This is a genomic window from Streptomyces sp. NPDC056883, assembly GCF_042788835.1.
Classification (GTDB): Bacteria; Actinomycetota; Actinomycetes; order Streptomycetales; family Streptomycetaceae; genus Streptomyces; species Streptomyces stoeckheimensis.
Genome location: NZ_JBHUBS010000001.1, coordinates 845,079 through 889,096, shown reverse-complemented (window position 1 = coordinate 889,096; position 44,018 = coordinate 845,079). Strand labels below are relative to the sequence as shown.

At 71.2% G+C, this 44,018-nt stretch carries 38 protein-coding genes (1 of these 38 only partly in view); 14 read left to right on the top strand and 24 right to left on the bottom strand.

Translation table 11 applies throughout. The features are described 5' to 3' along the window. Positions 1 to 142: 142 nt before the first annotated feature. The 4 genes from ACFRU2_RS04170 to ACFRU2_RS04155 all read right to left on the bottom strand — a co-directional run bounded on the left by ACFRU2_RS04170 (position 143) and on the right by ACFRU2_RS04155 (position 5,500). Entirely contained in the window at positions 143 to 1,924 is a 1,782-nt protein-coding gene (locus tag ACFRU2_RS04170; protein ID WP_382967334.1) for an FG-GAP repeat domain-containing protein, read from the bottom strand. Positions 1,925 to 2,418: 494 nt separating this feature from the next. Further along, the gene (locus tag ACFRU2_RS04165; protein WP_382967332.1) at positions 2,419 to 2,991 is read right to left on the bottom strand and encodes a snapalysin family zinc-dependent metalloprotease; all 573 of its coding nucleotides are present in this window, start codon (positions 2,989 to 2,991) and stop codon (positions 2,419 to 2,421) included. Positions 2,992 to 3,252: 261 nt separating this feature from the next. After that, a complete protein-coding gene (locus tag ACFRU2_RS04160; protein WP_382967330.1) occupies positions 3,253 to 4,635 on the bottom strand; it encodes a pentapeptide repeat-containing protein in 1,383 nt (460 codons plus the stop codon). A 4-nt stretch (positions 4,636 to 4,639) separates the two neighbouring features. Continuing rightward, the gene (locus ACFRU2_RS04155; RefSeq protein ID WP_382967328.1) at positions 4,640 to 5,500 is read right to left on the bottom strand and encodes a serine/threonine-protein kinase; all 861 of its coding nucleotides are present in this window, start codon (positions 5,498 to 5,500) and stop codon (positions 4,640 to 4,642) included. Positions 5,501 to 5,654: 154 nt separating this feature from the next. Between ACFRU2_RS04155 and ACFRU2_RS04150 the strand changes: the two genes are divergently transcribed. Further along, a complete protein-coding gene (locus ACFRU2_RS04150) occupies positions 5,655 to 6,086 on the top strand; it encodes an OsmC family protein (RefSeq protein WP_382967326.1) in 432 nt (143 codons plus the stop codon). Positions 6,087 to 6,215: 129 nt separating this feature from the next. Here ACFRU2_RS04150 and ACFRU2_RS04145 read toward each other — a convergent pair whose 3' ends face one another. After that, positions 6,216 to 6,683 carry a hypothetical protein gene (locus tag ACFRU2_RS04145; RefSeq protein WP_382967324.1) on the bottom strand — a complete coding sequence of 156 codons (468 nt, stop codon included), beginning with the start codon at positions 6,681 to 6,683 and terminating at the stop codon, positions 6,216 to 6,218. Positions 6,684 to 6,769: 86 nt separating this feature from the next. Beyond that, the gene (locus tag ACFRU2_RS04140; RefSeq protein ID WP_382967322.1) at positions 6,770 to 7,294 is read right to left on the bottom strand and encodes a VOC family protein; all 525 of its coding nucleotides are present in this window, start codon (positions 7,292 to 7,294) and stop codon (positions 6,770 to 6,772) included. 228 nt (positions 7,295 to 7,522) lie between these two features. Between ACFRU2_RS04140 and ACFRU2_RS04135 the strand changes: the two genes are divergently transcribed. Continuing rightward, a complete protein-coding gene (locus ACFRU2_RS04135; RefSeq protein ID WP_382967320.1) occupies positions 7,523 to 8,353 on the top strand; it encodes an alpha/beta fold hydrolase in 831 nt (276 codons plus the stop codon). 37 nt (positions 8,354 to 8,390) lie between these two features. Here ACFRU2_RS04135 and ACFRU2_RS04130 read toward each other — a convergent pair whose 3' ends face one another. The 4 genes from ACFRU2_RS04130 to ACFRU2_RS04115 all read right to left on the bottom strand — a co-directional run bounded on the left by ACFRU2_RS04130 (position 8,391) and on the right by ACFRU2_RS04115 (position 12,186). Beyond that, the gene (locus tag ACFRU2_RS04130) at positions 8,391 to 8,693 is read right to left on the bottom strand and encodes a hypothetical protein (RefSeq protein ID WP_382967318.1); all 303 of its coding nucleotides are present in this window, start codon (positions 8,691 to 8,693) and stop codon (positions 8,391 to 8,393) included. Positions 8,694 to 8,759: 66 nt separating this feature from the next. After that, positions 8,760 to 9,485: an ABC transporter ATP-binding protein gene (locus ACFRU2_RS04125; RefSeq protein WP_382967317.1), complete on the bottom strand. Its 726-nt coding sequence runs from the start codon at positions 9,483 to 9,485 to the stop codon at positions 8,760 to 8,762. 6 nt (positions 9,486 to 9,491) lie between these two features. Next, positions 9,492 to 10,871, bottom strand: a complete 1,380-nt coding sequence (locus tag ACFRU2_RS04120) for an FtsX-like permease family protein (protein WP_382967315.1) — start codon at positions 10,869 to 10,871, stop codon at positions 9,492 to 9,494. 43 nt (positions 10,872 to 10,914) lie between these two features. Then, positions 10,915 to 12,186, bottom strand: a complete 1,272-nt coding sequence (locus ACFRU2_RS04115) for an ABC transporter permease (protein WP_382967314.1) — start codon at positions 12,184 to 12,186, stop codon at positions 10,915 to 10,917. 170 nt (positions 12,187 to 12,356) lie between these two features. Here ACFRU2_RS04115 and ACFRU2_RS04110 point away from each other — a divergent pair, with 170 nt between their 5' ends. Both ACFRU2_RS04110 and ACFRU2_RS04105 read left to right on the top strand, forming a co-directional pair. Continuing rightward, positions 12,357 to 13,019 (top strand): response regulator transcription factor, encoded by a 663-nt coding sequence (locus tag ACFRU2_RS04110; RefSeq protein WP_382967312.1) that lies wholly within the window; start codon positions 12,357 to 12,359, stop codon positions 13,017 to 13,019. Continuing rightward, positions 13,010 to 14,230 (top strand): sensor histidine kinase, encoded by a 1,221-nt coding sequence (locus ACFRU2_RS04105; protein ID WP_382967310.1) that lies wholly within the window; start codon positions 13,010 to 13,012, stop codon positions 14,228 to 14,230. The genes ACFRU2_RS04110 and ACFRU2_RS04105 overlap by 10 nt, the downstream gene beginning before the upstream one ends. Positions 14,231 to 14,261: 31 nt before the next feature. On the opposite strand, the gene ACFRU2_RS04100 is transcribed toward ACFRU2_RS04105, so the two are convergent. From ACFRU2_RS04100 to ACFRU2_RS04070, 7 genes are all read right to left on the bottom strand, one after another. Further along, positions 14,262 to 15,068 carry an NAD-dependent epimerase/dehydratase family protein gene (locus ACFRU2_RS04100; RefSeq protein WP_382967308.1) on the bottom strand — a complete coding sequence of 269 codons (807 nt, stop codon included), beginning with the start codon at positions 15,066 to 15,068 and terminating at the stop codon, positions 14,262 to 14,264. Next, entirely contained in the window at positions 15,065 to 16,258 is a 1,194-nt protein-coding gene (locus ACFRU2_RS04095) for a hypothetical protein (protein WP_382967306.1), read from the bottom strand. The genes ACFRU2_RS04100 and ACFRU2_RS04095 overlap by 4 nt, the downstream gene beginning before the upstream one ends. Beyond that, positions 16,255 to 17,496 carry a glucarate dehydratase family protein gene (locus ACFRU2_RS04090; protein WP_382967304.1) on the bottom strand — a complete coding sequence of 414 codons (1,242 nt, stop codon included), beginning with the start codon at positions 17,494 to 17,496 and terminating at the stop codon, positions 16,255 to 16,257. Before ACFRU2_RS04090 ends, ACFRU2_RS04095 begins: the two co-directional genes overlap by 4 nt. Continuing rightward, positions 17,496 to 18,419, bottom strand: coding sequence for a 5-dehydro-4-deoxyglucarate dehydratase (locus ACFRU2_RS04085; protein ID WP_382967302.1), 924 nt, complete (start codon positions 18,417 to 18,419; stop codon positions 17,496 to 17,498). Before ACFRU2_RS04085 ends, ACFRU2_RS04090 begins: the two co-directional genes overlap by 1 nt. A gap of 69 nt (positions 18,420 to 18,488) precedes the next feature. Beyond that, positions 18,489 to 19,337, bottom strand: coding sequence for a carbohydrate ABC transporter permease (locus ACFRU2_RS04080; RefSeq protein WP_382967300.1), 849 nt, complete (start codon positions 19,335 to 19,337; stop codon positions 18,489 to 18,491). Then, positions 19,334 to 20,128 carry a carbohydrate ABC transporter permease gene (locus tag ACFRU2_RS04075; protein ID WP_382967298.1) on the bottom strand — a complete coding sequence of 265 codons (795 nt, stop codon included), beginning with the start codon at positions 20,126 to 20,128 and terminating at the stop codon, positions 19,334 to 19,336. The genes ACFRU2_RS04080 and ACFRU2_RS04075 overlap by 4 nt, the downstream gene beginning before the upstream one ends. A 92-nt stretch (positions 20,129 to 20,220) precedes the next feature. Then, positions 20,221 to 21,582 carry an extracellular solute-binding protein gene (locus tag ACFRU2_RS04070; RefSeq protein ID WP_382967296.1) on the bottom strand — a complete coding sequence of 454 codons (1,362 nt, stop codon included), beginning with the start codon at positions 21,580 to 21,582 and terminating at the stop codon, positions 20,221 to 20,223. 119 nt (positions 21,583 to 21,701) lie between these two features. Here ACFRU2_RS04070 and ACFRU2_RS04065 point away from each other — a divergent pair, with 119 nt between their 5' ends. Then, positions 21,702 to 22,481: an IclR family transcriptional regulator gene (locus ACFRU2_RS04065; protein WP_382967294.1), complete on the top strand. Its 780-nt coding sequence runs from the start codon at positions 21,702 to 21,704 to the stop codon at positions 22,479 to 22,481. Positions 22,482 to 22,491: 10 nt separating this feature from the next. Here ACFRU2_RS04065 and ACFRU2_RS04060 read toward each other — a convergent pair whose 3' ends face one another. The 4 genes from ACFRU2_RS04060 to ACFRU2_RS04045 form a co-directional block, all read right to left on the bottom strand. Continuing rightward, entirely contained in the window at positions 22,492 to 23,970 is a 1,479-nt protein-coding gene (locus ACFRU2_RS04060) for a cellulose binding domain-containing protein (protein ID WP_382967293.1), read from the bottom strand. A 16-nt stretch (positions 23,971 to 23,986) separates the two neighbouring features. Then, on the bottom strand, positions 23,987 to 26,356 hold the full coding sequence (locus ACFRU2_RS04055) for a cellulose binding domain-containing protein (protein WP_382967291.1): 2,370 nt from the start codon (positions 26,354 to 26,356) through the stop codon (positions 23,987 to 23,989). A 603-nt stretch (positions 26,357 to 26,959) separates the two neighbouring features. Then, positions 26,960 to 27,952: a hypothetical protein gene (locus ACFRU2_RS04050; RefSeq protein WP_382967289.1), complete on the bottom strand. Its 993-nt coding sequence runs from the start codon at positions 27,950 to 27,952 to the stop codon at positions 26,960 to 26,962. Positions 27,953 to 28,249: 297 nt separating this feature from the next. Then, complete coding sequence (locus tag ACFRU2_RS04045; protein ID WP_382967287.1) at positions 28,250 to 28,882, bottom strand: TetR/AcrR family transcriptional regulator; 633 nt, start codon at positions 28,880 to 28,882, stop codon at positions 28,250 to 28,252. Positions 28,883 to 29,021: 139 nt separating this feature from the next. Here ACFRU2_RS04045 and ACFRU2_RS04040 point away from each other — a divergent pair, with 139 nt between their 5' ends. The 8 genes from ACFRU2_RS04040 to ACFRU2_RS04005 all read left to right on the top strand — a co-directional run bounded on the left by ACFRU2_RS04040 (position 29,022) and on the right by ACFRU2_RS04005 (position 40,206). Then, positions 29,022 to 30,464, top strand: coding sequence for a purine-cytosine permease family protein (locus tag ACFRU2_RS04040; protein WP_382967285.1), 1,443 nt, complete (start codon positions 29,022 to 29,024; stop codon positions 30,462 to 30,464). 12 nt (positions 30,465 to 30,476) lie between these two features. Then, positions 30,477 to 32,105 (top strand): amidohydrolase, encoded by a 1,629-nt coding sequence (locus ACFRU2_RS04035; protein WP_382967283.1) that lies wholly within the window; start codon positions 30,477 to 30,479, stop codon positions 32,103 to 32,105. Beyond that, the gene (locus ACFRU2_RS04030) at positions 32,102 to 33,202 is read left to right on the top strand and encodes a C45 family autoproteolytic acyltransferase/hydolase (RefSeq protein ID WP_382967281.1); all 1,101 of its coding nucleotides are present in this window, start codon (positions 32,102 to 32,104) and stop codon (positions 33,200 to 33,202) included. Before ACFRU2_RS04035 ends, ACFRU2_RS04030 begins: the two co-directional genes overlap by 4 nt. A 189-nt stretch (positions 33,203 to 33,391) precedes the next feature. Beyond that, positions 33,392 to 34,738, top strand: a complete 1,347-nt coding sequence (locus ACFRU2_RS04025) for an MFS transporter (RefSeq protein ID WP_382967279.1) — start codon at positions 33,392 to 33,394, stop codon at positions 34,736 to 34,738. A 161-nt stretch (positions 34,739 to 34,899) separates the two neighbouring features. Next, positions 34,900 to 36,090 (top strand): PucR family transcriptional regulator, encoded by a 1,191-nt coding sequence (locus ACFRU2_RS04020; RefSeq protein ID WP_382967277.1) that lies wholly within the window; start codon positions 34,900 to 34,902, stop codon positions 36,088 to 36,090. A 188-nt stretch (positions 36,091 to 36,278) separates the two neighbouring features. Continuing rightward, positions 36,279 to 37,766, top strand: coding sequence for a long-chain fatty acid--CoA ligase (locus ACFRU2_RS04015; RefSeq protein WP_382967275.1), 1,488 nt, complete (start codon positions 36,279 to 36,281; stop codon positions 37,764 to 37,766). After that, a complete protein-coding gene (locus ACFRU2_RS04010; protein ID WP_382967273.1) occupies positions 37,763 to 39,196 on the top strand; it encodes a carboxylesterase/lipase family protein in 1,434 nt (477 codons plus the stop codon). Before ACFRU2_RS04015 ends, ACFRU2_RS04010 begins: the two co-directional genes overlap by 4 nt. Before the next feature lie 146 nt (positions 39,197 to 39,342). Beyond that, on the top strand, positions 39,343 to 40,206 hold the full coding sequence (locus tag ACFRU2_RS04005; RefSeq protein ID WP_382967271.1) for an SGNH/GDSL hydrolase family protein: 864 nt from the start codon (positions 39,343 to 39,345) through the stop codon (positions 40,204 to 40,206). A 19-nt stretch (positions 40,207 to 40,225) separates the two neighbouring features. Here the strand turns inward: ACFRU2_RS04005 and ACFRU2_RS04000 are convergent, their stop codons facing one another. Both ACFRU2_RS04000 and hcp read right to left on the bottom strand, forming a co-directional pair. Further along, positions 40,226 to 41,311 (bottom strand): 2Fe-2S iron-sulfur cluster-binding protein, encoded by a 1,086-nt coding sequence (locus tag ACFRU2_RS04000; RefSeq protein WP_382967270.1) that lies wholly within the window; start codon positions 41,309 to 41,311, stop codon positions 40,226 to 40,228. Further along, positions 41,308 to 42,972: a hydroxylamine reductase gene (gene hcp / locus ACFRU2_RS03995; protein ID WP_382967268.1), complete on the bottom strand. Its 1,665-nt coding sequence runs from the start codon at positions 42,970 to 42,972 to the stop codon at positions 41,308 to 41,310. The genes ACFRU2_RS04000 and hcp overlap by 4 nt, the downstream gene beginning before the upstream one ends. A gap of 149 nt (positions 42,973 to 43,121) precedes the next feature. On the opposite strand from hcp, the gene ACFRU2_RS03990 reads away from it, so the two are divergent. Further along, positions 43,122 to 43,814: a Crp/Fnr family transcriptional regulator gene (locus ACFRU2_RS03990; RefSeq protein ID WP_382967266.1), complete on the top strand. Its 693-nt coding sequence runs from the start codon at positions 43,122 to 43,124 to the stop codon at positions 43,812 to 43,814. A gap of 21 nt (positions 43,815 to 43,835) precedes the next feature. Here the strand turns inward: ACFRU2_RS03990 and fdhD are convergent, their stop codons facing one another. Beyond that, positions 43,836 to 44,018, bottom strand: the final stretch of a protein-coding gene (gene fdhD / locus ACFRU2_RS03985) for a formate dehydrogenase accessory sulfurtransferase FdhD (RefSeq protein ID WP_382967264.1). Its footprint extends 642 nt past the window's final position; the window shows 183 of its 825 coding nt (coding positions 643–825); the start codon falls outside the window, past its right edge — the gene reads right to left on this strand; its stop codon occupies positions 43,836 to 43,838.

Below are 44,018 nucleotides of genomic sequence, written 5' to 3'. Positions count from 1 at the left end.
AAAAAAGAAAAAAAAAACCAACACTAAAACCACAAAAGACACGGAACCCCCCCCCCCTCGGGTGTTCCCTCCCCCCCCCCCCCCCCTGGTCCTTCTCGGCCCCCCCCCCGCCTTCGCTCTCAGCGGCCCGTGGCCGCGGGGGTCAGAGCATGTTCTTGTAGATGTTCCACCCGGTGCCGAACTTCACCCGCGGGGCGAAGGTGGCGGTGCCGGTCTTGCCGGTCGAGGTGTACGTGTACACGTCGCCTCCCGGGAGCCGGGCCATCAAGTCGCCCTTGCTGTCGCCGTTCATGTCGCCCGGGACGAACAGCTTGTCGTACTGGTTGAAGCCGCTGCCGACCTGCACCCGGGCGGCGAACGGCGCGCTGGCCGTGCCGGTGCCCTTGTAGAGGAAGAGGCCGCCGGCGGAGTCCCGGGCGAGCAGGTCGGGCCGCCCGTCCCCGGAGTAGTCGCCCGCGCCGACGAGGGCGTTGTAGCTGTTCCAGCCGGTGCCGACCTTGATGCGCGTGCCGAACTTCGTGTAAAGCCGGCCGTCACCGGGGTGCAGCCACAGGACGCCGGCGGAGTCACGGCTGACCAGGTCGCCCTTCCCGTCGCCGGTGAGGTCGCCGGGGCCGGCCATCATGGTGTAGTTCCACGACGTGGCGACCTTCTCGCCGCGGATGTAGAGGTCGGTGCCGATGTTCTGCACGTACGTGGCGTGGTTGTGGCTGTTGAGGCCCGTGGCGTAGGTGTTGCGGGAGCCCGGTGCCTCCTTGCCGATGTTGTACGCCGTCCCGTAGTAGGTGCTGTTGGCCAGGGCGTGGTACTTGATCAGGACGTTGTCGGACTGGGTCATCACGTTCTGGCCCTTGCCGTAGAGCGATGTGGTGCCCGCGCCGACGATGAACTTGTTGAGTTCGTAGCCGCTGCCGAAGTAGGCGGGTGCGGCGAACTTGCCGGCGCCGAGCGACTTGAACCAGTACTCCACGCCGTCGGAGTCGCGGGCGAGCAGGTCGCTGCGGCCGTCGCCGTCGCCGTCGTCCGAGCCGGTGATCACGTTGTACTTGTTCCAGCCGGTACTGACCTTGACGCCCGGCTTGAGCGGGGCGGTGGCGCTGCCGGCTCCCTTGTGGAACCACAGCTCGCCGGCCAGGGTGCGGGTGAGGACGTCGCCGATGCCGTCGCCGTCGACGTCGTTGGCGCCCACGACCTGGTCGTAGATCCCCCACCCGGAGGCAACCTTGACCCGGGAGTTGAAGGGCCTGCTGACCGTCCCGGTTCCGGTGTACATCCACAGGTCACCTGCGGGGTCCCGGGCCAGTAGATCGGGGCGGCGGTCGCCGGTCACATCGCCGGTGGCGATGATCCGGTTGTAGATCTGCCAGCCGCGGCCCGACCACAGGGGCGTCGAGGTGCTCTTCACGCCCGCCTCGAGGAGCGTGAGCACGCCGTCGAACGTGAGGGAGAGGAGTTCGGGCTGCGTGGTGCCGCCGACGTCGCCGACCGGCAGCAGGTCCTTGAACGAGGCCTCGGGATCCGGGTCGGCCTTGTAGACCGTGTAGTCGCTCCAGGTCTTGATCGATGACAGGTAGACGGCCGTGACCTGGTCGTACTCCATGACGATCATGTCGCTGACGCCGTCGCCGTCGACGTCGTGCCGTGGCTTGGCGGCAGCGGCCACCCGGGCCGGAACCTGCGCCGGCATGACGACGGTCGGGAGCTTCTGGCCTCCGGCCGCGCCGGTCACGTCCGACGGTGCCGGCGCCGGCACGGCCGGGCTCGGCACGGTGAGGTTCGGCGCGGCGACGTTCGTCGCGATGGTGTTCGGCGCGGCGACGCTCGGCGTGGCAGCCAGGGCGCCTGCGGCCAGGGCGAGAATGCTCCCGGCGGCCAGGGCGCGCAGCCGTCTGCGCTGCGGTGACGTGCGGTGCGATGTAGTCAAGATCCCCCCTGAGGATCGGGTCGTGGGGCTCTGCCCTGGCACACGTCATGTGTGTGTTCGGGATCATGCATCCGTGCATGAACGGCCCCCCGCTTCCGTCCGTACACGCTAAGCCCCGTCGCCGACATTCACGCGGGCACGATCACTGCGGTTCCCCTTCCCGGCCCGTCAGTTGGGCTTCCTGCACCGGCGTGTGAGGACGACCACGGGCCGGCGCGTTGCGGCGGGGCGGGCGCCGTCCCGCCCCTGGAGCGTCAAGGCCTGGTCCGTCTGCCAGAACGACTCGTCGCGTATCTGAAGCTGCGGATGCAGGACAGGTCCAACATCTCGGTGTGGGACAGCACCGATCACCACAACGGCAAGAAGGAAAGCTTCACGGTCCCGATGTACAGGAGCCGTTGAGCCCGCGAAGGGCAGATGGGCCGGGACGGCACCCTCCGGGAGTTCCGTCCCGGTCAGGGCACCGCACCGGCCCGCCCCTGCCGGCCCGCCGGTCAGGGGGCGTCGATGAGTACCCGGCCGTCGGTCGGCACGATGGCCGCAAGTCCGTTCGCGTACGCGTTCTGCACGCGGGACCGCTCGGTCGCGTTGGGCACGGCGTTGGTGCAGGCCGTCCCGGCGCTGGACCCGGACATCAGCTGGGAGCACGGTCCCGGCTTGGTGTCCGGGAGGCCCAGGCTGTGGCCGAGTTCGTGCGCCGCGATGCGCGTCTTGTCGTACCCCTGGCTCACAGCCTGCGAGCCGAGTTCGACTCGTACCTGTCGCCCGGGACGGACCGGACCGAGGGTGGCCTGCGGCCAGCCGGTGGTGGCCACGATGACGATCTCGGCCCGGACTCCGGGCGCGGCCTCCACCAGCCGAACGTTGGTGACGTTCGCGTTCCAGGAAGCCACGCCGGCCGTGATGGCCGCTTCCCAGCCGGCGGCCCGGCTGTCGTCATAGCGGAGCGTCACTACCGCTGCCGCGCCGTCCGGTATGGGCGTGGGTGCCGCGGTCGCGGCGGTTGCCGCCGCGAGGACCATTGCGGCGGCGGAGGTGCCGACTTTCAGCCAGGCGCCCAGAGCCATGGTCGTCTTCCTTCATCCGTGGGGGGACCCGGCCCCTCTGCGGAACCGGGGCACTGGAGACGCCGCCACCGCCCGCCGGTGGCCCGCACGTTCGGACAGCCGCCCCTCCGGAGCCCTAAGAAGGTAGCCCCGCACGCGACCGACCCGTCATGCACCTGTCAGCCAATTCCGGCAGGCACTTCAGCCGGTGCCCGGTCAACGGGCGCCGCCACCGCCTGCACGGCCCCGCCTTCACGGCCCAGGGCCCGGCCTCGCGGGGCGTCAGGTCGTGCGGCCCGTCCCGGCCTCGGGCGGCCGGAGGCGGCCCCATCGGACGTTGGCTCCGCTGAACTGTGCGTCGGTGAAGTCGACCCGACCTCCGTCCACTTGGGCGCGGACGAAGGAGACCATGCCGCCGTTGAACGTGGCGTTGCCGAGCGAGACGGTGCCCGCGTTGAATCGCCCGTGGTGGAAGGTGACCGTGCTGTCGGTGAACTGCCCGTAGTCGAAGGTCACGCTTCCACCGTCGAACCGGGCCGCGTAGAAGGTCACCGTACCGCCCGTGAATTCCGCGTCGTCGAGGGCGACGGAACCGCCGGTGAAGTGTGCGTGGTCGAAGCTCAGCGTGCCTCCGGTGAACCGTGCGCGGCGGAAGGCGAGTGACCCGTCCTCGAATTGCGCCCGGTTGAAGGTGACCGTGGCGTTGCCGAACTGCGCGTAGTCGAAGCCGACCGTACCGCCGCGGAACCGTGCTTCGTCCAGTGTGAGCGTCCCGCCGCTGAGGCTCGCACGGTGGAACGTGATGTCGCCGGGACCGAGCAGCGCGCCGCAGAAGGACAGCGCGCTGCCGCTGAACTGGGCCTCGTCGAAACTGACCGTACCGCCCTGGAATTGCGCGTCGTTGAACGTGACCGCGCCGACGCCGAATCGTGCGCCGTGGAAGGTGACCGCGCCGTCGAGGAACCCTGCTCCGTCGAAGCTGATCAGGTCACCGACGAAGTCGGCGTCGGCAAAGGAGACACGGCCGCGAAACCGGCAGCCGGAGAAGTCGCCTCCGTCGAAGGTCGCGCGGGTGAAATCAAGAGCGCAGGTCGACCAGGAGGGCTCCTCCCGTGGCTCCTGGAGGTGATCGCGGATGACCTGGATGATCGTCTGCCGTACCTCCCGTTCTCCCTTCCTGTACTGGTCGGACTCCGGGTTCCATTCGTAGGGCATGCGCAGATAGGCGCACAGGACGTCCACGCAGACCTGGCGTTGTTCCACCCAGTCGTCGGCCAGCCGGGCCATCGCGTATACGCCGGCAAGGCGTACGGCCGGTCCTTCATGGCCGAGTTGGCCGGCTGCCGTGCTGTAGCGCTCGGCGAACTGGGTCGCGTCCGCCCGGTGGGCGTCCCCTTCCGAGATGCGCTGCTTGCGGTAGGCGTACACACCGGCGAGCACCGCTCCGAAGACCGTCAGGATGGCGATGCTGAGCCTGATGCCGTCGGAAACCCCCAAGGTCTCCGTGGGTTCCGTCAGCCGGCGGACGAGCCAGTACGCCACACCGCCGGCGACGCAGACCACGACCACGGCCAGACCGGCCACGATCCACACGGGCCAGAGGTCCGGCGCGTACCGGCCGCCCGCATGCCGCCATCGGCGCGGCCACCAGCGTCTCCGGGTCATCGGTTCAAGTCGCCTGACCGCCCGCGGCGGAGATCAGCTCCGCCACGAACTCCCGGCAGGAACCGTAACGATCCTCGGGGGCCTTGGCCATCGCCTTCGCCATGACGCCGTCGACGGCCGGCGGGAACTCCGGGCGCCTCCCGGAGAGCTCCGGCGGCGGGTCGTATTGGTGCGCCCAGAGCAACGCCATGGCATCGTCCCTCTGGAACGCGGGCCCACCCGCAAGGGCCTCATAGACGACGCAGGCCAGGCTGTACAGATCGCCCCGACCGTCTACGGGGCGGCCGGAGATCTGCTCGGGGGCCAGGTAGTCCACGGTTCCCACGAATTCACCCGCTGTGGTGGACGACGCGTCCAGTGGTGGTTTCGCCAGTCCGAAGTCCATGAGATACGCATAGGGATCGCCATCGACACCGCTCGTGGCCACGAGGATGTTGCCGGGCTTCACGTCCCCGTGTACGAGATGCTTCTCGTGTGCGGCATCAAGTGCCGACGCCATTTGGGCGGCGATGCGCATCGCGCTGTTCACCGGCAGCGGACCCTCCCTGTCCAGGAGAGTCCCCAAGTCCGGCCCGGGAACGTAGCGCATGGCGATGTACAGGACACCGTCGGACTCTCCCGATGCGAAGATCGGCACGATGTGCGGATGATCGATGGCAGCGGCCATGCGCGATTCATGGATGAAGCGTCGACGGAGAGCATCATGGTGTGTCAATTCGGGGGCGAGCACTTTCAGGGCCGCGGCACGGCCCAGGTGCAGATCCTTCGCGAGGTAGACGACGCCCACTGCCCCGCGGCCGATCTCACGCTCCACCTGGTAGCCGGCGATCTCTGCACCGAGCTGAATGGGTTGATATCGGGCCACCTGCCGAAAGTAGCATCCGGACGCCCCGGGGCGATGGAGTCAGGGCGCTGCGGCGCGATGTCGAGTGTGGATCGTCCTCGGCACAGCAGGCCGCGGCGGGCTACGAGGGTGCCGTGCTCGAGGTTGAGGTGGTGGCGGGACTACCGTCGATGTCATGACTGCTGATTCTCTGCGCTCCGTCACCCTCGAGCGGACCGGTCCGGGCATGTTCACCGCGACCAACTCCCGCGGCGACACCATCACCTTCGGCACCGGATCCGGCGGGGGCTTCACCCCCGTCGAGCTCTTCCTCGCCGCGATCGGCGGCTGCTCCGCGGCGGACGTGGACGTCGCCACCACCCGGCACGCCGAACCCGCCGAGTTCTCCGTCGCCGTCCACGGGCACAAGGCCGAGGACGCGGGCGGCAACCACATGACCGACCTCCAGGTCGCCTTCACCGTCCGCTTCCCCGGAGGCGAGGGCGGCGACCGGGCCGCCGCGATCCTGCCGCGCGCCGTAAAGACCTCCCACGACAAGCTCTGCACGGTCAGCCGCACGGTGGAGGCCGGAACCCCGGTCGCCGTGAAGGTCATCGACACGGACTGACCGGCCGTGAGCGGGCACAGCTCCGGCTGAGCGGCTGCGATGGGACCTGGCCGCCGGCGACGCACAGGTCCGGGCGTTTCTCGGCCTCGCTCCGAGGAATGCCCGGACGGGCCGCGAAATGTGACGGGTCTACGGGAGATTCAGCCACGGGCTGCGGTACGGCAGCGTCCACGTTCCGGAAGAGGTCCAGTTGATCTGGGTGTAGTTGGCATACGCCTCACCGGTCTCGGCCGTTGTGTCGCTGAAGTCGGGAGCCGTGAAGTGCTTGTCGTTGACGGCCCCTGAGGGACAGGGGAACACCTTGTTCGATACGACTTGCGAATTACCCGTCCTGACCGTCCGAATGGCAATATTGCAGGCCGGGTGCTCCTTAGCCAGGCTGATGTACGCGTCAGGTCGCCCCACTCCCCATCCGGGCGAGCTGATACAGGCCTTGATCTTGACGTACTGCCCGCCGGTCCCGGCGTAGTAGGTGCCGCAGCCGCCACCGCTGGCCGCCTGGGCGTTGGTCCCCGCCATAACGGACGCCACGGCCAATCCCGCAACGCCGACGGTTCGCGCCGCGGTGTGAACGAATCCCTGCATGAAATCCCCCATGCATTTTCCCTGCCGGATATCGGCAGGACGATGGGCCCTCACGATAGGACAAGCCGTGTGCTCCGGAGCGCAGGCTCTGTGTGATCTCAGTGGGGCGGGCGCTGCGGGGTGCTGGCCATCCCTGTCTCCCGGCCGCTGAGGGCGGCGTCCAGAGTTTCCTGGGCCGTGCGCATCGCCTCGGCATACTTCGGCTCGGACATTCGCTGCCAGGCAAGGTCCGGTGCGATGTCCTCGACCCGGCTCATCACCCACCAAATGTTGCCGAACGGGTCCCGCACCCTGCCGCCGCGATCCCCCCACGCACTGTCAGCAGTCTCGGTGATCACCTGCGCCCCGTGCGCAACAGCAGCGGCCATGGCGGCGTCCGCGTCCGGGACGTAGACCCGCAACAGCGAGGGCATCACCGGCCAGTCGGGCCGTCGGTCGAAGGCCAGCACGACCGTGTCGCCGACTCGGATCTCGCCGTGACCGATGGTGCCGTCCTCGACCGGCACCCGTGCAATCTCCTCGCCGTCGAACGCGAGGGTGATGAAGTCGAGCAGCGCGCCGGTGTCGTCGGTTACCACCCACGGCGCAACGCTGGTGTAGCCCTCGGGTGCAGTGTGACTCATCGGTGTCGTCCCCTCTTGTGGTTCCTCGGATGTGATGACACTAGAGCTCAACTAGGACAGTTATGGTCCTAGATCAAGCATGAAACCAGCGCCATCGCCTCAGCGGCTCACACCGCGACGCTCCTTGGGCGCGGTTCCCGGCGGCCTGCGCAGCTCGCACGATCGTGGACTCTTGTCTCCGGAGCGGGCATCCTTCGCTGACCCATCAGCACGGATCAGGGGGCGCGCGTGGAGTCGGTGGTCGTGGGCGGGGTGCGGATCGCGTACGAGCGGACAGGGCGAGGGCGGCCGGTCGTGCTGGCAGGTGGTACGGGGATGCCGCCGGTGGCATGGGAGCTGTGCGGGGTCCGTGAAGGCCTGGTTCGGGCGGGCTTCGAAGTGATCACCTATGCCGCGCGCGGTGTCGCCCCTTCCGACGCCCCTGCGGCGGTGTGCTCGATGGCGGACCTGGCCGGGGATCTGGCAGGGTTGATGGATGCCCTCGGCCTGAGCGGTGCAGCGGTGGTGGGGTACTCCCTGGGGAGCTTCACCGTCGAGTTGCTGGCCCGTACGCGGCCCGACCTGGTGGCCTCCGCGGTGCTCATGGCGGGCGCCGGACCGGTCACCGGGGTCCTCGACGCGATGCTGGACGCGGAGGCCGAGCTGATCGCCGCGACCGGTCGGCTGCCCGCCGCGTTCACGCGCCTGCAGACCCTGCTCTCCAGCCTGCCGCCGGCCGTCCTGCGCGATGACGAGGAGCAGACCCGCACCTGGCTGGAGCTCCTCGGAGCCCAGGAAGGCCTCTGGACGTCGTCCGACGGGGAGGTGGGCCAGGCCACCGCAGCCGAAGCGTGGCTGCGCGACCCGCACCGCATGGCCGCGCTCGCCGACATCACCATCCCCGTGCTGGTCCTGGGCTTCGAGCACGACCTCTACTTCCCGCCGCACGCGTCCAAGGCTGCCGCCGACGCCCTGCCGCGAGGCGAGTTCACCGTCATCGCCGGCGCTGCGCACGGAGGGCTCCTCACTCACCCGAAGGAGACCGGAGTCGCGCTCCGTGCGTTCCTGACCCGCCAGTGACCCCTCCCCCACCCGTGTCGGCGGCGACGAGGTGCTGCTACAGGATGAACAGGCTCATGCCGGGGGCGGGGCGGACCAGCTGCCCCGGCAGGACGGCGCCCGTCACCCGCCCGTCGCACTGGGGGCCCGACCACACGAAGGCGGTCTCGTTCGTGAAGTTGGCGACCTCCGAGGGTACGAAGTCGCCCAACGGGTAGCAGCCGGACGGGTCATGCACCGGCGCCCGATCGATGAACAGCACCCCGTCCGCCGCCTGTGCCGTGCCCGGCGCCGCCAACGCCAGGGTCAGCGCCGCCGCGCACGCCCCCAGTACCCGCGCCACGCGTCGTGTCTCGCGCATCCCGGTCCACCTGCCTCTTTCGCCTTGCCGCAACCATTGCAGTCACCGAGGGTAGGGCATCCGTACTCACTGTGATGGACGTCGGGCGTTCGTCTGTTCCGCGAGCTTGCCCTTGCGCAGGGTGAGGATGCGGTCGGATTGGGCTGCCAGCTGCTGCGAGTGGGTGACGACGACCACGCACTTGTCTTGGTGGTGGGCGAGGTCGCGGAAGGTGTCGATGATGCCCTGGGCGGTGTCCTCGTCGAGGTTTCCGGTGGGTTCGTCGGCGAAGAGGATGTCGACGTCGCAGGCGAGTGCGCGGGCGATGGCGACGCGCTGCTGCTGGCCGCCGGAGAGTTGCATGACGTTGCGGGCGGCCATCGCCTTGTCGAGGCCGATGCCCTCCAGCAGCTGCAGGGCTCGTGCCTTGCGGCTTCCGGTCGGGGGCTTCGCCCCGGTGATCTCCATGGCGGTGGTGACGTTCTGAAGGGCGGTCATGTAGGTGAGGAGGTTGTACTGCTGGAAGATCGTGGCGGCGTGCTTGTTGCGGTAGCGGCCCAGGCCGAGCGCGGTGAGGGCTTGCCCGTTGAAGGTGATCGTGCCCTGGGTGGGGGTGTCGAGGCCGCTGGCGAGCGAGAGCAGGGTGGTCTTGCCGCTCCCCGAGGGGCCCAGGATGGTGTAGAAGGTGCCGCGTTCGAAGGAGTAGTCGACGTCCCTCAGGACCGTGGTCCTGCGGCGCTGGCCGGAGTAGGTGTGGCTGATGCCCGCGAGGCGCAGGACGGGCGGGACGGTGGTGGCGGTGGGGGTGGTCATGGCGGGTCACTTGCCCTTCGTGAGGATGGTGCGGGGGCTCAGGCGCAGGACGGACGCGGCCGGGACGGCGGTGGCGAGGAGGCCGATGCCGAGGCCGACGCCGCCGACCGTGGCGAGGTCCGCCGGATCGAGCGCGACGGTGATCTTGTCGATCGGGTCGGCGTTCTCGACGGGTTTGTCGTTGGGGTCGATGCCCTGGTCGAGTCCGGTGCTGCCGAGGGCCGGGGGCTTCCAGGAGTCGAGTTTCCGCTCGGCGGCGGAGGCTTCCTTGCCGAGCAGCGCCTGGCCGGCGCTCTGGGTCAGCTTCGGGGCGACGAGGGCGCTCACGCCGATGGCGATGACGGCGACGGCGACGATCTCCAGGACCTGCTGGGCGATGAGCTTGGACTTCTTCTCGCCGATCGCCAGCAGGACGCCGTACTCCGTACGGCGCTGCTTCACGGCGAGGTTGACCAGGAGGGCGAGTACGGCCGCGCCCGCGAGGACCATCAGCCACATGGCGACGGTGGCCGTGGAGCGGATGCTCTTGAGGGGGCCCGTCATCTGCTGGACGGCCTTGTCGTTGGCGTCCAGTGTGAAGCCGGTGAGCGCCGCGCCCGCGATCCGCTTCGCCTCGCTCTTGAACGCGCCCTGCACGTCCGCGTCCTGGAGGAGGAACGTCGCCTTGCCGACCTTCCTCGGTCCGCCGGCTTCGGAGCCGAGCGCGGAGAGGCCGCCCACCGATCCGTACAGCATGTTGGCCGGGCTGATGCCGTACTCGGCGTCGGCCTCGGTGGTGGGGCGCGGATCGCGGTAGATGCCGCCCACGGTGAACGTACCCGTGGTCCTTTCGTCGTTGCCGGTGAGGGTGATCTCGTCGCCGACCTCGAGGCCGTTCTGCCGCGCCAGGCGCTCCTCGATCAGGAGCCGCTTCTTGTCCTTGTCGGCGGCCGTGATGTGACCGCCGGACACGAGGGTGGACTTGCCGCTGCGGAAATCGGGCAGCAGCGAGGAGTCGAGGACTCCCATCCCCACGGTTCCGCCGGGCGCCATGGGCTCCTTCGGTCCGCCGTCGACCAGTGTGTTCTTGCCCGTGAGGAGGGCTCGGTCCCACATCGAGTAGGTGTACTTCTGCACCTGGGGCAGGGATCCGATCGCGTCGACCGTCGCGGCCTCGATGCTCGGCGCCTGGAGTTGAGCGGCGTTGCCCATCCGGCTCAGGTCCATGTCGAGGTTGACCTCGGCGCCGACCGAGCGTTTGGCGTCCTGTTCGGCGCGTGCCGTCGCGCCGTTGATCAGGACGCCCGCCAACACCATGACGGAGATGACGAGGAAGGTCGCGAGGGTGATCAGGGTGCGGCCCTTGCGGGCCCACAGGCTGAGCCCTGCACGTTTGACGAAGTTCATGGGGATCGGCTTTCTCGGGCTTGGGGCGTGGGACGTGGGGCGGCTATGCGGTGTCGGTGAGGATGGAGCGGGGGTGCAGGCGCAGGATCCCGATGCCGGGGATGACGGTGGAGACCAGGGAGATCCCCAGCGCGATGCCGGCGACCTTGCCGACATCGGCCGGCTCGACCCGTACCGTCGGCGGGGCGATCTCGGTGTCCGGGACGCGGGGCGCGGATACCGGCGTGTCGTCCCGGCGGCTGAGGAGCGCCTCGCCGGCGCTCTGGCCGGCCAGCGAGAGCGCCAAAGCGGCGAGTGCGACCGCGGGAAGGGCCACGGCCACGACCTCCACGGCGTGCTGGCCGATGAGCTTCCACTTCTTCTCGCCCAGCGCGAGCAGCACTCCGAGCTCGGAGCGCCGCTCGCGGATCTGCAGCATCACGATGAGGCCGAGGATCAGCGCTCCGGCCAGGGCGATCACCCAGACGATCAGTCCGGCGAAGGTGCCGACGCGCTGGATGGGCAGGACCTGGTCCTTGTACGCCTTGTCGTTGACGCGGAAGTCGAAGCCGTCCTTGCCCAGGAGTTCCCCGGTCCGAGCGTGCAGCTGCCGGACCCGGTCCGGCGAGCCGATCTTGAGCACCGCCTCGCGGACCGTCGCGGCGCCCGCGCCGAGCTTCTGCGCGGTGGCCACCGGGACGTACAGCGTGTTGCCGGGCAGTTGGTGCGGCGGCGTCCACACCGTCGGTTCCCGTGCCGGGTCCCGGAAGACGCCGACGACCGTCATGGGCGTCGTGCGCTCACCGTCCGCCGACCGCACCTGGAGGGTGTCGCCCACTTTCAGGCCGTTCTCCTCGGCCAGGCGCTGCTCGATCACCGCGACGTCGCGGCCCGCGTCCTCGGGGGTGATGCCCCGGCCCGACGTGAGCTTCGTGGAGCCATACGAGAAGGGGAGGAGCATGCCCGAGTCCCGTACGCCGTTCACGGCCAGCGCGCCCTTGCCGTCATCGGCCGCGGCGCCGCCCGGCTCCGGGGCCTTCGACGCCAGCGGCGTGAAGCCCTGCGCGGCGGCCCGCACCGGAACCTCCGCGTTGTAGCGGTGCACCGGGGCCAGGGCTCCGAGTCGGTCGGCCAGGGCCGGGGTGAGGCCCTCCTTCCTGACGGTGACGTCGACGCCGATGGTGCGCTGCGCGTCGGCTTCCTGGCGGGCCGCGGCGGCCTGGAGCAGGAAGCCTCCGAGGAGCAGGGTGCAGATGACGAGGAAGATCGCGAGCAAGGCGGCGGTCCTGGACTTTCTGGCACCCAGGCTCGTCCCGGCACGCTTGACGAAGTTCATGCCGATGACGAAAGCAGCCCGCTGTTTGCTGGGAGATAAGCGTGTTACAGCGGCATAAGGACGGGCCTCACGAACCGGCTGGTCACCTTCGGTCACCCTTTTGACCAGTCCGGAGCACGCGCTTCCGCGTCCTTATCCGCCTGCAATCGCGATCTTGGTTTCCTGGAGCCATGAGAGTCCTGGTAGCCGAAGATCACCGTGTCCTCGCCCGCACCATCGCCACCGGTCTCCGCCGCCAGGCGATGGCCGTGGACATCGCCGCCACGGGCGACGAGGCCGAGCGGATGTGCCTGCTCACCTCCTACGACGTGCTGATCCTCGACCGCGACCTGCCCGTCATGAGCGGCGACGAGGTCTGCAGGCGGCTGCGCGAGCTCACCGACCCTCCCCGGATCCTGATGCTCACCGCTGCGGGCGAGCTCACCGACAGGGTCTACGGCCTCACCGAACTCGGCGCCGACGACTACCTGGCCAAGCCCTTCGACTTCACCGAACTCGTCGCCCGGGTGAGGGCGCTGAGCCGCCGTACTCCCAAGCAGCCCCCCGCCGTCCTCAGCTTCGGCAACATCACCCTGGACGAGACGCACCGCGAGGTGTCGGTGGACGGAGTTCCCCTGGAGCTGTCCCCGAAGGAGACGGCGGTCCTGCGCCTGCTGATGCGGGCCGGCGGAGCGCCGGTGGCCCACGACGAGATCGTCCGCACCGTCTGGGACCAGCACCTCGACACGCGCACCAGCGCGGTCCGCACCACCGTCAGCCGCCTGCGCGGCAAACTCGGGGACTCCTGCCTGATCCTCACCGACAAGGGAGAGGGATACCGGCTGTGCGACTGACGCCCCGGGCGCTCCTGCACAGGATGCCCTTCCGCACCCGCCTGGCCCTGGCCTTCTCCGGGCTCTTCCTCATCACCGGCATCCTCCTCCTCGCCTTCGTCGTGGTGCTCGCGCGCTACGGAACGGCCCAGCAGGTTCAGGGCATCTCGGTCACGTACGGCGACCTGCCGACCGGGCAGGCGGACCCCTTCGAACCCGCGCACCCGACCCGCCCGGACCTCACACGCGACCCTCCGAGCGACGTCGCCATGATCCAGAAGATCGACCAGACCGTGCGGGCCGTCCAGGACACCGCCCTGCGCCAGATGGTGCTCTGGTCCGCCGTCGGCCTCCTCGTCCTGGCGCTCCTCGCCGGACTCCTCGGCTGGTGGCTCGCCGGACGCGCCCTGCACCCCGTCGCCTCCATGACCGACACCGTCCGCCGCATCGGCGAACAGAACCTGCACCAACGCCTGGCGCTCACCGGGCCCGACGACGAACTCCACCGCCTCGCCGACACCTTCGACACCATGCTCGACCGGCTCGAGCGGTCCTTCGAGAGTCAGCGCCGCTTCGTCGCCAACGCCTCCCACGAACTCAAAACACCCCTCGCCGTCCAGCGCACCACCCTCCAGGTCGGCCTCGCCGACCCCCTGCCCGACGGCCTCACCGAAGTACGCGAGGATCTGCTCAGCGCCAACCGGGAGGCGGAACAGCTCATCAACGCGCTCCTGCTGCTGGCCCGCAGCGATCGCGGGCTGGAGAAGACCGAGCCCGTGGACCTCGTCGCCGCCACCCGGCTCGTGGCCGCCGAGCTCGCCCCGCTCGCGGCCGAGGCGGGCCTGCGTCTCGACACCGACATCGACACCGGGACCGGAGCCGGGGCCGATGCCGGCGTTCCGCTGGTCGTTTCCGGTGACCCGGTCCTGCTGCGCCACCTGCTGACGAACCTGGTCCGCAATGCCATCCAGTACAACCACCCCGGCGGCCGCGTCCTCGTACGGCTCGACACGTCCTCCGTGACCGTGACCAACACCGGCGCCCGTGTCCCCGCCGACCGGATCTCCGACCTGTTCGAGCCCTTCCGGCGCCTCGACGGAGACCGCACCGCAACCACCGGCCACGGCCTGGGACTCTCCATCGCCGCCTCCATCGCCCGGGCGCACCACGCCGCCCTGACGGCCCGGCCCGGTCCGGAGGGAGGACTCGCGCTCACCCTGCGCTTCCCCTGACCGCGAGGGCCGTCCGCTGCCGCAGCCAGGGTCAAGGAGCGAGCCCGGTGCGGGTGAAGTGTCCCCCCACGAAGCGCGCGTCCACGTGGTCGGGGTCGAGTTCGCCGTGCTCGGCCAGGAGCCCCGGAGCGTAGGACTCCGCGTCGTCCTGCGGCGCGTAGCCGAGAGCGCGGGCAGAGGTGAGGTCCCACCAGGCACGGGTGTTGGCGCTGATCCCGTGGACCACCGTGTGGCCGACGTCGGGAGCGGTCAGGGCGGCGTGGACCAGCCGGGCACAGTCGGCCGGGCTCAGCCAGGTCGACAGCATCCGCACGGTGCGGGGGCGTTCGAAGCAGGAGCCGATGCGTACCGACACCGTCTCCACGCCGTACTTGTCCGCGTACAGGGAGGCCAGGCCCTCGCCGAAGGCCTTGGACAGCCCGTAGTAGGTGTCCGGCCGCACTGGCAGCTGCGCACCCGCCGGGAGGGGGCGGCCGGTGAGCGGGACGAATCCCTCGACGTGGTTGCTGCTGGCGAAGACCACGCGGCGCACGCCCTCCGCCCGTACGGCCTCGTAGAGGTGGTAGGTGCCCCGGATGTTGGCGTCGAGGACGGCCTCGAAGCCGTCCTCGAGGGAGATCCCGCCGAGGTGGACCACGGCGTCCACTCCGCGGACCGCCTCGCGTACGGCGTCGGTGTCCCGCAGGTCGAACGTGAGGCAGTCCGGACCCCCGGCCCCGTCGACCGGGCGGATGTCGGCGAGGCGCAGCGTGTAGCCGTAGGCGGGCAGGAGCGGGCGCAGCAGGGTGGCGACACCGCCCGCGGCGCCGGTCAGCAGGATGGTGCGGGGACGGGTCATGCGCGGAACTCCTTCGCCAGGGCCGCGAGCAGCGGCAGTCGTTCCCTGGGCAGCAGGCCTAGGTGGTAGAGGCTGAGCCGGGTCGCGCCCGCGGCGCGCAGCCGCCGTACGTGGGCGGGCAGCGCGGCCGGGTCGGCGGGGGGCAGGGCGGTGACGTACGCGTTGACCGGCAGGCCCGACTCGACCGCCTGCCAGACCAGTTCGGCGCTCTCGGGTCCGGTGGGCCAGCAGGGGACGAGGAGGGCGTCCACGTCCCCGGGGGCGCTCTCCGTGAGCCCGGGGGACGGGCCCGTCGCCCACGGGTCGGGGTGGGCGTGCAGGGTGACCTCCGCCCCGGGCAGGGTCGCCCGTACGGCTTCCAGGACCCGCCCGCGCAAGGCGTCGGCGGCCTGGTGCCTGACGCGCAGGAGTGCCTCCCCGAGCTCCGCCGGGAGGTCCTGACCGCCGCGCAGGCGCCGCGTCACCTGGTCCGGATCGAGTCCGGCCGCCTGCCATGCGGCGCGGCAGGCCGTGCAGCAGCACACCGACAGGGCCCGCAGCTCGGCGGCCGGGTAGGCCCCGTCGGTCTTCTCGTGGCAGCCGGCGTGTACGGCGCCCAGCTGGCCCGCGGATTCCAGCGAGACCCCGCGCACCGCGTCCGGGGGCAGGTCGCGCAGGGCTTCGGCGGCGAGGGTGGCGCAGTACTCCCGGACCTCCTCCTGCGCGGGGCAGAGCCCGTAGGGATAGGTCTCGCCGAAGCAGTTGGTGACGGCGAGGTCCGGGTGCCGGGTGCCCAGCAGGCTGTTGTGGGCCAGTACGAGCCAGGCGCTCACCGGAATGCCGGCGTCGGACAGGGCCAGGGCGGCGGCGGCAGCCGGGTCGGGGCCCTCCACCCAGGCGGCGCCGGTGGGCACCAGGCGTCGTCCCGCCCAGGCACCGGCCCGCACGGGGCGGTAGAGGGCGGAGTGCCGGGCGTCGACGAAGCGGTGGCCCGGGTGCAGCGGGGTGGCGGCGCGGGTGGAGTGGTAGCTGACGGCCAGGGTGACGGAGTCCAGCCCGGCGGCGCGGACCCGGTCCGCGAAGGCGGGATCGCCGACGACGTCCCAGGGGTAGGCGTGGCCGGAGACCGTGGGCGTGGGTGTGGGGGACGCGTACGGGGGCCCGGCCTCGGTCGGGTTCGCGTTGGGGGTCGGATTGTGGGTCGGCGTCACCAACGCGGGCGCCTCTTCTCGTAGCCGGGGTCGAAGGTCTGCATGTAGCCGGTGTCGTCGCGCTCCCGGATGCCGCAGCGCAGGTAGTTCTCGTGCAGCCGGGCGAGCGCGTCGGGATCGAGCCGGACCCCGAGGCCCGGCCGGTCGGGGACCGGTACCGAGCCGTCCTCGATCTCCAGCGGTTCGGCGAGCACGTCCGCCCCGCACTGCCACGGCGTGTGGGTGTCCGCCGCGTAGGTCATCTCGGGCAGTGCCGCCCCGAGATGGGTCATGGCGGCCAGGCTGATCCCGAGGTGGCTGTTGGAGTGCATGGAGATGCCGACGCCGAACGCCCCGCAGATCGCGGCGAGTTCGACGGAGCGCCGCAGCCCGCCCCAGTAGTGGTGGTCGGCCAGCACCACGCCGACGGCGCGCCGCCCGAATCCCTCCGGGATGTCCTGGGTGCCGACCACGACCATGTTGGTGGCCAGTGGCATGGGAGCCGTCCGTGCCACCTCGGCCATGCCGGGTATTCCGGGAGTGGGGTCCTCCAAGTACTCCAGCAGGCCCTCGGTCTCCGCGGCCACCTTCGCCGACGTCTCCACGGTCCAGGCCTGGTTGGGGTCCAGTCGCAGCGGATGGTCGGGGAAGGCGTCGCGCAGGGCGCGGATCGCGTCGATCTCCTCCCCCGGCGGCCGCACGCCGCCCTTCAGCTTGAGCGAGCGGAAGCCGTAGGCGTCCACCATCGCCCTGGCCTGCGCGACGATCCCGTCCGGGTCCAGCGCCTCCCCGTACGGATCGGGGCCGGCCCATTTGTAGAAGAGGTAACCGGCGTACGGCACCCGGTCGCGGACCCGGCCGCCCAGCAGATCGGCGACGGGTCGTCCGGCCAGCTGTCCCTGGAGGTCGAGGCAGGCCACCTCGAACGGGCTGAGCACCCGCAGCACGGTCTTCTCCGGGGTGGAGCCGCCCGTCAGCCCGTGCCGGTCGGGGGCGTCGGCGCCGCCGAGTACGGACCGGATCCGGCGCAGCAGACCGTTCGTGTCGTACGGGTCCAGGCCCACCAGGGCCCCGGCGGCCTCCCGCAGCAGCGCGAGGTGCGGGGCGTCCCCGTAGGTCTCGCCGAGCCCTGTCAGCCCGTCGCCGCAGCGGAGCTCCACGATGGCGCGCAGGGCCCACGGCTGGTGCACCCCGGCCGAGTTGAGCAGGGGCGGGTCGGGAAACGCCACCGGGGTGACGACCACCTCCCTGACGCGCATCACACCTCCAGTGCGGCGAGGGCGGCGCGGCCGCGGGCGACGATGCCGGCGAGGCGGAGTTCGTGCTCCGGTGAGGCGTCCACGAGCGGCGGCCTGACGTGGCCCACGGCCAGCCCGGCGAGCCGCGCACCGGCCTTGACCAGCGAGACGGCGTATCCGGGCGCGGCGTCGCGCAGGGCCACGAACGGCAGGTAGAACTCGGCGAGCAGTGCCTGCACGGCCTCCGTGTTCCCGGCGCGTACCGCGCGGTGGAAGGCGGTGGCGATGTCGGGGGCGAAGCAGAGCACGGCCGAGGAGTAGCAGGCCACGCCGATGGCCTCGTAGGCCTGGACGGAGAGTTCGGCGGTGGGCAGGCCGTTGAGGAAGCCGAACTCGGCGGCGCGCGGGTGACCGCTGGTACGGATGGCGGTGACGAGGCGCAGCATGGCGTCGACGTCGCCGCGCCCGTCCTTGATCCCGGTGACGGTGGGGATGTCGAGGAGCCCGACGGCGGCTGCCTCGTCGAGGACGGCGTTGGCCCGCTGGTAGACGGTGATCGGGAGCGCGGTGGCGGCGGCGACGTAGCGGATGTGCTCCAGGAGTCCGGCCGGGGTGGAGGAGATGAGGTACGGCGGCAGGAGCAGCAGGCCGTCGGCGCCGCACTCGGCGGCGGTCGCGGCGAACTCGCCGGCCATCCGGGGGCCTCCGCCACAGCCGGCGACGACGGGGAGGCGGCCGTCGGCGACGCGGACGGCGGTGGCGACCACGTCGCGGTACTCGTCGGCCGAGAGCGCGGTGAACTCCCCCGTGCCGCATGCCACGAACAGGCCGGCCGGGCCGGCGGCGATCTGCTGCTCCAGGTGGTCGGCGAAGACGGCCAGGTCGACCTTGTCGTCGGTGGTGAACGGGGTCAGTGGAAAGGACAGCAGCCCTTGCAGGCGCATGGGTTCCCCTTGGGAGTGGGTGTGTGGGCGTGCGTGAGGAGGTGCGTGGTGTGTGTGGGCGCGAGCGTGTCAGCCCTTGACGGCGCCCGAGGTCAGGCCGCGCATGAACTGGCGCTGCATGGCGATGAAGGCGATGACGCTGGGCAGGAGGGCGAGGAGGGCGGCGGCCAGCAGCACGCCGATGCCGACCTCTTCGTCGGCACGCAGGGTGCGCAGGGCGAGCGGCAGGGTGAACTGCCGGGCGTCGGTGGCGACCAGCAGCGGCAGCATGTACTGGTCCCAGATCATGGTGAATCCGAAGATGCCGATGACTCCGAGCGCGGGTCTGCAGAGCGGCAGGATCACCGACCAGAAGACCCGCAGGTCGCCGGCTCCGTCGAGGCGGGCGGCCTCTTCCAGCTCCACCGGGATCTCCTTCATGAACTCCGCGGTGACCAGGATGGAGAAGGCCCAGGCGCCGACCGGGATGATCATTCCCCAGAGGCTGCCGGTGAGCGACAGGTCGGAGAGGACCAGGGACAGCGGGATCGCGAGGATCTCCTCGGGCAGCATCATGGTGCTGAGGATGAGCAGGAACACGAGCCGCAGTCCCGGGAAGCGCTTGCGGGCGAGGGCGTAGGCCGCCGAGATGCTGACCCCGATCTGGAGCAGCAGCCCGCCGCCGACCACCAGGAAGGAGTTCAGCAGGTAGAGCAGTACGTCGCGGTCGATGGCGGCCCGGAAGTTCTCCAGGGTCGGCCTGGTCGGCAGCAGGGTCAGCGAGGTCGGGTCGGTGCTCCGGTTGAAGGCACTGGCCAGCAGGGCCAGCAGCGGCCCCGCGAAGACCATGACCAGCAGCACGTACAGCGCCAGCTTGCCGAGGGCGGCGGCCGGACCGCGCCGCTCCTCCAGACCCAGGGCGGTGTCGAGCCGGCTCACCGCGCCACCTCCTTTCCGCGGGCACCGGAGAGCCGTACGGCCAGGGTCAGTGCGACGGACGCGGCGAGCAGCACCATCGATCCGGCGGCCGCGACGCCCAGCTCGTTGCGCTCGAGGCCGAGCTTGTAGATCAGGGTCATCAGCACCTCCGTGGAGCCGTTGGGCCCGCCGTTGGTGAGCAGGAAGATCTCGGTGAAGACCCGCAGCGAGCGGATCGCGGCGAGGGTGAACAGGATGACGAACGCGGGACGCAGGGCGGGCAGCGTGACGTGCCAGACCCGGCGCCGGACCCCGGCGCCGTCCGCGGCCGCGGCTTCGTAGAGGGTCCGGTCGACGCCGGCCAGCGCGGCCAGGAAGATCATCATGTCGTAGGGCGCCCCGCGCCACACGCCCACCGCCATCACCGACCACAGGGCGCTGTCGGGGCTGTTGAGGAACTGCGAGGGCCCGGCGCCCAGCCAGCCCAGCAGGGTGTTGACGGCGCCGTCGGCGGCCGGGTGGTACAGGATCCGCCAGACTTCCGCGACGACCGCCATGGCTGTCACGGTCGGCAGGAAGACGGCGGTGCGGACGATCCACAGCCGTCGGGCGGTGCCCTCCAGGAGCAGGGCGAGGGCCAGCCCGAGCACGACCGAGCCGCCGGTCTGGCCGACGGCCAGGACGAGCGTGTGCCCGATGGCGTCGAGGAAGGCCTCGTCGGTGACCACCTGCCCGTAGTTGGCCGCGCCCACCCACCGGTCGCCGAGGTAGGGCCGCACCTCGTGGAAGCTCATCTCGATCGCCCGCCACATCGGCAGGAACTTGAAGAGCGCGAAGAGGAGCAGTGCCGGGGCGAGGAACAGCCAGGGGGTCAGCCACCCCCGCCGGGGGCGGGCCGGCCGGATCAGGACCCCGCCCCCTGCTTCTTCAGCTCCTCGGCGAAGGAGGCGGCGAGCTTGCCCAGCACGGCTCCGGGATCGGAGCCGCAGTCGGCGACCATGCCGTTGAGCGCTTCCGCGGAGGCCTGCCGGAACGGGGTCCACTCCTTGACCACGGGCGAGTAGCGGCCGGACTCGCGGTAGACCCGGTCGAAGACCTGCCAGCGGGTGTCCTGTCGGACGGCGGACAGCTGGACGGACTTGTTGACGGGCAGCCGGACCACGTTGCCGGCGGTGTCCCCCGCCATGCCGGCGGTCTGTCCTTCGGCGCCGATGAGGAACTCGGCGTACTTCAGCTGGCCCTTGGGGTTCTTCGAACCGGCCATCAGGTAGGTGTTCTCGCCCTCGGCGAGGACGGCGCTCTTGCCTCCGGGGCCGGGCGGCAGCGGCAGGACCTCGTACTTCTCCTTGCCCAGGGCCTTGTCGAAGCGGGCCATGTTGTAGGGGCCGGTGAGGTAGATGCCGCCCTTGCCGGTCTCGAACAGCGGGTGCGCCTGGGTGGTCTCGGCGGTGACCGCGCCCGGCACCACGCTCTTGTCGGCACAGAACTGGTCTTTGAGGTGGCGTGCGGCCGCGGTGGCCTCGGGGCTGTCGATCGCGGGCTTCAGGCTCTTGCCCTCGCCGGTGAAGTACGCGCCGCCCGCCGACCAGAGGAAGCTGGAGAAGTACCAGTCCATGTACCCGCGCTTGGTGGTGCCGGGGATGACGTAGCCGTAGGTGTCGGCCTTGCCGTTGCCGTCGGGGTCCCCGGTGGTGAAGGCCGTGGCGAGGGCGTCGAGCTGGTCCCAGTCGGCGGGCGGTGCGATGCCCAGCTTCTCCCGCCAGTCCTTGCGCACGAAGAGGGCGAAGGTCTGCGCGGAGAAGGGCACGCCGTAGTACTTGCCGTCGGCGGCCCGGGCGGCTTCCCAGGAGCTGGGGATCAGCTGGTCGCCGCCCGTCACCTCGGACTGCCTGACCTCGCGGACCAGGCCTTGTTTGACGAGGGTGCCGAGCTGGGCGGTGTCGTTGACGATCAGGTCCGGCAGGTCCTTCTGCGCGGCGGCCTGCTGGAGCTTGGTCTCGAAGTCGTCGAACAGGGCGGTGACCTTGGCCTCGACTCCGGTGGCCTTGGTGAAGGCGGCGGCGAGGTCCTGGTGGGTCTTCTCGGTGGGCGAGCCGGGGGGCTTGCGGACCCAGATCTCCAGGGGGGCCTTGTCGTCCCCTCCGGCGCTGTCGGACCCGTCGTCCGCACCGCAGCCGGCGAGGGTCCCGAGGGCGAGTACGGCGGCCAGTGAGGCGGCCAGGACGGTGGGTGCTGCTCTGCGATCCGTGCGATCCGTGCGATTCATGAGAGGTGGACCCTCGTCTAGATATGTGGACAGGATCTGAGAATGTGGCTGCTCTGCAAGGGAAAGTAAGCGTCCGCTACCATGCCGGTCAACAGCCGTGCGGAACTTGGAGGATGTACATGCCCGAAGCCACGCCGGACGTCGCGACGGTCAAGTCCGCCGAGCGAACCGTGCGCATCCTGGAGGCACTTGCCTCCTCACCGGAGAAGCTCACGGTGTCCGAGCTCCAGGACCGCCTCGGTTACCCGCGCAGCAGCCTGCACGCACTCGTGCGGACCCTGCGCGAGCTCAAGTGGGTGGAGGCGGACGACAGCGGCTCGGCCTTCGGCGTCGGCCCGCACGCGCTGCTTTCCGGCACCGCCTACCTCGACCGGGATCCCGCTCTGCCGTACGCGCACGCGGTCATGGAGGACCTCCGCGAGGAGACGGGCTACACCGTCCACTTCGCCCGCCGGGACGACGCGTACGTCCTCTACCTCGCCAGCCGCGAGGCACGCGACAACGTCCGCGCCATCTCCCGGGTCGGCCGCCGGCTGCCCGCCCATCTGACCGCGCTGGGACAGGCGTTGCTCGCCGACCTCACCACCGACGAGGTGGATTCGGTCCTGCCGGCCCACCTGGAGGCCTTCACCCCGAACACGGTCACCGACCGCGCCGAGCTGTACGCCGAGCTGGCCCTGGTACGGGACCGGGGCTGGGCCCTGGAGCGGGAGCAGGGCACCGCGGGGGTGGCCTGCCTGTCCGCGCCGGTGCACTACCGGATCCCCGCCACGGACGCCATCAGCTGCTCGATGCCGGTGGCGGCCGCGACCGAGTTGGAGACCGCACGCGTCGCGAGGGCGGTCGTGGCGCATGCCACGGCCCTCGCGAACACGCTGCGACGTCATGGCATCAGATGACCCGTCATCCTCAGGGAACGACCGGGACGTTGGTCAGGCCGGCCGTCGCTCCCGTGACGGTGTTGGAGGAGTGGACGACGTTGGGCCGGGCGGAACACTGCGACACCGAGGTGACCTTGACGGCGTAGGCGCCGACGCCGCCGAGGTCCGAGGTGTTGTTCCGCCAGACCGTGCCGCAGCCGTTGGGGAAGGCCGGGGTGGTGGAGGGGTTGTGCGTCTCGTAGCCGTTGGCGAAGGTGCCCGGCGGGGCGAAGGTTCCCTTGTTGCCCTCGATCACGTAGTCGACGCCCTTGACGTCGACCCAGGAGTCGGCGGAGTTCTGCCCCGTGATCCCCCGGCCGTCGAAGGTGTTGCCCCGGATGGTTCCGGCGAAGGTCCCCTCCTTGATGTCGATGGCCTCCGCGGCCACGTAGGGGCCGATCCGGTTGTTCTCCACGAGCACCCGGTCGGAGCGGTCCACCCCGCCGGAGTTGCCGTGGCAGCCCCAGTTGGAGCCCGCCGAGCCGAGGTAGACGCCCTCGCCGTAGCCCGGCTGGACCAGGCCGGTGTGCTCGATGACGGAGTTGCGGATCACACCGTCGGCCGAAGACCGCCGGAAGTGCACCCCCTCCTCGTCGACGTGGTGGACGTACAGCCCGTCGGCCTTGACGTGGTGGGAGTTGTCGATCACCACGCCCTTCTTGGACTCCTTCACGGTGAAGCCGGTGAGGTTCCAGTACGGCGCCCCGTACAGCCACAGCCCGTAGCCGGAGTCCCAGCCCGTCGTGGGCGCGGGGCAGGACGGGGCGTCGCCCGAGGGTCCGTCGTTGACGAGGACGGCGGTACGCGGCCCGGTCAGGGTGATCGGCGCGGCCGCGGTACCGGCCCGCTCGGTGACGAAGGACCCCCGGTACTCGCCGGCCGCCAACCGGATGGTCTGGCCCGGTGTGGCCGCGGCCAGCGCGCTCCGGAGTTCGGCCGAGGTGTCGACGTCGACCACGGGGCCGGGCGGGAGGGTCGGGGTGGGCGTGGGTGTCGGTGTCGGTGTGGGGCTCGGGGTGGACGTCGGCGTAGGAGTCGGGGTCGGGGTCGGAGTGGGCGTCGGGGTTCCCGGGCCGCCGGCGCACGGCGCACCGTTGATCTTGCAGTTGAGCGGCAGCCCGAGGCCCGCGGCGTTGAAACCGAAGCCCTTCGAGGCGCCCGGGGCGATGTCCCCGTTCCAGCCGACGTTGGTGAAGGTGAAGTGCTGCCCGCTCTGGGTCTTGTTCGCCGACCAGTGGCTGCCGACCGTCGTTCCCGCGGGCAGGTCGAACTCCACCTTCCAGCCGGTGGCGGCGTCTCCGCCGTTGGTGACGGCCACGTCGGCTCCGTAGCCCGAGTCCCACACGCTGGTCTGCGTGATGCGGGCGGTGAGGCTGGGTGCGGCGGCCTGTGCGGGCAGGGTCAGGGCCCCCGCCGCCACCAGACCGGCCACGGTCGCCACGACGGCTCCCGGTATCGCTCTGCGCATGTGTTCGGCTCGCTTCCTACTGGCGGACGACGGTGAGTTGGTCGGGGAGGCCGAGCCCGGTCGCGTTGAAGCCGAAGCCCTTCTCCTGGCCGGCGGCGATGGCGCCGTTCCAGGCCACGTTGGTGAAGCCGAACCGCTGGCCGCCCTGCGTCTTGTTCGCCGACCAGTGGCTGGACACGCCGGTGCCGGAGGGCAGCGTGAACTCGACCTTCCAGCCCGAGACCGCGGTGGTGCAGTCGTTCTTCACGAACACGTCCATGCCGTAGCCGCTGTCCCAGGCACTGGTCCGCACGGTCCGCACGGTCAGGCAGCCTGCCGGCGAGGTCGTCGGCGTGGGGGTGGGCGTGGGAGTGGAAGTGGGCGTCGGTGTAGGGGTGGTTGTGGGCGTGGGCGTGGCCGTGGGCGTCGGTGTCGGTGTCGGTGTCGGTGTCGGTGTCGGGCCGCCCGTAAGGGACTTCAGGAAGAGCGAGGCCCCGGTGTCCGTCCTGGTGGCGTCCACACCGTGGCCGCCCGTGTAGTCCAGCCGTTCGCGGCCCGCCCAGTCGGGGATCGCCGTGCCGCCCTGGTCGAGGTGCTTCCACGCCGTGCCGCTCCAGCCGAACTGGTAGACCCGGCTGGTGTCGGAGTAGTACGGGGCGTAACCGGCGCCCGCGGCGGTCTGCTTGCTCATGGTGTTGTTGAAGAAGACGTTGCGCGGCCCGCTGGAGCCGGACCACTTCACCGCCTTCTTGCCCGCGCCCCACCAGATCGGGTACCAGGTGGAAGCGTCAGGGCCGCCGCCGCCCTCCTCTCCGCAGTTCGCGCGGCAGTTGCCGGAGCGGTGGTCGAAGGGCACGGTCACCGTGTTGTTCTCGAAGAGGTTGTTGCGCTCCCAGCCGCCGTGCAGGTTCAGGTCGGAATCGAAGTCGTTTCCGATGACCACGTTCCCGGAGGCCGACCACTGGAAGGTGAAGTGGCGCAGGTTGCGGGAGGTGTTCCCCGCGTAGAGGGAGTCCCAGACGCGCGAGCCGCGGAAGTATCCGTTGCCGCCCTTGCCCTTGTTCCACGATCCGTCGAGCCGGCTGTCGACGATCTGGAGGTGGTACGCCTCCTCGGTGACGATCGGGTGCGAGCCGGTCATCTCCGTCCTGATGCCCCGGACCCAGGAGTCGGCGGCCCATTTGAAGACGATGCCGTGCATCTCCTCGGCCGGCGCCATGTTGCCGTAGTTGAACTTCGCGTCCGCCGCGTCGAGTCCGGGGATCTGCTGGGTGAGCGCGAAGTCCTCGAAGCCGACGCCGAGGACCGGGTCGACGAGCGGCGCGGCCTTGGAGTCGTAGACCGCGCCGGCGATCGGCGCCGAGCCGTCCGAGGTGGAGCTGACCGGGACGTCGAACTCCAGCGGCTTGTCCAGGGTCAGCGTGCGGTTGGCGGTGTCCACGGCCGCGATGGTGAAGATCTGCTGGCGCATGTGGATGTTCTGGAGCGTGCCGTCCGCGGGCTGGACGTCCTGCTGGGCGTAGAACTTCAGGGTGTTCGCGGCCCGGATGTTGACCAGTCCGCCCGGCTGGAAGCCGCCGAGCGCCCCGGAGGAGGCCAGGTGCACGACCTTGTCCCCGGCGCGGGCCGCGAAGCCGGTGTCGCCCGCTTTGTCGCGGAGTTTGAGCCCTGCCTTCCAGTGGACGTTGACGGTGCCCTCGAAGAGGTCCTTGCGGTTGGCGGGGGCCGCCGCGTACTCGGATGCGTAGGCGGAGTGCACGCCGCGCGACTGGACGCGGAACAGTCCGCGGCCGGGCCAGATCCATCCGCCCTTGGCAGAGCCCGAGGTCATGCCGTCCTCGTCCCAGTCCGAGCCGTCCGGAGTGAGCGCGTCGTAGCGGGTGTTGGCGTCGGGCCGGAACACGAACCGCGTGCCGCCGGCGCCGCTGCCCGCCCCCCGCAGGGTGAGGTAGTCGGCGTCGACCGATATCTGCCGGCTCACGTCGAGGACGCCGGCGGGGAGGGTGATCAGCGAGAGCTTGGTGTGGCCGGCGCCGGGCGAGCAGGTGGTGCGGATCTGGTCGATCGCCGCCTGGAGTCCGGCCGAATCGTCGGCGCCGTCGTTCGGCGTGACTCCGAGGCCGGCCAGTTCTGTGGGGGTGATCTGGCAGGCCGCGTCGGGATTCGTCTGTGCGGGGCCGGGCAGGTCGGCGCCGCCCCGGTATCCGGCTTTCGACCAGTCGTAGAGGCCGTTGACCGGCGTGCGCCGGTTGTTCTGGGACAGGTCGAGGCCGCTGGTCACAGCGGCGGAAGCGGTCGCGGCAGCGGCGTGCGCGCCGCCGTCCAGGGAGCCCAGGGCGGCGCCGGAGGCCATGAGCAGGGCCGTGGCGCCGCCGCATGCGGCGGCGGTTCTCCATCGTGCGGACAACGTTCCTCCTGCGGGGTGGGGGGAGTTGGGGAGGCAGCCGCGGTACATCGTGCTGGCAGACGTCCACTCGGTCAATGTGCGTCTCGTCATCAATTTCAAGTCCACATATGTGGATTGAGGGCAGGAGTCTTGCAGCGGGTCACGGGAGGCTGGTATCAATTCCATGCCATTAGGAAACTTTCCTTACGATCGCAGGATCGTCAACGGGATGGAGGCATCTCGAGGCCAACAGCTGCGTCAACACCGGAGAACCCCACGATGGCCGACCGCGATGCCGAACGTGACGCCATCACCGCGGCGATCCAGCGGTTGCTCGACGGCCGCCCGATCCGGTCCATCGGGGCACTCACAACGCTCCAACTCGCTGCCGAAGCAGGCGTCAAGCGCCGGGTCCTCACGCATTCGCCCGCCGCAAGACCGCGCGCAACGGCATCCCGCCCGCTTTCCAGCACCTCCAAGCCCGCACCGTCGACGCCGAAGCCGCCGCCCGCGCATTGCGGGAGGAGAACGACCAGCTCCGCGAGCGCGTCGCCGTGTATGCCCAGGTCATCCACGTGTCGGTGTGAACCCCATCGCAGCGAAGCGATCGGTACGTCGTGCAGGTCAGCCGTGGTCTTCCCATTCCGCTTTGCAGAACCGGGCCTCGCTCACCACGGTGTCTCCTGCTCTGGCGGCCCGTACGTACATGTTCAGACCGTCCACCCCCAGATCGCCGCCGCAGCCGACGACCAAGCCGAGATCTCGCTCTTCGACGTACTGGATCAGGGCCGCGTCAACGGCCGAGACGGCCATGCCGATCAGCCGGATGCCCTCGAACTCGACCTGAGGCCCGCTACGTCCACGAATGGTGACAGCGCCGAGGGTGGGAGGTCGATCACGCCCGCAGGAGTAGTGAGCGGTCACGCCCACGCGGTCGAAGCGGTCCTCGTTCAGGATCCACTGCCCCGCGGCTTCCCACGAGGTTCCGAAGGGATACCGCCCGAGGCGAGCCGTCGGCTCTTCGCTCAGCACAGCAGCCACCTCCTGCGGCTTCATACCGAACCGGAGAGGACCGACGCCCTCCAGCGGGGCCCAGTCCCAGTGCCGGCGCTCCTGCTCTGCTCTTACGGGCCACGCTCCCACGTTCGGTGGTTCGTCACGGACGTCGCGCCAACGGACGACCGGCTCGGATCCGAACGGATCCTCCGCCAGCTCAGGACCGACCAGCAGCGCATCAGTGATCATCGCGTCCAGCCTCTGCGTGTACCCCTCAGGCGACAGTCCCCGCTCCTGGGAGGCGCCCATGGAGACCCCCCAAGCCTCGATCTCGGGATCACCGCTCCGGTTCACTCGGACGGAAGTCCCCTCCTGGCGTGCGAGGTCCTGGATGTCCGCGTGTACCTCGGATGGCACCCGGGCCATCAGGTCGATGCCCCGCAGCCGCACCAGCGGTCCGTCCATCGCATCGACGGCTACGGCGACCAGGCGGCCGTTCTCACCGTAGACCGCGGTCAGGCCCCAGTCGGTGTAGTAGCCCCAGCCGATGCCGGTACCCAACCCTTGTGAGACATGGGCCATCGCTCCGTCCAGGGCCGACGTCACCTCGTCGGGGTTCATTCCGAACCGCAACGGCCCCACCGCGACCAACGGCTCAAGTACCCACTCCACCCGCTCCCCGGGCTTCCTGTTCCACCAACGCATGGCAACCCCCACCCCAATCGGTCCCCCCAGCGCTGCTCGCGGGTGATCTTGCGTACCAACCTAGGCGCAGCCTCCGACAGCGCGATGACCAGGAACGTTCCACGTCCGGATCGAGGCCTCGGCACTGCAGCGCTACGCGGGACGGCAGATGAGCCGTGATCCATCAACGCGGGAAGCAACAGCTCGGCATAGGCGAGAAAGCCGGCGACCGCCTCAGCCCGCGTCGTGCAACGTGCCTGCTGAGAGTCCGAGTTCGCGTTCTGCCGTGGTGAACACCAGGGTCTCGAGGGCCGGGTGGGTGAACGGCGGTTCGTCGTTCACGTAGGAGCCGAGCCCGTCGATCGCCACGAGGATGACCACGCAGGCTCCCAGAGCATCGGTGGTGGTGAACTCGCCGCTGCGCACACCGTCCTCGATCACCGCGGTCAGGGTGTCGCGCATGATCGCCTCCTGACCGGCGACGGCGCGCTGCAGGGTCGGCCGGTAGCGGGCGAGGTGGCGGGCGTTGAGCCAGAGCCGGCCGAGGTCGGTGAATTCCTCCCCTCCGAGACGGTGCAGGAGTCGGCTCAGCCGCCGCGTCGGCGGGAGCACGGCCTCCTCTTCCGGGAGCAGTGCATCGCGCTCGCGGGCGACCGCCCGGACGAAGGCTTCGCACAGCAGATCGTCGATGGTCGGGAAGTAGTGGCTGATCAGCCCGGGCCGCACCCCGAGCTCGTCGGCGACGAGCTGCATGGTCACGCGCTCCAGACCCCGCTCCAGTGCGAGGCGGGCGGCGGTCCGGAGGATGTCCGTCCGCCTCTCCTCCGCGGTCTTGCGCGTCCGGGCGGGGCGGGGGGTTGACGTCATGCGGAACAGCCTATTGGATGGCGCACCAACAGCCTATTGGTGTCGACACCAATAGGCTGGGTCGCCTGCGGCCCCTACCCTCCCGGACGTCTCGGTGGCGAGGGCAGTGCCGTCTCCTCGCCTCCTCGAAGGGCCACTCATGCAGCGTTCCCCACAAGGCACCGACACGGCCGTAACCGCTCCCGGCCGCGATCGGGCCGGCTCGGTCGAGAGCCGGGGCATCGACGTCGTACCCGCCGCGGAGCGCCACGGCACGGCACGCGAGCTGTTCTCCCTCTGGGCGGCCCCGAACGTGAGCTACCTCAGCTTCGTGGTGGGCGGAACCCTCGTTCTGATGGGGATGTCGCTGGCCGAAGCGATGGCCGTCATCGTCGCCGGGAACGCCTTCTGGCTCCTGACCGGCTTCATCGCCGTCAGCGGCCCCGCCGCGGGCACGTCCGGTTCCGTGATCTCCCGCGCCATGTACGGGGTCGTGGGGAACAAGGTCGTGGTGGCGCTCACCGGCTGGCTGATCGCCTCGCTCTACCTCGCGCTGAACTGGTCGGCGGCCTCCACCGCCGGCCTCGGCCTGGCGGTCCGGCTCGGCCTGCCGCAGTCCGCGGCACTGGACGCCGCGGTGGTCTGCCTGATCGCCGGCATCACCATCCTCATCGCCATCTTCGGGCACGCGACGATCGTCCGTCTGTACGGCGTGCTCACCGTCCTGCTCACGCTCGTGTTCCTCGCCCTGAGCGCGATGGTGCTCGCGCACGCGGACTGGTCGTACGCGCCGGCCGAACCGCTCACCGGGATGCAGCACCTCGTCGTCCTGGCCTCAGGATTCACCATCGTCGCGTCCGCGCCGCTGTCGTACGCCAACAGCCCCGACCTCGCCCGCTACCTCCCGCAGCACACCAGCGGCCGGGCCATCACCCTGTGGACGGCGGCCGGCGCCTTCCTGCCGAGCGTCGCCTTCACGGCGATCGGGGCCCTCGCGGCCACCGCGCTCGACATGAGCGATCCCCAGACCGCGCTGGAGAGCATCATGCCGGCGTGGTTCGTGCCCGCCTTCGTCGCCGCCGTGGTGGTGAACACCGTGGCGAACAACGGCATCACCGCCTACAGCTCCGGCCTCTCGATGCAGTCGATCGGGGTACGCCTGCCCCGCACGATCGCCGTGCTGGTCATCGGCGTCATGGGCACCGTCATGACCCTGTTCGCGCTGCTGGTCTTCGACTTCCTCGCCGCCGTCAACACCATGATGGAGCTGGTCGTGGTGATCACCGGTCCCTGCATGGCCGTCTACGCCACCGACATCGTCCTGCGGCGCAACCGCTACGACGGACGACAGCTCCACGACGAGAGCCGCACCAGCCCCTTCTGGTACCGCGGCGGAGTCAACTGGCCCGGCGTGCTCGCCACCCTGGCCGGCATCGGCGCGGCGACGCTCTGCGCCAGTTCCACGTCCTGGGCCGGTCCCGTCTCCTCGGCGATGGGCGGCCTCAACCTCGCGGTGCCCGTCGGCGTCCTCGGCTCGGCGGTCCTGTACGGGGCCCTGACGCGCGCCTTCGGCACCCTCCCTCCCACGACCGTCCAGCACTGAAGGACCGACCCCATGAACGCCGACCTCATCGTGCGCGCCGCACGGATCGAGAACTTCGACGCCGCTCCCGACCGGACCACCGCCACCGTGGTGGCCGTCCAGGACGGCAGGATCGTCGCCGTCGGCGGCGACAACCTCCTGCGCGAGCGGGCGGGCGCCGCCACCCGGGTGCTGGACTTCCCCGGAGCCACCCTGGTTCCGGGCCTGACCGATTCCCACGCCCACCCGGTGTGGGGATCGATCGAAGTCGGCACCGGTCTGGACCTCGGCGGAGCGAGCACCCTCGACGAGGTCTGCGCACGGATCGCCGGCCGTCTCGCGGAGCAGGGCGGCCCCGCCTGGGTGACCGGCTTCGACCTCGACGTCAACGTCTTCGACGGGCAGCCCACCGGACAGCCGCTGGAGCACCGCTTTCCGGGGGTGCCGATCTCGCTCATGACCCGCGACGCGCACTCCCTGGTGGTCAGCCCGGCCGTGATCGACCGGATAGGCCTGACCGGTGCGGAGACCTTCGACGACGCCTCCCGGATCGTCGTCGGTCCGGACGGCCGGCCCACCGGCTTCGTCCTCGAGCTCCAGGCCATGGACCTCGTGTTCGCCCACTATCCCGCCGTACCGCTCGCCGAAGCCGTCCGGCACGTCACCGACCGACTGCGCACGTTCGCCGCGACCGGCCTCACGGGCCTGCACGCGCTGGACTTCGCTTCCCCCTCGGAGGAGGTCTACCGCGCGATCGAACGAGCGGGTGACCTGCCCGTGCGCGTGCGCTGCTCACCGCTCGTACCGGCCGACTCCACGCGGGAGGACTGGGAGGCCGTGGTCGCCCAGCAGCGGCTCGCGGGGCGCCGCTGGCACGTCGCGGGCGCCAAGTTCATGCTGGACGGCACCGCGGACAACGGCTCCGCCTGGTTCGAGCACCCCGACGTCTTCGGACAGAACCGCCTGCCCCTGTGGAAGGACGTGGAGGGCTACCGCGAGGCCGTCCGCTTCTTCACCGAGCTCGACGTCCCCACCGCCACGCACGCCATCGGCGACCAGGCGGTCCGCACCGCCCTCGACGTGATCGAGGAGACCGGCCACGCCGCGTCCGCCCCCCATCGGATCGAGCACATCGAGTCGATCCCCGACGATCTGCTTCCCCGCTTCGCGGCCCTCGGCGTCGTCGCGGGTCTCCAGCCCGTCCACGCGACCCGGATGACCAGGGCGGACCGGAGCGACAACTGGTCCCACCGGATCGGCCCGGAGCGTGCCGCCCACGGCTGGCGCACCCGTGACCTGCTGGACCACGGTGCCGTCGTCGCCCTCGGATCCGACTGGCCCATCGGGATCGGCGACCCCCGGACCGCCCTCTCCGACGCCCAGCTGCGACGCCCCGTCGACGAGCCGGCCACCGTCCCCGTCCAGCCCGGCCAGCGGATCAGCGCCCGGGAGGCCTACGCGGGGATGACCCGCTCCCCCGCCATCGCCGCGGGCTCCGCCGGCCGGCTCGGCCGGATCGCCCCGGGCTACCTGGCCGACCTCACGGTGTTCGCACGCAACCCGCTCGACCTGAGCCCCGAGCAACAGGCCGGCAACCCCGTCCTCGCCACCGTCGTCGACGGTTCCGTCCTCCACCACACCGCCCAGGAGTGCGCCTCGTGACCTCTGCCCCGTACCCCCGCCCCGAAGACCGCCTCCACGTGAGCGTCGACGCCACCGACCCGCGGGCCCGCGGCCGGTCCCGGGGCCGGCAGCTCGCCGACGGCCTGCACGGCGCGCTCGACTCCTACGACCGTCTCTTCGCGCTCGCCGGCATCCGGCCCGCCACGGTCCGCTCCGACGCGGAGCTCGCGCTCGACGCCGTCGACGCCTTCCGCCCGGCGCTGCGCGAACAGATCGAAGGCATCGCCGACGCGGCTCGGGTCGAGCCCTGGCAGATCGCCGCCCTCAACGCCCGTACGGAGATCCTCGCCCGCAGCCGCACCGTCCCGCCCGGCGAGTGCTCGACCGTCGTACGGCGCCTGCCGAGGCCCGGCGGCGCCGTCGCCCCGGTCGGCGTGCAGACCTGGGACTGGCACGTCGAGCTCAGCTCCTCCTGGCATACGGTCGCCAGCGCCGGCGCGACGTACCGGTACGCCGGCATCACCGAGCACGGCATCCTCGCCAAGATCGGCGTGAACAGCGCCGGGCTCGCCCTGCACTTCAACATCCTCGGACACCGGGACGACCGCGCCGGCGGCGTACCGGTACACGTCCTCGCCGCCGCCGTCCTCGAAGAGGCGGGCAGCACCGAGCACGCCCGGGAGATCCTGCTCGACGCCCCGCTCACCTCGTCCGGATCCTTCGCCCTCTTCGACCGGCACAACGCCCTGCTCCTCGACCTCAGCCCGGTGGGAATCTACGAGGTTCCCGAAGCGGCCCCGGGGACGCACCTGCGCACCAACCACTTCCTCACGGCCGTCCCGGCCGCGCACGAGAAGAGCTCGCTCTACCAGCCCGATTCCGGTGAGCGCTACGCGTTCCTCCGTGACCGGATCGAGCAGGCCCCCGTGGAGCGGGCCGAGGAACTGGTCGAGCGGCTGATCACCGGTCCGGGGGAACCACCGCTGACCTGCGTCCCCGACATGAACGCCCCGTCGGGGCACCGTTGGGCAAGTCTGGCCACCGTCGTCCTCGACCCCGCCACCCGCACGGCACAGGTGCTCGACGGCACTCCCGCCGAACACGCGAGCCGCCCCTGGCGCACCCTGCGGGCGTGACGGCAGCGTGCCCGTGCCCATCCGCCGGCGGCTGATGGTGGGCACGTGCACATGGCCCGGGTGCGCGGCCGTCCTCGAAGCTGAACGTCCACGAGCGGCGCACCCGCGACCGCCGGGCGGCGGGGTGCGGACGGCTCCGACTTCCACGACGGCCTGCCGTGCGCACCCGCGCCCGCGGGAAGGACTCCCATGCTCACTCCCCCCGAAGCGATCCACGCGATCGCGACGCGCAAGGCGATGCGCCGGCTGCTGCCGCTGCTCGGACTCGCGTACTTCATGTCGTACGTGGACCGGACGAACGTCGCGCTGGCCAAGAGCCAGCTCGAGGCCGATCTCGGCATCGGCGCCGCCGCGTACGGGCTCGGCGCGGGTGTCTTCTTCGTCAGTTACGCGCTCCTGGAGATCCCGAGCAACCTGCTGCTCTACCGGATCGGAGCCCGCGCCTGGATAGCGCGGATCGCGGTCACCTGGGGCCTGGTCTCCGCCGCGATGATGTTCGCCCAGGGGGAGACCTCCTTCTACGTGCTGCGGTTCGCCCTCGGCGCCGCCGAGGCCGGCCTGTACCCGGCCCTCATGTACACGGTCACGCTCTGGTTCTCCCAGCGGCACCGCGTCACCGTCGTCGGCCTCGTGTACACCGCACCGGCTGCCGCGACGATCCTGGGCGCCCCGGCCGGCGGGGGCCTCATGACCCTCGACGGGGTGGCCGGACTCCACGGATGGCAGTGGATGTTCCTGGTCGAGGGCCTGGTCACCGTCTGCGTCGGCGTCCTGGTCTGGATCGCCCTCCCCAGCCGCCCGCAGGACGCCCGCTGGCTCTCGGCGCAGGAGGCCGCCGCCCTTTCGGAGGGCGCCGCCGGGAACGGCGAGCCGTCGCCGCACCGGCTGCGCGGAAACCTCGGGCGGGCCTTCGGGCGTCCGGTGGTACTGCTGCTCGCCGGCACGTACTTCCTGAACCAGATCGTCGGATCCGCCATCGGGTTCAACCTGCCGTCCCTCGTGGGAGGGCTGGGCGTCAAGGGTCCCTTCGCGATCGGGCTGGTCACCGGCAGCATGGGCGTGGCGATCCTCGCCGGTGTCCTGTTCTTTCCCTGGCTGCACGGCCGGACCGGCAAGGACACCGGACTGATCGTGCTGTGCGCCGTCGGCGCCACGGCCGTCATGGGCGCCTACCTGCTGACCGACTCCGTGGTGGCCCGCTACGCGCTGCTCTTCGCCGCCAACTTCTTCCTGACCGGCACCCTGCCCCTGTTCTGGTCCGTGGCCATGTCACGGATGTCCGGTCTGATGGCCGCCGCGGGCCTGGCCTTCATCAACACCGTGGGCCTGCTCGGCGGCTTCTTCGGGCCGATGCTGTTCGGCCTGATCGAGGGCCGCACCGGGAGCGCCCGCGCCCCGTTCTACTTCGTGGTCGCCGCGGGCCTGGCGGGGATCGCCCTGGCCGGCCTCCTCAAGCGGACCGTCACCCGTGAGAACGGAGACGGGGACGGGGAACGGGCCCACGCCGCCCGGGTGCCCGCGATCGCCGCCGACTGACCCGGCGCCGAAGCCTCGTACACCCCGGTCCGCCCCTCCCCCGCCGCACGTCGGCGCCGGGCGGCGGACCGGGGTCCTTCGCCGTGCGGCCGGCACGGTGCTCACGCGATGGTGCAGGTCAGAGTGTTCCACCCGGCAAAGCGGCCGCTTATCCTTCGGCCATGAACGAGGAGCTGGCGCTGCGCCGCGAGCTGTCCCAGACCCTGGTCGCCGACATCGACCGGCTCATCGACAGCCTGGTGGCCGACATCTGCGCCCACAGCCCGCGGTACGCCAGCGGCAGCCCGGTCACGCGCGAGGACCTGCGGCTCGCCCTGCGCGGCAACATGGAGCTGGCGCTGCTCGAGTTCGCCGGAATGCCCGCGGCCGAGCGCGGCTTCGAAGCCGCGGCCGCCGAGAACGGCCGGCTGCGCGCCGAGCAGGGCATGCCGCTGGCCACGGTGCTCCAGGCCTACCGGCGCGGCGGACGGGTCCTGTGGCAGGCGATGGCCGACTGGATGCGCGGCCGCTCGCCCGACCAGCAGCACCTGGTGGGAGACATGGCCGGCGCCGTGTGGGAGACCATCGACCGGTTCTCCTCGGCGGTCGCGGACGCCTACCGGCTGCGCACCCTCGAACTCCAGCACCGCGAATCCTCCCGGCGCGGCGCCCTCTTCGAGGCCCTCCTGGACGGCCGGGCCAGCGATCCGGCCGTGGCCAACGCCGCGGCCACCGCGCTCGGCGTGCCGCGGCAGGGCCGGTACGTCGCGGTCGTCATCGCCCAGGACGCCCAGGACCCCGCTTCCCCGCCCGACCCCGGACCCGCGCTCGAAGCCCTCGGCACGTGGTCGTTCTGGCGGCCCCGCGCCGAGACCGTCGCAGGCCTGGTCCGGGTCAAGGGGCATGGGTCGGACCCCGAGCTGCTCGCCGGCGTACTGCGCGGCCAGGCCGTCTGCCGTGCCGGGATATCGCCGCCCTTCGAGGAACTGGCCGCCGCCGCGCAGGGATTCCGGCTCGCCCGGCGCGCCCTGGACACCCTCCCTCCCCGGAGCGGCGAGGTCGCCTCCCTGGACGAACGCCTGGTGCACGCCGCCCTCGGCGCAGAACCCGAGATCGCGGACCGCCTGGCCGTCCGCTACCTCGATGCGGTACTGCGCAGCGGCCCCGAGCGCCCGGTGCTGCTGGAGACCCTGCGGGTCTGGCTCGACTCGGGCTGCTCGGCGTCCAGTGCCGCCACCCGGCTGTTCTGCCACCGCAACACGATCCTCAACCGCATCAGCCGCGTCGCCGAACTGACGGGCTGGCCGGCCGACTCCGGTGAGGCCCGGCTGGGTTGGGCGCTCGCCCTGCGCGCCCTCGAACTGGAGCACTGAGGGCGGGGGCGAGACGGGGCGGGCCGGGACGCCGCGCGGCCCAGCCGTCGCTGCCCCGTGCCGCCGCCCCGTGCCGCTGCCCACCGTACGCACGGTGACCTTGGGCCCTTGCACATGGCTCCGCGACCGCGGGGTGCCGGAAGCTGAGGCCGTCGGACACCCCCGTCCGTACGTGCAAGGGAGCAGCCGTGCAGTTGAGCGTCGCCACCATCCTCAAGGAATCCGCCGTCCGCCATCCCGACCGGACCGCGGTCGTCGACGGCGGGGTCCGCGTCTCCTACCGCGCGCTGTGGCTCGACGTCATGCGCTTCGCGGCCCGGTTGCGCGACCACGGCGTCGGCCCCGGGGACCGGGTCGCCCTGCTGCTGCCCAACACCGCCGACTTCCCGCGCGCCTACTACGCCGTCCTCGCGGCGGGCGGCACGGTCGTCCCGGTGCACGGCCTGCTCGTCGCCGACGAGGTGGCCTACGTGCTGCGGCACAGCGGATGCCGCACGGTCGTCACCGCCCCCGGTCCCCTCGCGGCCGTCGCCGAGGCCGCGGCGGCCGGCGCCGGTGCCGACGTCCTGCGCGTGACCACCGACGGCGAACCGCTGGAGCGGGCCGTACCGCGCGGGGCCGAGGACACCGCCGTGATCCTCTACACCAGCGGCACCACCGGCAGGCCCAAGGGCGCTCTCCTCACTCATGCCAACCTGGTGATGAACGCGTCCGTCTGCGCCCAGGACCTGTTCGCGCTGACCCCCGAGGACGTGGTCCTAGGCTGTCTGCCGCTCTTCCACAGCTTCGGCCAGTCCTGCGCCATGAACGCCGCCCTGCGCGCCGGCTCCGCCCTCGTGCTGTGCGAGCGCTTCGCCGGCCCCGACGCGCTCGTCCTCATGATCCGCGAACGGGTCAGCGTCTTCATGGGTGTTCCGACGATGTACCACGCCCTGACCGAGGCGGTCGAGCGCGGCGCCGCGCCTCCCCGCAGCCTGCGCATGGCCGTGTCCGGCGGGGCGGCCCTGCCCACGGCACTGCTCGAACGCTTCGAGGCCGCCCTCGGCACCGTCGTACTGGAGGGGTACGGACTGACCGAGACCTCGCCCGCCGCCCTGTTCAACCACCCCGTGACCGGGCGCCGGCCGGGCACCGTCGGGCACCCCGTCTGGGGGGTCGAGGCGGCCGTCGCCGACCCGGACGCCGAGGACCGGGTCGTGCTGCTTCCCGCCGGGGAGGTGGGCGAGGTCGTGCTGCGCGGCCACAACGTCTTCGCCGGGTACCTCGACGACCCGGAGGCGACCGCGGCCGCCGTCGTGGACGGCTGGTTCCGCACCGGGGACCTCGGTGTGCACGACGCCGACGGATTCCTGACCATCGTCGACCGCAAGAAGGACCTCATCATCCGCGGCGGCTTCAACGTCTACCCCCGCGAGGTCGAGGAGACTTTGGCCCGCCACCCCTCCGTCGCCCGGGTCAGCGTCCTCGGTCTGCCGGACGAGACCAGGGGCGAGGAGATCTGCGCCGCCGTCGTGCTGCGCCCCGGCGCCGCCGACACCCCGCAGGACATCGTCGCCTGGGCGCGCGAACACCTGGGCAAGCACAAGTACCCGCGCGTGGTCCGCCTGTTCGACGAGCTGCCGCTCGGCCCGAGCGGCAAGGTCCTCAAGCGCGAGTTGAAGGAGGCCTGCGCATGAGCGTCGTCGAGACAAGGTGCGGTCGGATCCGCGGCAGCGTCGAGGACGGCTTCGCCGTCTTCCGCGGGATCCCGTACGCCGCCGCGCCCGTGGGCCCGCTGCGGTTCGCGCCACCGGCGCCCGTACCGGCCTGGGAGGGCGTCCTCGAGGCCACCGCCTTCGGCCCGACCGCCCCGAAGAACCCGTACGCCCCGCCCCTGGACGCGCTCCTGCCCGACCCGGAGGTCCCCGGCGACGCCTGCCTGAACCTCAACGTCTGGACGGCCGCGCCGGATGACGCCGCCCGCCCCGTGATGGTGTGGATCCACGGCGGCGCCCTGCGCAACGGCAGTTCGGGCGTGCCGAGTTATGACGGGCGGGCCTTCGCCCGCGACGGAGTCGTGCTCGTCTCGGTCAACTACCGGCTCGGCATCGAGGGGTTCGGCGTCTTCCCGGACGCCCCGGCCAACCTCGGTCTGCGCGACCAGATCGCGGCGCTCGGCTGGATCCGCGACAACATCCGCTCGTTCGGCGGCGATCCCGGCAACGTCACCGTCTTCGGCGAGTCCGCGGGCGCCATCAGCATCGCCGCCCTGCTCGCGAGCCCGCACGCCGAGGGGCTCTTCCGGCGGGCGGTCCTGCAGAGCGGGGCGCCCTCGGCCGTCGACCGGTCACGGGCCGCCCGCACCACGAGCGCCATCGCCGAACGCCTCGGGGTCCCGGCCACGGCCGCCGGCTTCGCGCGTGCCGACCGTGACCGGCTGCTGGCCGCGCAGCGGTCGGCCACCGCGGGCGGCACGCCGCTGACCGGCGGCCTCGGCTTCCACCTCGTCGTCGACGGCGACGTCCTGCCCGAGGACCCCGCCACCGCTCTCGCCGCCGGCGCCTCCGACGGCATCGACGTCCTGATGGGCGGCACCACCGACGAGTACCGGCTCTGGTTCGTGCCCGGCGGCCTCGTCGAGCGCATCGGCACCGCGACCCTGTGGGCCGCGGTGCTCAAGGACCGGGCGCCCTGGCGGGCCCCGGGCGTGTACCGCGCGTCGATGCCGGATGCCTCACCGGGCGAGATCCTCGGCGCCATGATCACCGACAAGGTGCTGCGCGTCCCCCTCAACCGCCTCGCGGACGCGCGCAGCGGCCGCCCGGGCCGGACCTGGGTCTACGAGTTCGCCTGGCCCTCGCCGCTCCACGATCTGCGCGCCTGCCACGCGCTGGAGATCGGCTTCGTCTTCGACACCCTCGACTCGCCGGACAGCCTGCTCCTCGCGGGGCCGACGGCTCCGCGCCACCTGGCCCGGTCCATGCACTCCGCGTGGGTCGCCTTCGCGCACGGCGACGGTCCCGGCTGGACGGAGTGGAACGCCGAGCGGCCCGTCATGACCTACGGGGCCGAGGGCGCCCGGGTCCTCCTCGCGCCCCGCGACCGGGAGCGGCGCCTCTGGAGGTGACGGTGGCGCGCACGCCCCGTACACCGGCACCCGCCCGGCACGCGATCGGCACTCGTTCGGCAACCCCACGCACCCCCACACGCAGCACCCGCTCCCCCTCGCCCCCACCCCCATGCCAGCCGTACAGCCACGAAAGGGCCATCCCCATGAAGACGCCACTGCGCGCACTGCTGGTCACCACCCTGCTCTGCGGATCCGTCCTCACTGCACCGGCCGCCACCGCGGCGGAAGGGGACCGCCTCGAGTACGTGGCCCTCGGCGACTCCTACGCCGCCGCGCCGCTGGTCCGTCCCGCCGACCCCGCCGACGCGAAATGCATCCGCTCGCTCTCCGACTACCCGCACGTCGCCGCCGCGGCGCTCGGCGCCGCCCTGACCGATGTGACCTGCTCGGGCGCCAGGGCCGCCGACTTCAGCGCTTCCCAGTTCACGGGCACGGCGCCGCAGTACGACGCCCTCTCCGCCGACACCGACCTCGTCAGCATCACCATCGGCGCGAACGACAACGCCCTCTCCGGCCTCACCACCGGCTGTCTCAACACCCTGCCCCGGCCCTTCGGCAAGAGCTGCGCCGCCGCCAACACCGAAGGCGGCGCCGACCGGTACGGCACCGCCATCGACGCCTGGGCACCGGCGTTCGACGCGGTCCTGGACACCGTCCGCCGGCGCGCGCCGCACGCGCGGGTCTTCGTCGTCGGCTACGGCAGGTACTTCCGGGCCGGGGGCTGCTTCCCCTTCCAGCCCTACTGGGGCCAGGACGCCGACTACGTCCAGGCGAAGGTGGACCAGCTGGGCGGGGTGCTGCGTGCTGCGGCCGCCCGGCACGGAGCCGCGTTCGTCGACACCGGGGCCCTGGGCTCCGGCCACGACGCCTGCGCCCCCGCGGCCGACCGCTACATCGAGGGCGCCGTCTCCACCCGCGACGCCTTCCCGCTGCACCCGAACGCCCAGGGCTCCCGCGCCTTCGGCCTGGCTCTGGCCGACGCCGTACGTGCGGACGCAGTGCGCTAACGGCCCATACGTGCGGACCTCAGACGGCGGACGAGGCGAACTTCTCGCTGAGGATCCGTTCGGGGGCCACTGCGTGTTCCGCCGCGACGCGTTCCACCGCGTCGATGAGCCCGGGGGATCCGCAGACGTACAGGTCCGGGTCGGCCCCGCCCCGTGCCCGTAGCTCCGCGAGGTCCGAGGCGAGTGCCTCGATCATGCGGCCCTGCCGGTAGCCGGGGCGGTCGACCGGTTCCTTCACGGAGAACACCGTACGGAGCTGCGGGAGCTCGTCCCGCAGCGCCTGCACGGCGTCCGCACCGCACAGCCATGGCGCGGTGTCGGCCCCGCCGTAGAACCGCAGCGGATGGCTCTCGCCGAACTCGGCCATCCTGCGGGCCATCGACAGGAGGGGCGCCACGCCGGTGCCGCCGGCCACGAACCACCGGTCGCGCAGCCCCGTCTCCACCAGGCCGAACGCACCCTGCGGGCCCAGGACGGTCAGGCGGTCGCCGAGCGCGGCCCGGTCCCGCAGCCAGTTCGAGAAGTACCCGTCGGGGCGGAGCCTGATGTAGAACTCCAGATCGCCGTCCCAGTTCGGGGCGTTGGCGTACGAGTAGGCCCGGGACTCGGTGTCCTCGCCGGGGATGCGCAGCTGGGCGAACTGGCCGGGCTCGAACTCGGCACCGCTGCCGAGCACGGGGTCCTCGTCCAGCCGGAGCACCAGGCGCACCAGGCTCCCGGGGAGCGGTTCGAGCAGGGTGACGGTGGCGGTGCGCTCCGCGATGCGGCCGGTCAGGACCCGGGAGCGCTCGTAGGGGAGGCTGATCGACAGCGGTCCCAGGGGGTACGTACAGCACAGCAGCGCACCTCCCGCGCGGGCCCGTTCGGCGCTGAGGGCTTCGGGGTTGTGGGCGCCGTGGTCGTACGTGCCTTCGGTGACCGTGGCGATGCAGGCGCCGCACGTGCCCTTGCGGCACAGGGACGGCAGGAGGTATCCGGCGTCGGCGGCGGCGTCCAGGACGGACTGGCCCGGTGCGCAGGGTGCCTCGACGGCTTCGCCGTCGAGGGTGGTCATGCGCAGGGTGAACGGTTCCGTGAGGGGATCGGCGCTGGTGGTGGCGGTCATCGGGCCGTCCCCAGGGCTTCGGCGAGGTCGTGTTCGACGCTCTGGCTGGCGCGCAGTCCGAAGCGCTCGCACAGGAGCTGCCAGACCGGTTCGGTGACGAAGGCGGGCACGGTCGGGCCGGTGCGGACGTTGCGCAGGCCCAGGTAGAGGATGGTGGTGAGGACGGCGAGGGCCTTCTGCTCGAACCAGGCCAGCACGATGGTCAGGGGAAGGTCGTTGACGTCGGTGTCGAGTGCGGTGGCGAGGGTCTGGGCCACGCGGATGGCGGCGTAGGTGTCGTTGCACTGGCCGACGTCGAGGAGACGGGGCAGGCCGCCCGGAGTGGCGCCGTGGGTGAGCTTGTTGAAGCGGTACTTGTTGCAGCCCAGGGTGAGGATCACCGACTCGTCGGGGGTGGCCCGGGCGAGTTCCGTGTAGTAGTCGCGGCCGGGGGCGGCGCCGTCGCAGCCGCCGATGAGGAACATGTGGCGGATGTCGCCGGAGTGCACGGCGTCGATGATGTTCTGGGAGATCGACAGCAGCGCCTTGCGGCCGTAGCCGATGGTGATGATCTCCTCGGGTGCGGTCTCGGGGAACCCGGGGGTGGCCTTGGCGGCACGGACGACGCCGCGGAAGTCGTAGTCGTCGACGTGCCGGACGCCGGGCCAGCCCACGGGGCCGGTGGTGAAGGTGCGGGTCTTGTAGGCCGGCAGGGGCTCGATCAGGCAGTTGGAGGTCATGACGATCGGACCGGGGAAGGCCGTGAAGTCCTGCTGCTGGTCCTGCCAGGCCCCGCCGTAGTTCCCCGCGAGGTGCGGGTACTTGCCCAGCTCGGGGTACGCGTGGGCCGGCAGCATCTCGCCGTGGGTGTAGACCTGGATGCCGGTGCCCTCGGTCTGCTTGAGCAGTTCGACGAGTTCGTCGAAGCCGTGGCCGCTGATCAGAACGGCCTTGCCGGCCACCGGGGATATGCGGACCTTGGTGGGCGCGGGAGAGCCGAAGGTCTCGGTGTTGGCGCTGTCCAGCAGGGCCATGACCTCCAGGTTCACGCGTCCGACCTCCAGTGCGCGTGCCAGCAGGTCCTCCGCGTCGGCGGGCTCGCCCGCCAGGTAGTCCAGGGTCTCTTCCATCCCGGCGTCGACCTCGATGCTGCGGTAGCCGATGACGCGGGCGTGGTGGATGTACGCACAGACCCCCTTGAGCGCGTACAGGACGAAGGCGCGCAGTCCGACCACGGCCTCCCCGACCTGCTCCTGGCCGACCCGGATGCCGGCCCGGTCCGCTTGTGCGAGGAGCCCCTCCACGTCACCGGCCGGCTCGAAGGCGGCGGGGCCCTCCGGGATCCAGGGATCCCGTCCCGCGGCCCGAGCCGCGTCCTCGTAGGCGGAGCGGACCCGGGCACGCACCTCGGACGCCTCGTGGATCAGCTTCACGAACCGGGTGGCGTTGAAGTTCACGTTGGTCAGCGTGGAGAAGAGCCCGTAGGCCACGAAGGCGGAGGCCTGCGGATCGGTCGCGCCGAGTGCCCGGCCACGCACGGCGTACTGGGAGATGCCCTTGCACAGGTGGATGAGCAGGTCCTGCAGTGCGGCGGTGATCTCGTCTTTGCCGCAACTGCCCTTGGTGTGGCACCCGGGGGTCGGTCCGGTCCGGTCGGTCTGCTCGCACTGGTAACAGAACACGTTCGTCCTTCTGGTCTGGCCGGGCCGCGGCGGGCGCCCGGCCGATCCGGGCGGCGCGGTCTTCCGGCACCTTCGACCACGACCGTAGGGACGGATCGGCGCAATGTCCTTGACCAAGGTCAAACCTGGTGAAATCTATACTCAAGGACATGTCGCAGCCTGTGCCCGTGCCCGACCTCGCGCTGATTCCGCTGTTCAGCACGGTGAGTCCCGAAGACCTGAGCCGGATCCGCCGGAGCGTCAAGGCAGTCAGCCACCGCAAGGGCGAGGTGATCGTGGAGGCGGGTGACACGCACCGGTGGTTCTACTACGTCCTCAGCGGGGACGTGCGCCTGGTCGTCTCGTCGGACACCGCCGAACAGAAGGTGATCTCCCTGGTCTCCGCCGGGCAGACCTTCGGTGAAGCCCTCCTCTTCACCGGGCGGCCGTACCCCGTCTCCGCCGTGGCGCTCTCCGCGGTGCAGCTGCTCGCCATCCCGCACGGCCCGGTGCTCGAACTCGCGCAGCAGAGCCCCGACTTCGCCCTGCGGATGGCCGGCGGTCTCGCCCGGCGGCTGCACCAGCTCGTCTCCGACGTAGAGTCCTACGCCCTGCACACCGGAACCCAGCGGGTGCTGGCCTACCTCGAGCAGCTGGCCGCGGAGCGCCACGGGCGGCCCCTGCGCTACCCGGCCCTCATCCAGCTGCCCGCGGACAAGGGAGTCATCGCCTCGCGCCTCAGTCTCAAGCCGGAGACCTTCTCGCGCGTCCTGCGCCGGCTGTCCCAGGCCGGCACCATCCTGGTCGACGGTCGCCGCATCACCCTGCTCGCGCCGCCCGAGCCGGGCACCGGCCTGCTGTAGCCCGTCCCGTGCCGGACGCGCTCAGAGGCTCAGCCGCTCCGCGCCCGTGTAGACGTTGCCTTCGCGTCCCCGCAGGAATCCCACGACGGTCACGCCGAGTTCGGTGGCGAGGTCCACGGCCAGTGTCGAGGGTGCGGAGACGGCGGCGAGCACCGGAATGCCGGCCATGGCCGCCTTCTGGGTCAGCTCGAAGGAGGCGCGGCC

Coding starts and splice junctions, on each gene's coding strand:
- ACFRU2_RS04045 (WP_382967287.1), bottom strand. CDS start 28,882: ATGACGTCAACCCCCCGCCCCGCCCGGACGCGCAAGACCGCGGAGGAG.
- ACFRU2_RS04120 (WP_382967315.1), bottom strand. CDS start 10,871: ATGAACTTCGTCAAACGTGCAGGGCTCAGCCTGTGGGCCCGCAAGGGC.
- ACFRU2_RS04160 (WP_382967330.1), bottom strand. CDS start 4,635: ATGACCCGGAGACGCTGGTGGCCGCGCCGATGGCGGCATGCGGGCGGC.
- ACFRU2_RS04060 (WP_382967293.1), bottom strand. CDS start 23,970: ATGCGCAGAGCGATACCGGGAGCCGTCGTGGCGACCGTGGCCGGTCTG.
- ACFRU2_RS04115 (WP_382967314.1), bottom strand. CDS start 12,186: ATGAACTTCGTCAAGCGTGCCGGGACGAGCCTGGGTGCCAGAAAGTCC.
- ACFRU2_RS04130 (WP_382967318.1), bottom strand. CDS start 8,693: ATGCGCGAGACACGACGCGTGGCGCGGGTACTGGGGGCGTGCGCGGCG.
- ACFRU2_RS04005 (WP_382967271.1), top strand. CDS start 39,343: ATGAAGACGCCACTGCGCGCACTGCTGGTCACCACCCTGCTCTGCGGA.
- ACFRU2_RS04035 (WP_382967283.1), top strand. CDS start 30,477: ATGAACGCCGACCTCATCGTGCGCGCCGCACGGATCGAGAACTTCGAC.
- ACFRU2_RS04125 (WP_382967317.1), bottom strand. CDS start 9,485: ATGACCACCCCCACCGCCACCACCGTCCCGCCCGTCCTGCGCCTCGCG.
- ACFRU2_RS04050 (WP_382967289.1), bottom strand. CDS start 27,952: ATGAACCCCGACGAGGTGACGTCGGCCCTGGACGGAGCGATGGCCCAT.
- ACFRU2_RS04110 (WP_382967312.1), top strand. CDS start 12,357: ATGAGAGTCCTGGTAGCCGAAGATCACCGTGTCCTCGCCCGCACCATC.
- ACFRU2_RS04070 (WP_382967296.1), bottom strand. CDS start 21,582: ATGAATCGCACGGATCGCACGGATCGCAGAGCAGCACCCACCGTCCTG.
- ACFRU2_RS04020 (WP_382967277.1), top strand. CDS start 34,900: ATGAACGAGGAGCTGGCGCTGCGCCGCGAGCTGTCCCAGACCCTGGTC.
- ACFRU2_RS04100 (WP_382967308.1), bottom strand. CDS start 15,068: ATGACCCGTCCCCGCACCATCCTGCTGACCGGCGCCGCGGGCGGTGTC.
- ACFRU2_RS04145 (WP_382967324.1), bottom strand. CDS start 6,683: ATGGGGGATTTCATGCAGGGATTCGTTCACACCGCGGCGCGAACCGTC.
- ACFRU2_RS04085 (WP_382967302.1), bottom strand. CDS start 18,419: ATGCGCCTGCAAGGGCTGCTGTCCTTTCCACTGACCCCGTTCACCACC.
- ACFRU2_RS04065 (WP_382967294.1), top strand. CDS start 21,702: ATGCCCGAAGCCACGCCGGACGTCGCGACGGTCAAGTCCGCCGAGCGA.
- ACFRU2_RS04000 (WP_382967270.1), bottom strand. CDS start 41,311: ATGACCGCCACCACCAGCGCCGATCCCCTCACGGAACCGTTCACCCTG.
- ACFRU2_RS04010 (WP_382967273.1), top strand. CDS start 37,763: ATGAGCGTCGTCGAGACAAGGTGCGGTCGGATCCGCGGCAGCGTCGAG.
- ACFRU2_RS04040 (WP_382967285.1), top strand. CDS start 29,022: ATGCAGCGTTCCCCACAAGGCACCGACACGGCCGTAACCGCTCCCGGC.
- ACFRU2_RS04025 (WP_382967279.1), top strand. CDS start 33,392: ATGCTCACTCCCCCCGAAGCGATCCACGCGATCGCGACGCGCAAGGCG.
- ACFRU2_RS04075 (WP_382967298.1), bottom strand. CDS start 20,128: ATGTGGCGGGCGATCGAGATGAGCTTCCACGAGGTGCGGCCCTACCTC.
- ACFRU2_RS04090 (WP_382967304.1), bottom strand. CDS start 17,496: ATGCGCGTCAGGGAGGTGGTCGTCACCCCGGTGGCGTTTCCCGACCCG.
- ACFRU2_RS03990 (WP_382967266.1), top strand. CDS start 43,122: ATGTCGCAGCCTGTGCCCGTGCCCGACCTCGCGCTGATTCCGCTGTTC.
- ACFRU2_RS04140 (WP_382967322.1), bottom strand. CDS start 7,294: ATGAGTCACACTGCACCCGAGGGCTACACCAGCGTTGCGCCGTGGGTG.
- ACFRU2_RS04165 (WP_382967332.1), bottom strand. CDS start 2,991: ATGGCTCTGGGCGCCTGGCTGAAAGTCGGCACCTCCGCCGCCGCAATG.
- ACFRU2_RS04150 (WP_382967326.1), top strand. CDS start 5,655: ATGACTGCTGATTCTCTGCGCTCCGTCACCCTCGAGCGGACCGGTCCG.